At 66.9% G+C, this 57,064-nt stretch carries 45 protein-coding genes and 3 pseudogenes (2 of these 48 cut by a window edge); 21 read left to right on the plus strand and 27 right to left on the minus strand.

Features of this window, described 5'->3' with window-relative positions:
- From glcE to EPN59_RS03930, 3 genes are all read right to left on the minus strand, one after another.
- Window positions 1-1,087, minus strand: the 5' portion of a protein-coding gene (glcE, locus tag EPN59_RS03920) for a glycolate oxidase subunit GlcE (RefSeq protein WP_293034533.1). 2 nt of this gene lie to the left of the window's left edge; only the first 1,087 of its 1,089 coding nucleotides appear in the window; it begins with the start codon at window positions 1,085-1,087; the stop codon is cut by the window's left edge — 1 of its three bases falls inside, at window position 1.
- Between the two features lie 171 nt (window positions 1,088-1,258).
- Window positions 1,259-2,752 (minus strand): FAD-linked oxidase C-terminal domain-containing protein, encoded by a 1,494-nt coding sequence (locus EPN59_RS03925; RefSeq protein ID WP_293034532.1) that lies wholly within the window; start codon window positions 2,750-2,752, stop codon window positions 1,259-1,261.
- A gap of 72 nt (window positions 2,753-2,824) precedes the next feature.
- The gene (locus tag EPN59_RS03930; protein ID WP_293034531.1) at window positions 2,825-4,240 is read right to left on the minus strand and encodes an FAD-linked oxidase C-terminal domain-containing protein; all 1,416 of its coding nucleotides are present in this window, start codon (window positions 4,238-4,240) and stop codon (window positions 2,825-2,827) included.
- 178 nt (window positions 4,241-4,418) lie between these two features.
- Between EPN59_RS03930 and EPN59_RS03935 the strand changes: the two genes are divergently transcribed.
- Both EPN59_RS03935 and hmpA read left to right on the plus strand, forming a co-directional pair.
- A complete protein-coding gene (locus EPN59_RS03935) occupies window positions 4,419-5,000 on the plus strand; it encodes a cob(I)yrinic acid a,c-diamide adenosyltransferase (RefSeq protein WP_293034530.1) in 582 nt (193 codons plus the stop codon).
- Between the two features lie 181 nt (window positions 5,001-5,181).
- On the plus strand, window positions 5,182-6,387 hold the full coding sequence (gene hmpA, locus EPN59_RS03940) for an NO-inducible flavohemoprotein (protein WP_293045588.1): 1,206 nt from the start codon (window positions 5,182-5,184) through the stop codon (window positions 6,385-6,387).
- 126 nt (window positions 6,388-6,513) lie between these two features.
- On the opposite strand, the gene aroG is transcribed toward hmpA, so the two are convergent.
- From aroG to EPN59_RS03960, 4 genes are all read right to left on the minus strand, one after another.
- On the minus strand, window positions 6,514-7,587 hold the full coding sequence (aroG, locus tag EPN59_RS03945; RefSeq protein ID WP_293040893.1) for a 3-deoxy-7-phosphoheptulonate synthase AroG: 1,074 nt from the start codon (window positions 7,585-7,587) through the stop codon (window positions 6,514-6,516).
- A 432-nt stretch (window positions 7,588-8,019) separates the two neighbouring features.
- Complete coding sequence (tldD, locus tag EPN59_RS03950) at window positions 8,020-9,513, minus strand: metalloprotease TldD (protein WP_293045590.1); 1,494 nt, start codon at window positions 9,511-9,513, stop codon at window positions 8,020-8,022.
- A 117-nt stretch (window positions 9,514-9,630) separates the two neighbouring features.
- Window positions 9,631-10,470 carry a carbon-nitrogen hydrolase family protein gene (locus tag EPN59_RS03955; protein WP_293037007.1) on the minus strand — a complete coding sequence of 280 codons (840 nt, stop codon included), beginning with the start codon at window positions 10,468-10,470 and terminating at the stop codon, window positions 9,631-9,633.
- Between the two features lie 129 nt (window positions 10,471-10,599).
- Window positions 10,600-15,000, minus strand: coding sequence for an AsmA-like C-terminal region-containing protein (locus EPN59_RS03960; protein WP_293037005.1), 4,401 nt, complete (start codon window positions 14,998-15,000; stop codon window positions 10,600-10,602).
- Window positions 15,001-15,322: 322 nt separating this feature from the next.
- On the opposite strand from EPN59_RS03960, the gene glnE reads away from it, so the two are divergent.
- The gene (glnE, locus tag EPN59_RS03965) at window positions 15,323-18,115 is read left to right on the plus strand and encodes a bifunctional [glutamate--ammonia ligase]-adenylyl-L-tyrosine phosphorylase/[glutamate--ammonia-ligase] adenylyltransferase (RefSeq protein WP_293037003.1); all 2,793 of its coding nucleotides are present in this window, start codon (window positions 15,323-15,325) and stop codon (window positions 18,113-18,115) included.
- A 94-nt stretch (window positions 18,116-18,209) separates the two neighbouring features.
- Here the strand turns inward: glnE and recN are convergent, their stop codons facing one another.
- Both recN and EPN59_RS03975 read right to left on the minus strand, forming a co-directional pair.
- The gene (recN, locus tag EPN59_RS03970; RefSeq protein WP_293037001.1) at window positions 18,210-19,904 is read right to left on the minus strand and encodes a DNA repair protein RecN; all 1,695 of its coding nucleotides are present in this window, start codon (window positions 19,902-19,904) and stop codon (window positions 18,210-18,212) included.
- Window positions 19,905-19,962: 58 nt separating this feature from the next.
- Window positions 19,963-20,874, minus strand: a complete 912-nt coding sequence (locus EPN59_RS03975; RefSeq protein WP_293036999.1) for an NAD kinase — start codon at window positions 20,872-20,874, stop codon at window positions 19,963-19,965.
- A 263-nt stretch (window positions 20,875-21,137) separates the two neighbouring features.
- Here EPN59_RS03975 and hrcA point away from each other — a divergent pair, with 263 nt between their 5' ends.
- From hrcA to EPN59_RS03990, 3 genes are all read left to right on the plus strand, one after another.
- Entirely contained in the window at window positions 21,138-22,157 is a 1,020-nt protein-coding gene (gene hrcA / locus EPN59_RS03980) for a heat-inducible transcriptional repressor HrcA (RefSeq protein ID WP_293036997.1), read from the plus strand.
- Window positions 22,158-22,293: 136 nt separating this feature from the next.
- Window positions 22,294-23,361, plus strand: a complete 1,068-nt coding sequence (gene hemH / locus EPN59_RS03985) for a ferrochelatase (RefSeq protein ID WP_293036995.1) — start codon at window positions 22,294-22,296, stop codon at window positions 23,359-23,361.
- A gap of 54 nt (window positions 23,362-23,415) precedes the next feature.
- Window positions 23,416-23,823, plus strand: coding sequence for an RNA-binding S4 domain-containing protein (locus EPN59_RS03990; protein ID WP_293036993.1), 408 nt, complete (start codon window positions 23,416-23,418; stop codon window positions 23,821-23,823).
- On the opposite strand, the gene EPN59_RS03995 is transcribed toward EPN59_RS03990, so the two are convergent.
- On the minus strand, window positions 23,795-23,956 hold the full coding sequence (locus EPN59_RS03995; RefSeq protein ID WP_293036992.1) for a hypothetical protein: 162 nt from the start codon (window positions 23,954-23,956) through the stop codon (window positions 23,795-23,797). The genes EPN59_RS03990 and EPN59_RS03995 overlap by 29 nt on opposite strands.
- Before the next feature lie 365 nt (window positions 23,957-24,321).
- Between EPN59_RS03995 and grpE the strand changes: the two genes are divergently transcribed.
- The 4 genes from grpE to pabB all read left to right on the plus strand — a co-directional run bounded on the left by grpE (window position 24,322) and on the right by pabB (window position 30,492).
- A complete protein-coding gene (gene grpE / locus EPN59_RS04000) occupies window positions 24,322-24,876 on the plus strand; it encodes a nucleotide exchange factor GrpE (RefSeq protein ID WP_293036990.1) in 555 nt (184 codons plus the stop codon).
- Between the two features lie 214 nt (window positions 24,877-25,090).
- Window positions 25,091-27,037, plus strand: coding sequence for a molecular chaperone DnaK (gene dnaK / locus EPN59_RS04005; protein ID WP_293036989.1), 1,947 nt, complete (start codon window positions 25,091-25,093; stop codon window positions 27,035-27,037).
- A 273-nt stretch (window positions 27,038-27,310) separates the two neighbouring features.
- Complete coding sequence (gene dnaJ / locus EPN59_RS04010; RefSeq protein ID WP_293036988.1) at window positions 27,311-28,444, plus strand: molecular chaperone DnaJ; 1,134 nt, start codon at window positions 27,311-27,313, stop codon at window positions 28,442-28,444.
- Window positions 28,445-28,545: 101 nt separating this feature from the next.
- Complete coding sequence (gene pabB, locus EPN59_RS04015) at window positions 28,546-30,492, plus strand: aminodeoxychorismate synthase component I (RefSeq protein WP_293036987.1); 1,947 nt, start codon at window positions 28,546-28,548, stop codon at window positions 30,490-30,492.
- Window positions 30,493-30,625: 133 nt separating this feature from the next.
- Here the strand turns inward: pabB and panB are convergent, their stop codons facing one another.
- The 7 genes and pseudogenes from panB to EPN59_RS04050 form a co-directional block, all read right to left on the minus strand.
- Complete coding sequence (gene panB / locus EPN59_RS04020) at window positions 30,626-31,444, minus strand: 3-methyl-2-oxobutanoate hydroxymethyltransferase (RefSeq protein ID WP_293036986.1); 819 nt, start codon at window positions 31,442-31,444, stop codon at window positions 30,626-30,628.
- A gap of 46 nt (window positions 31,445-31,490) precedes the next feature.
- A pseudogene (locus EPN59_RS04025) lies at window positions 31,491-31,688 on the minus strand (deoxynucleoside kinase); the annotation flags it as partial.
- A 70-nt stretch (window positions 31,689-31,758) separates the two neighbouring features.
- Complete coding sequence (gene folK, locus EPN59_RS04030; RefSeq protein WP_293036985.1) at window positions 31,759-32,313, minus strand: 2-amino-4-hydroxy-6-hydroxymethyldihydropteridine diphosphokinase; 555 nt, start codon at window positions 32,311-32,313, stop codon at window positions 31,759-31,761.
- Window positions 32,314-32,418: 105 nt separating this feature from the next.
- Window positions 32,419-34,101 (minus strand): polynucleotide adenylyltransferase PcnB, encoded by a 1,683-nt coding sequence (pcnB, locus tag EPN59_RS04035; protein ID WP_293036984.1) that lies wholly within the window; start codon window positions 34,099-34,101, stop codon window positions 32,419-32,421.
- Complete coding sequence (locus EPN59_RS04040; RefSeq protein ID WP_293036983.1) at window positions 34,098-34,784, minus strand: HAD family hydrolase; 687 nt, start codon at window positions 34,782-34,784, stop codon at window positions 34,098-34,100. The genes pcnB and EPN59_RS04040 overlap by 4 nt, the downstream gene beginning before the upstream one ends.
- Window positions 34,785-35,500: 716 nt before the next feature.
- Window positions 35,501-36,181 (minus strand): annotated as a pseudogene (gene hda / locus EPN59_RS04045) (DnaA regulatory inactivator Hda); the annotation flags it as partial.
- A gap of 12 nt (window positions 36,182-36,193) precedes the next feature.
- Complete coding sequence (locus EPN59_RS04050; RefSeq protein ID WP_293036981.1) at window positions 36,194-37,270, minus strand: AI-2E family transporter; 1,077 nt, start codon at window positions 37,268-37,270, stop codon at window positions 36,194-36,196.
- 159 nt (window positions 37,271-37,429) lie between these two features.
- Here EPN59_RS04050 and purM point away from each other — a divergent pair, with 159 nt between their 5' ends.
- Entirely contained in the window at window positions 37,430-38,491 is a 1,062-nt protein-coding gene (purM, locus tag EPN59_RS04055) for a phosphoribosylformylglycinamidine cyclo-ligase (protein ID WP_293036980.1), read from the plus strand.
- A gap of 165 nt (window positions 38,492-38,656) precedes the next feature.
- Here purM and kynA read toward each other — a convergent pair whose 3' ends face one another.
- From kynA to kynB, 3 genes are all read right to left on the minus strand, one after another.
- Window positions 38,657-39,589: a tryptophan 2,3-dioxygenase gene (gene kynA, locus EPN59_RS04060; RefSeq protein WP_293037012.1), complete on the minus strand. Its 933-nt coding sequence runs from the start codon at window positions 39,587-39,589 to the stop codon at window positions 38,657-38,659.
- A 106-nt stretch (window positions 39,590-39,695) separates the two neighbouring features.
- A complete protein-coding gene (gene kynU / locus EPN59_RS04065) occupies window positions 39,696-40,982 on the minus strand; it encodes a kynureninase (protein WP_293036979.1) in 1,287 nt (428 codons plus the stop codon).
- 50 nt (window positions 40,983-41,032) lie between these two features.
- Window positions 41,033-41,671 (minus strand): arylformamidase, encoded by a 639-nt coding sequence (kynB, locus tag EPN59_RS04070; RefSeq protein ID WP_293036977.1) that lies wholly within the window; start codon window positions 41,669-41,671, stop codon window positions 41,033-41,035.
- 132 nt (window positions 41,672-41,803) lie between these two features.
- Between kynB and EPN59_RS04075 the strand changes: the two genes are divergently transcribed.
- Window positions 41,804-42,310: an Lrp/AsnC family transcriptional regulator gene (locus tag EPN59_RS04075; RefSeq protein ID WP_293036976.1), complete on the plus strand. Its 507-nt coding sequence runs from the start codon at window positions 41,804-41,806 to the stop codon at window positions 42,308-42,310.
- A gap of 22 nt (window positions 42,311-42,332) precedes the next feature.
- Here the strand turns inward: EPN59_RS04075 and EPN59_RS04080 are convergent, their stop codons facing one another.
- A complete protein-coding gene (locus EPN59_RS04080) occupies window positions 42,333-42,845 on the minus strand; it encodes a flavin reductase family protein (protein WP_293036974.1) in 513 nt (170 codons plus the stop codon).
- 202 nt (window positions 42,846-43,047) lie between these two features.
- Between EPN59_RS04080 and msrA the strand changes: the two genes are divergently transcribed.
- The gene (gene msrA / locus EPN59_RS04085) at window positions 43,048-43,596 is read left to right on the plus strand and encodes a peptide-methionine (S)-S-oxide reductase MsrA (protein WP_293036973.1); all 549 of its coding nucleotides are present in this window, start codon (window positions 43,048-43,050) and stop codon (window positions 43,594-43,596) included.
- Between the two features lie 134 nt (window positions 43,597-43,730).
- On the opposite strand, the gene EPN59_RS04090 is transcribed toward msrA, so the two are convergent.
- Both EPN59_RS04090 and pdxH read right to left on the minus strand, forming a co-directional pair.
- Window positions 43,731-45,128 carry a DUF72 domain-containing protein gene (locus EPN59_RS04090; protein ID WP_293036971.1) on the minus strand — a complete coding sequence of 466 codons (1,398 nt, stop codon included), beginning with the start codon at window positions 45,126-45,128 and terminating at the stop codon, window positions 43,731-43,733.
- A 277-nt stretch (window positions 45,129-45,405) separates the two neighbouring features.
- Entirely contained in the window at window positions 45,406-46,047 is a 642-nt protein-coding gene (gene pdxH, locus EPN59_RS04095) for a pyridoxamine 5'-phosphate oxidase (protein ID WP_293036970.1), read from the minus strand.
- A 208-nt stretch (window positions 46,048-46,255) separates the two neighbouring features.
- Between pdxH and tcdA the strand changes: the two genes are divergently transcribed.
- Entirely contained in the window at window positions 46,256-47,119 is an 864-nt protein-coding gene (gene tcdA / locus EPN59_RS04100; protein ID WP_293036968.1) for a tRNA cyclic N6-threonylcarbamoyladenosine(37) synthase TcdA, read from the plus strand.
- Window positions 47,120-47,252: 133 nt separating this feature from the next.
- Here tcdA and trxA read toward each other — a convergent pair whose 3' ends face one another.
- A complete protein-coding gene (gene trxA / locus EPN59_RS04105; protein WP_293036967.1) occupies window positions 47,253-48,101 on the minus strand; it encodes a thioredoxin in 849 nt (282 codons plus the stop codon).
- Between the two features lie 151 nt (window positions 48,102-48,252).
- Window positions 48,253-49,134 carry a pirin family protein gene (locus tag EPN59_RS04110; protein WP_293036965.1) on the minus strand — a complete coding sequence of 294 codons (882 nt, stop codon included), beginning with the start codon at window positions 49,132-49,134 and terminating at the stop codon, window positions 48,253-48,255.
- 186 nt (window positions 49,135-49,320) lie between these two features.
- On the opposite strand from EPN59_RS04110, the pseudogene EPN59_RS04115 reads away from it, so the two are divergent.
- Window positions 49,321-49,419, plus strand: a pseudogene (locus EPN59_RS04115) (O-acetylserine/cysteine exporter); the annotation flags it as partial.
- A gap of 25 nt (window positions 49,420-49,444) precedes the next feature.
- Here EPN59_RS04115 and EPN59_RS04120 read toward each other — a convergent pair.
- Window positions 49,445-51,055, minus strand: coding sequence for an N-acetylmuramoyl-L-alanine amidase (locus EPN59_RS04120; protein ID WP_293036964.1), 1,611 nt, complete (start codon window positions 51,053-51,055; stop codon window positions 49,445-49,447).
- Window positions 51,037-51,633: a tRNA (adenosine(37)-N6)-threonylcarbamoyltransferase complex ATPase subunit type 1 TsaE gene (tsaE, locus tag EPN59_RS04125; protein ID WP_293036962.1), complete on the minus strand. Its 597-nt coding sequence runs from the start codon at window positions 51,631-51,633 to the stop codon at window positions 51,037-51,039. Before tsaE ends, EPN59_RS04120 begins: the two co-directional genes overlap by 19 nt.
- Window positions 51,634-51,770: 137 nt before the next feature.
- Here tsaE and queG point away from each other — a divergent pair, with 137 nt between their 5' ends.
- From queG to EPN59_RS04155, 6 genes are all read left to right on the plus strand, one after another.
- Complete coding sequence (gene queG / locus EPN59_RS04130; protein ID WP_293036961.1) at window positions 51,771-53,090, plus strand: tRNA epoxyqueuosine(34) reductase QueG; 1,320 nt, start codon at window positions 51,771-51,773, stop codon at window positions 53,088-53,090.
- Window positions 53,091-53,189: 99 nt separating this feature from the next.
- Complete coding sequence (locus tag EPN59_RS04135; RefSeq protein WP_293036960.1) at window positions 53,190-53,663, plus strand: methylated-DNA--[protein]-cysteine S-methyltransferase; 474 nt, start codon at window positions 53,190-53,192, stop codon at window positions 53,661-53,663.
- The gene (gene xerD, locus EPN59_RS04140; protein ID WP_293036958.1) at window positions 53,660-54,640 is read left to right on the plus strand and encodes a site-specific tyrosine recombinase XerD; all 981 of its coding nucleotides are present in this window, start codon (window positions 53,660-53,662) and stop codon (window positions 54,638-54,640) included. The genes EPN59_RS04135 and xerD overlap by 4 nt, the downstream gene beginning before the upstream one ends.
- Before the next feature lie 91 nt (window positions 54,641-54,731).
- Window positions 54,732-55,223: a Cys-tRNA(Pro) deacylase gene (gene ybaK / locus EPN59_RS04145; RefSeq protein WP_293036957.1), complete on the plus strand. Its 492-nt coding sequence runs from the start codon at window positions 54,732-54,734 to the stop codon at window positions 55,221-55,223.
- A gap of 180 nt (window positions 55,224-55,403) precedes the next feature.
- The gene (plsY, locus tag EPN59_RS04150; RefSeq protein ID WP_293036956.1) at window positions 55,404-56,027 is read left to right on the plus strand and encodes a glycerol-3-phosphate 1-O-acyltransferase PlsY; all 624 of its coding nucleotides are present in this window, start codon (window positions 55,404-55,406) and stop codon (window positions 56,025-56,027) included.
- Window positions 56,028-56,284: 257 nt separating this feature from the next.
- A protein-coding gene (locus EPN59_RS04155) for a methyl-accepting chemotaxis protein (protein WP_293036954.1) crosses the window boundary here: on the plus strand, window positions 56,285-57,064 show its 5' portion. 1,020 nt of this gene lie beyond the right edge of the window; only the first 780 of its 1,800 coding nucleotides appear in the window; the start codon lies at window positions 56,285-56,287; its stop codon lies beyond the right edge, outside the window.

Raw genomic sequence — 57,064 nt, forward strand, 5'->3', positions numbered from 1 at the left:
AGAAATCGGAGTACAGGCGGCCGCGATTGAAGATGCGCGCCGGATCGAATGCGGCTTTCAGGCCGCGGTGGATCTTCATGACCGGCGCAGGCAGCGGGGTGAATACGCCCGCGCTGCGGTCGTAGTCGCGGCCGGTGCGGAACATCGTCGCGTGGCCGCCCGCCTGCTTGGCCGTGATACGCACGGTTTGCGCATCGGTTTCGGTGATCCACCAGCGTTGCGCGCCGCCCCATTCCATCAACTGGGTGCCGGGCAACTGCAGCGTTTCGGCGATCGAGGGCAGCGCAACGCGCCAGAGCGCCGCGTTCGGCGAGATAGCCGAGAAGAACGGATCGGTCTGCTCGCGCAGACCGGCCCAGAAGCGCTCGGCTTCCACCGCGTCCACGACCTCGCCGCCGAGCGTCGTGCGCGCGGCCTTCACCGCGGCTTCCGCGCCTGCGAGCCTCACTGCAAGCGTGCGGTTGCGCCAGGCGCTTGCCGTCATGGGCAGCGGGCGGCCGCCCCATTCGTTGAGCTTGCGTACGGCGTCGCTGCCGCTCATTTCGAACTTGAGCGTCGTTTCGGCTTGCGGCGCGGGCAGCACTTTCACCGAGAGTTCGAGCATCAGCCCGAGCGTGCCGAGCGAACCCGCGAGCAGGCGCGACACGTCGTAGCCCGCCACGTTCTTCACGACCTGGCCGCCGAAGTGCAGCACGTCGCCGTGGCCGTTCATGATCACCGCGCCGAGCACGAAGTCGCGCACGGCGCCCGCCGCGACGCGGCGCGGTCCCGCGATGCCGGCCGCGATGCAGCCGCCGAAAGTGGCCTGCGCGCCGAAGTGCGGCGGCTCGAACGCGAGCATCTGATCGTGTGCGGCGAGCGTCGATTCGATTTCGGACAGCGGCGTGCCCGCGCGGGCGGTGATGACGAGTTCGGCTGGATCGTAGGAAATGATGCCGCGATGCGTGCGTGTATCGAGCACGTCACCCTCGAGCGCCTGTCCATACCAGTCCTTCGTGCCGCCGCCGCGTATGCGCAGCGGGCGGCCATCGGCGGTCGCCGCGCGCACGCGCTCCGACCAGACGGCGACGATATCGTCCTCTTTCATGAGCTGAGTGTCGTTCTCGCTGACGTATTCGTTGTGGTTCGTTTGATTGTACTGACCGGACCCGTGCTGGCAACCCGGAGCGGACCCGTAGCTCCGGGTGAACCAGGCGAACCCGGTGAGCCAAACGCCCCGGCGCACAGCGGTGGCCGTGCGCAACGGGGCGCCAGATCGTCAGAAACGGGGCAGCTCGGGATGCGGCAGCAGGTTGCCGCGTACGCGCAGCTTGCCGTACTCGGCGCAGCGGGCGCGCGTCGGAATGCCCTTGTCGGGATTGAGCAGTCCGGCGGGATCGAACGCGTGTTTCACGGCATGGAATGCTTCGCGCTCCTGCGGCGAGAATTGCACGCACATCGAATTGATTTTTTCGATGCCCACGCCATGCTCGCCCGTTACCGTGCCGCCCAGCTCGACGCAGGTTTCGAGGATGTCCGCGCCGAACGCTTCGGCGCGGTGCCATTCGTCGAGGTCGTTACCGTTGAAAAGAATCAGCGGGTGCATGTTGCCGTCGCCCGCATGGAATACGTTGATGCAACGCAATCCGTATTGCGTCTCCATCTCGTGGATACGCGCGAGCAGCGGCCCGATGCTGCGGCGTGGCACGGTGCCGTCCATGCAGTAGTAATCCGGCGAGATGCGGCCCGCCGCCGGGAACGCGTTCTTGCGGCCCGACCAGAAGCGCAGCCGCTCCTCCTCGGTGCGCGAGATCTGGATACGCGTCGCGCCGTGCTGACGCAGCACGGCGGTCGTGCGCGCCACTTCGTCGGCGACTTCCTCGGGCGTGCCGTCCGACTCGCACAACAGGATCGCCGCCGCGTCGAGGTCGTACCCCGCGTGCACGAACTCTTCCACGGCGCGTGTGGCCGGTTTGTCCATCATTTCGAGACCGGCTGGAATGATCCCCGCCGCAATGATGGCCGCGACCGCCTCGCCGCCTGTCACGACATCGTCGAAGCTCGCCATGACGACCTGCGCGGTCTGCGGGCGCGGGATCAGCTTGACGGTCACTTCGGTCACGATCGCGAACATGCCTTCGCTGCCGATCATCACGGCCAGCAGGTCGAGTCCCGGCGCGTCGGGCGCGAGCGAGCCGAACTCGATGATTTCGCCTTCCATCGTCACCGCGCGCACGCGCATGACGTTATGCACGGTGAGGCCGTACTTCAGGCAATGGACGCCGCCCGAATTCTCGGCGACGTTGCCGCCGATCGTGCAGGCGATCTGCGACGAAGGATCGGGTGCGTAGTAGAGCCCGTACGGGGCGGCCGCCTCCGACACCGCAAGGTTGCGCACGCCGGGCTGAACCGTCGCGGTCCGCGCGTACGGGTCGACTTCGAGAATGCGCCGAAAGCGCGCGAGCGAGAGAACGATGCCATGGCGGATCGGCATCGCGCCGCCCGAAAGACCTGTGCCCGCGCCGCGCGGCACGACCGGCACGTCGAGCCGGCGGCAGATCTGCACGATGCGCTGCACCTGCGATTCCGTTTCCGGCAAGGCGACTGCGAGCGGCAGGCGCCGGTAGGCGGCGAGGCCGTCGCACTCGTACGCGACCGTGTCCTCCTGCCGGTACAACAGGCAGTGCGCAGGCAGTACCGCCATCAAGGCCTGTACCACTTCGCGCTGGCGCTGCGCGAGCAATTCCGGCGACATTGCTGCCGGTTCGTCCATGTCTCCTCCCGCTGGTCTGTCGTGCCGCCGGGCGGCGGGCCGTGGCTTTCGCTATTCGGACGGTCAGGCCTGTCAGGCCGCCCACGCAAATATTTTGCCCGGGTTCATCAGGTTATGCGGATCGAGTGCGTGCTTGATCGCGCGCATGGCGTCGACGGCATCGGCGCCGTGTTCTTCCACAAGGAAATCCATCTTGTGCAGCCCAACGCCGTGCTCGCCCGTGCAGGTGCCGTCCATGGCGAGCGCGCGCTCGACGATGCGGCGGTTCAGCCGCTCGGCTTCCTCGATCTCCTCGGGCTTGCCTGGGTCGAGCAGCATGAGCACGTGGAAGTTGCCGTCGCCCACATGGCCGACGATCGGGCAGAGCAGCGGCGACGTTTTCAGGTCCGCTTCCGTTTCGATCACGCATTCGGCGAGGCGCGAGATCGGCACACAAACGTCGGTCGTCACGGCGCGGCTGCCGGGCCGCAGTTGCAGCATCGCGAAGTACGCATTGTGGCGGGCGTTCCACAGGCAGCTGCGCTCTTCGGGGCGGGTTGCCCATTCGAAGCCCTCGCCGCCGTTGTGTGCGGCGATCTCCTGCACCTGTTGCGCCTGTTCCTCGACGCTCGCGGCCGTGCCATGAAACTCGAAGAAGAGCGTAGGCGCTTCACGCAGCGCCAATTTCGAATGGCGATTGATCGCGCGCACGGCGAGCGAATCGATGAACTCCACGCGCGCGATCGGCACGCCTGTCTGGATCGTCTCGATCACCGCGCGCACGGCATCGGCCATCGAATGAAACGCGCAGACCGCCGCCGACACCGCTTCCGGCTGCGGGTAGAGCCGCACGGTGATTTCGGTGATGACGCCGAGCGTGCCTTCGGAGCCGACGAAAAGGCGAGTGAGGTCGTATCCCGCCGACGACTTGCGCGCGCGCGTGCCGGTCTTGATGACGCGGCCATCGGCGAGCACGGCAGTGAGGCCGAGCACGTTCTCGCGCATCGTGCCGTAGCGCACGGCGTTGGTGCCGGAGGCGCGCGTTGCGGACATGCCGCCGATGCTCGCATCCGCGCCGGGATCGATCGGGAAGAAGAGGCCGGTGTCGCGCAGCGCATCGTTGAGCTGCTTGCGCGAGACGCCGGGTTCGACGGTCGCCGTGAGGTCTTCCGCGTTGATCGACAGCACGCGGTTCATCCCCGCGAGGTCGATCGACACGCCGCCCTCAACGGCCAGCAGGTGGCCTTCGAGCGACGATCCGCTGCCGTAGGGGATGATCGGCGCGCCATACTGCGCGCACAGCTTGACCGCGGCCTGGACGTCTTCGGTGCTGCTCGCGAACACGACGGCATCGGGCAGTTGCGGGTCGTAGCGCGACTCGTCGCGGCCATGGTGGGCGCGCACGGCTTCAGAAGTGGAGAAGCGGTTGCCTAACGCTTCATGCAGCTTGTCGACGAGTTCGGTGGCGAACGGCCGACGTGCGGTTACCGGCGGCGCAGGATGATTCATGCGGAGGTTTCCTTCGTGTGTAGACGTCGTTCTCTGCCCGGGCCATTCTACGCTGAACGATTGCGCCCGGCCGTTGCCGCCAAGCGCGAAACGCAGCTAAACCCGGCGAAACCGGGCGAAACTTATAATGTCGGCCACGCGCAGCGGCGCGGTAAAACACGTTTCAGGAGGACACATCATGGGCAATCGGCTGAGCAAGATCGCGACGCGAACCGGCGACGACGGCACAACCGGACTTGGCGACGGCAGCCGCGTGCGCAAGGACGACTTGCGCATCGCTGCGATCGGCGACATCGACGAACTCAATTCGCAGATCGGCGTGCTGCTCTGCGAGTCGCTGCCCGACGACGTGCGCGCAGCACTTACTGCGATCCAGCACGATCTCTTCGACCTTGGCGGCGAACTTTGCATTCCCGGTCACACGCTCGTGACCGATGCGCATCTGGCGCGGCTCGACGGCTGGCTGGCCGACTACAACGCGGCGCTGCCGCCGCTCAAAGAATTCATCTTGCCGGGCGGCTCGCGCGCAGCAGCGCTCGCGCACGTGTGCCGAAGCGTGTGCCGGCGAGCCGAACGCGCTGTGGTCGCGCTGGGGGCGCAGGGTGCATCGGCGGGACAGGGTGCGCCCCTTGCCGATACGCCGCGCCGCTATGTGAACCGGCTCTCGGATCTGCTGTTCGTGCTGGCGCGTGTGCTCAATCGCGTGAACGGTGGGGACGACGTGTACTGGCACCACGACCGTGGTGCATCGGCGGGCTGATGAGTTGAAATGCTCAGTTGAAGCGTGGGGTCGAAGGCCAGCTCAGGTGCCCCGATAAAAAGGGGTGAATCTCTTAGCATAGTCGGGGTCGGAGCGGGTGAGGGCATGTGCGACAAAATGCCCTGATATTGAGCCATGTCAAAGAAGTATCCTAATCGCATCTTTCACGCGGAGAAACTGAATGACTGCGCTTACCGCCGACCAGATGGCCCTCGTCAAGGCCACGGCACCTGTATTTGCCGAGCACGGCGCCACGATCACGAAGCATTTCTACAAGCGGATGTTCAATGCGCATCCCGAGCTGAAGAACCTCTTTAACCAGACGCATCAGCAAAGCGGCAGCCAGTCCGAGTCGCTTGCGCGTGCCGTCTACGCGTATGCGGCGAATATCGACAACCTGGGCGCGCTCGGCGGCGCGGTCACGCATATCGCTCACAAGCACGCGAGCCTGAATATCCGCCCCGAGCACTATCCGATCGTCGGGCGCCATCTGCTGGGCGCTGTCGTCGACGTGCTGGGCGACGCCGTCGATCAACCGACGCTCGACGCCTGGACGCTCGCTTACGAACAACTCTCGCAGATCATGATCGGCACCGAGGCGAAGCTGTACGACGGCGCGTCGTGGAGCGGCTTCCGTCCGTTCAAGGTGATCCGCAAGCACGTGGAAAGCAGCGAGATCACGTCGTTCTATCTCGCGCCCGCCGACGGGTCGTCCGCAGGCGGCTTCCAGGCCGGCCAGTACGTGAGCGTGAAGCGCTTCGTCGACACGCTCGGCGTCGACCAGCCGCGTCAGTACAGCCTCTCGGATGCGCCGCACGGCCGCTGGCTGCGCATCTCGGTCAAGCGCGAATCGGGCCGCGCCGATACGCAGCCGGGCCACGTTTCGAACCTCATGCATGACGGTGTCGAGGTCGGCACCGTCGTTCACGTCAGCGCGCCGATGGGCGAATTCACGCTCGACCGCTCGAATGACACGCCGGTCGTGCTGATGAGCGGCGGCGTCGGCATCACGCCGATGGCGTCGATGCTCGCCACGCTCATGATCGAAAGCGACACGCGCCCCGTCACCTTCGTGCACGCCTGCCGCAATGCGAGCGTTCATGCGTTCCGCGACTGGCTGCACGAAGTCGCCGACGGCCATCCGAACTTCCGTCGCGCGGTGTTCTACGAGACGGCGGGCGCGCAGGATCGTGCGGGCGTCGATTACGACTTCGAGGGCCGGCTCGATATCGGCCGCATCGAAGAGGCCGTGCTCGTGCCCAACGCCGACTACTATCTGTGCGGCCCGGTCGCCTTCATGCGCGAGCAGCGTGAAGCGCTCGTTGCGCGCGGCGTCGACGAGCAGCGCATCCATACGGAGATCTTCGGCTCGGGCATGCTCGATTAAACGCCGTTTGTAGCAGCACAAAAAGCGAAGCCCCGGCGCGAGCCGGGGCTTTTGCACATCTCATCGCCGTGCCGGGCAAAACACCGGCGCAACACCGGCGCAACCCGGGTGAAGAGGATTCGCGGCTCAGTTGCCGCTGCCGCGCGCGACGCGGCGCAGCCTGACGCTTTGCGCGAGCCCTTCGAGCAGCGTCACGCTTTCGTCCCAGGCGATGCACGCATCAGTGATGCTCTGGCCATAGGTGAGCGCGCAACCTTCCTTCAGATCCTGGCGGCCCGCCACGAGATGCGACTCGACCATCACGCCGATGATGCGCTCGTCGCCCTCCGCAACCTGGCGGCCGATCTCGGCGCACACGGGAATCTGGTTCTCGTGCTTCTTCGAGCTGTTCGCGTGGCTCGCGTCGATCATCAGGCGCGCGGCGAGTCCGGACTTGCCGATGTCGGCGCAGGCGGCGTTCACGCTGTCGGCGTCGTAGTTCGGGACTTTGCCGCCGCGCAGGATCACGTGGCAATCCTCATTACCCGCCGTCGAGACGATGGCCGAATGGCCGCCCTTCGTGACCGAGAGGAAATGATGCGGCTGCGAAGCGGCCTTGATGGCATCGACGGCGATCTTCACGTTGCCGTCCGTGCCGTTCTTGAAGCCGACCGGGCACGACAGGCCCGAAGCCAGTTCGCGGTGCACCTGCGATTCGGTCGTGCGCGCGCCGATGGCGCCCCACGAAACCAGATCGGCGAGGTACTGCGGGCTGATCATGTCGAGATATTCGGTGGCGGCGGGCAGGCCCAGGTCGTTCAGGCGCACGAGCAGTTCGCGCGCGGTGCGCAGGCCGTCGTTGATCTTGAAGCTGTTGTCGAGGTACGGATCGTTGATGAGGCCTTTCCAGCCCACCGTCGTGCGCGGCTTTTCGAAGTACACGCGCATCACGATTTCCAGCTCGCCCGCGAAGCGCGAGCGCATCGGCAGCAGCTTTTCGGCGTATTCGACCGCGGCCTTCGTGTCGTGGATCGAGCACGGGCCGATCACGACGATCAGACGGTCGTCCATGCCGTGCAGGATGCGGTGCAGCGCCTCGCGCGTCTCGTGAATCAGGTTCGATGCGGCCTCGGAGCACGGGAACTCGCGGATCAGGTGCGCGGGCGGCGTGAGTTCTTTGAGTTCCCGAATGCGGACGTCATCGGTATTGTGCGGGGGCATGGCGGTTTCTCCTGATCCTGTGCGTAGCGTGCCGGCGGTCGAGCTTTGGCCTGCGGCGAAATCGGTTTAGATGAAAATTGCTGCTCGGTTGCGTGTTGGGTAAAAATGCGGGCAAAAAATACGGGGTAAAAAAAAACCGCCAGGTTCGCTGGCGGTTTTTCGTGTATTCGGGTCTTGCACGTGCAATCAACCCTCTCGATCCGCCAGCGGTCTGAGATGCCAGTAAAAGCTAAAGTAAAACTGGTTGGCGAACATGGCGGACTGCGTTCCGGAACGTGAGGTTCGTCGAAAAGGTTAGCCGACTTTATAACCCGATCGAGTTGACACTGACAAGTGGTGCGGCGCAAAAACGCGGTATTCGCGCGGTAATTGTGAACCAGACGCGGAATTCTCGCATCCGGATGCACAATTTCCGCGTTACCGTGCATGGACTCAAACGGTGCCGCCGACGGTCATGCGGTCGATGCGCAGCGTCGGCTGGCCGACGCCCACCGGCACGCTCTGGCCTTCCTTGCCGCACACGCCCACGCCCGAGTCGAGTTTCATGTCGTTGCCGATCATGCTCACGTACTTGAGCGACTCGGGGCCGCTGCCGATCAGCGTCGCGCCCTTCACCGGATACGTGACCTTGCCGTTCTCGATCATGTACGCCTCGGAGGCCGAAAACACGAACTTGCCGTTCGTGATGTCGACCTGACCGCCGCCGAAGTTCACCGCATAGAGGCCGTTCTTCACCGAAGCGATGATCTCCTGCGGATCCTTGTCGCCGTTGAGCATGTAGGTGTTCGTCATGCGCGGCATCGGCAGCGCGGCGTACGACTCGCGGCGCGCGTTGCCGGTCACCGGCATCTTCATCAGGCGCGCATTGAGCGAATCCTGGATGTAGCCCTTCAGGATGCCGTCTTCGATCAGCGTCGTGCACTGCGTCGGATTGCCTTCGTCGTCGATGTTGAGCGAGCCGCGGCGGTTCGGCAGCGTGCCGTCGTCCACGACCGTCACGCCCTTCGCGGCGACCCGTTCGCCGATGTGTCCCGCGAATGCCGACGAGCCCTTGCGGTTGAAGTCGCCCTCGAGCCCGTGGCCGATTGCCTCGTGCAGCAGCACGCCGGGCCAGCCCGGTCCGAGCACGACAGTCATCGCGCCCGCAGGCGCCGGGCGCGCTTCCAGATTGACGAGCGCCGCGTGAACGGCGTCGTCCACGTATTTCGAGAGCACGTCGTCGGAGAAGTAGCCGTAGTCGAAGCGTCCGCCGCCGCCGCCGTTGCCGATCTCGCGGCGGCCGTTCTGCTCGGCGATCACCGTCACCGACACGCGCACGAGCGGGCGGATGTCCGCCGCGAGCACACCGTCGCTGCGCGCGACGAGCACCACGTCGTATTCGCCCGCCAGCGCTGCCATCACCTGCGTGATGCGCGGATCGCGGCTGCGCGCCATCTGCTCGACGCGTTCGAGCAGCTTGACCTTTTCGGTGGCTTCGAGCGAGCTGAGCGGATCGGCCGGCAGATACAGATCGCGGCCCGCGACGCCCTTGAGCGACGTCGCCACCTTGATTTTCTGTTTGCCGCCGCCGGCCTTCGCGATCGAGCGCGTGGCGATGGCGGCCTGGCGGATCGCCTCGGGCGAGAGGTCGTCCGAATACGCGAACGCCGTGCGTTCGCCGGACACGGCGCGCACGCCGACGCCCTGGTCGATGCTGAAACTGCCCGATTTGACGATGCCTTCTTCAAGGCTCCACGCTTCGCTGCGCGTGGTCTGGAAGTAGAGGTCGGCGTAGTCGACGCGATGCGTGAAGATCTCGCCGAGCGTGCGCGTGAGCACCGCCTCGTCGAGGCCGTAGGGCGCGAGGAGCAGGTCCTTCGCGGTCGCCAGATTGCGAGCGCCCTGGAGGAAATCCCCTCGGGGGATGCCGGGTTCGATGATGTTCATGCGTGCGATGCGTGCGGTATGGAAAGTCCGATAGGGTAGATTCGGGCGGGGCGCCGCTTTATCAAGCCGGGCTGCCGGTGCGCCGTTGGTCTGGTCGTTTTTGTCGTTTCAGTGCGCTCAGTTGCAGTCGAGCACGCGATGCCGCCACGCGGGCAGGCTGGCGCGCACGGCGGCGATGCGCTCGAGGTCGATGTCGCCCGCCACGACGCCGCAGCCCTCGTCGAGCACGTCCATCACTTCGCCCCACGGGTCGATCAGCATGCTGTGACCCCAGGTGCGGCGACCGTTCTCGTGCTGCCCGCCTTGCGCGGCGGCCAGCACGTAGCACTGGTTTTCGATGGCGCGGGCGCGCAACAGCGTCTGCCAGTGGGCGCGGCCCGTCGTATACGTGAACGCCGACGGCACCACCATCAACGCGCAATCGCCCATGCGGCGGTACAGCTCGGGAAAGCGCAGATCGTAGCAGACGGACAGGCCGACACGGCCAAAAGGCGCATCGAACGTGCGCACCGCGCTGCCTGGGCGGATCGTGCGCGCTTCGTCGTACGATTCCGCGCCTCGTTCGAAGCTGAACAGGTGGATCTTGTCGTAGCGCGCGACTTCCTCGCCGCGCGGGTCGAAAACGAGCGTCGTGTTGAGCACGCGGTTTTCGTCCGGAGCCGGGCCGGCCGCGAGGAGCGGCAATGTGCCGCCGATCACCCAGACCCGATGTTGCGCCGCCATATCGGCGAGAAAACGCTGGATCGGTCCGTCGCGCCAGGGCTCGCGGACCTTCAGCTTGTCGCTGTCCCTGTAGCCCATGAAGCAGAAATATTCGGGCAGCAACACGAGCTGCGCGCCGTTTGCGGCCGCCTCGGCGATCAGGCGCCCGGCTTCGGCGAGATTGCGCTCGGGCTCGGGCGTGCTGACCATCTGCAGTGCGGCGACGCGAAACGGCGAAATGGGGGAAAGACTCATCGACGGATCTTGAACTGGCTCTGAAACGAGGCCGCGCAAGGCGGCTGGATGGCTGGCACGGCAGGCGAGGCCGGGTGCCACGTCGGCCAGCACGGCGGGCGTGGCACCCGGCCTCGGCTACGGCGCGGATCACTTCGCGGTGGCGGGCGTCAGCGGGTTCATCTTACCCTGATCGCCGCGCAGCCGCTCGACGTGCGGTTTGGACCACGGCCCCGTAATCGTGTAGTCGAGCGTGAACGCCGTTTCGATCGTCCGGGACAGCGCGATATCGGCGGCCAGGGCGCCGAGGCCGATCACCGGATTGACCACCGCCGCCGCAATGACCCCCGCGCCCGCGCTGAGTGTCGGCACGACATGAACATGCAGATCCTGAGTCTGGTGCACGAGATCCACGGTGCCGGTCATCCGGGCGCGGGCCGGTGCGGCGACGAGCTTGAAATCGTCGGTGCGGCCGATGCCGTCCTCGATCCGGCTCGTTCCCGTGAAGCTCGTGAAGGGCAGGCCTTCGCCGATCACGTCGCGGAAATCCATGGTCGCGAAGCGCGCGACACTCTGCAGGCTCAGCACGCCGAGGAGTCTCGCCACGCCCGGATCGACGCGCAGGATCTGGCCGTGGCGCAGATCGGCCGCGAGGCTGCCGTTGAGCGACGGGTAATCGATCTTCGTCGGGCCGCCGTGCCAGGCCACCTTGCCCGAGAGCGTGCCTTCGCCGCCCTTGAGCGTGCCCGGCATGCCCGCGCGTTCGAGCAGCGCGCCCGCGTCCGTGACGTCGAGGCGGAAGTCGAGTGCGGTGCGGCGCGGCGTCGGCATCTCCATGTCCGGGCCGATGTCGCCGACCGTGCGCCAGTTCCCCGTGGCGCTCAGGTGCGCGGCCGGGTTGGTGATGTCGAGTGCGTCGAGCTGCCAGACCGGCACGCCGTTTTCGTCGAAATTGTGCGCGTTGACCTGCAGGCGGCCGAAGTCGTGGCCGCGCACGATCAGCTGGTTCACGACGAGGTCGACCGCGGGCATGTTCTGCACCGGCGCCGAGATCGCCTGGCCGAGCAGGTCGTTTTCGGTGGCCGCGGGCACGACGAGGCGTGCGAGGCGCGCTTCGAGCGTGCCGGGCGATCCGGGGATGGCGCCGGGTTTCCACGAGAGGTGGCCGGAGACCTGGTTCGACGCGAGGTTCGCCTGCCAGTCCCGGCCGCTGCGCGTGGCGCCGACGACGACGTTTTCCCAGTGGCGCTTGAGCAGCGTGAGCGTGCCGACGTGGACCGCGAAGCGCGACGGCACGTATTGCGCGAACGCGCCGCCCGGCATGAGCTGGGCGACGGCTGACGAAGCGGCGTCTGCGGGTGCGGCGGACGTAGCCGCGTTCACGCCCGAAGTACCAGTTGCACCAGCGGCAGCACCAGCGGCAGCACCAGCGGCAGCACCAGCACCAGCACCAGCACCAGCACCAGCACCAGCACCAGCACCAGCACCAGCACCAGCACCAGCACCAGCAGCAGTCGAAGCGCCTACGCCCGATGCCCCGCGAATCTCCAGCACGACGCGCCGCCAGGCATCGGCGTCGAAGGCGGGCATGTCGATGGCTGCGATCACCCCTTCCTGAGGCAATTCCAGAGGCCGGTTCATCGCAATCGCCCCGCGCACCACGTCCGGCACATGCCCCGGGGCGCGCCGCAGCACGTAGCGCGCGACGAGCGGACCGAGCGTCACGTCCGCGTGCTCGAACGGCGCAGGATTTCCCGCGTCGCTGCCGTCGCCCGCGCCGGGCTGCAGTTCGGCGCGCAGCGGCATCGGCGTTCCGGCGGCCTTGCCGAACGGCGCGGGCAGGTCGAGCGCGAGGTCGGTCAGGTCCGAACTCGCCTTCACGTCCGGCAGATGGCCCCGCGTGCCGCGCACGGCGAGCGTGTACGGCGCCTGTCCGCTCATGCGGCCGAGCACGGCCGCCGCCGTGCCGTGCAGATCCAGCCTGCGCGCGGCATCGACGGCGACGTTGCCCGCCACATTGAGCGCGTAGCGGCCGTTTTCGCGCAGCCCGCCATTCGCGCTCAGCGCGCCGCCGAGAAAACGTGCCGTCAGCCGGTCGGACTGCGCGCTGCGGTTGGTGAAACGCAGACGCCCGGTGAGGTTCGAAACCGGCGGGATGTTCTCGAACGCAAGCTGGTTGCCCTCGAAACCGATCGCGCCCTCGGCGCGCACCGGCGGCCTCGGTATGCGCGGGATGATCAGCGTGAGCGCGAGCGTCGCCGGTCCTTGCGCGCGCACCTTCTCGCCCACGTGCTTCGACATGTAGCCAAGCGAGCTCTTGTTCGCGTAGTCGAGCAGGTCCGCGAGCGGCCCGCGGCCATTGCCCGCGATGACGAGATCGGAGCCTTTCGTGCCGAGGTCGTCGATGCGGCCGTTCACGTCGCGCAACACGAAGCTGCGATAGCGGCCACGCGCGACGTCGAAGCGCAGCTTGTTTTCCTGCAGCCGGAACACGCCGTCGATGTCGGTGAACGCGGGCCACACGCTCGGCATGCCGTTGCGCATCCTGTGCGGCGGGAACGGCGAGGGGTCGAAGCGGCCGCCGGTAAACGGCGCGACGATGCGGAACTGGCCCGCATCGGGCACGCGCGAATAGGGGAACTGGGCCAGGTCGCCGTGGACCACGATCGTGGCGCTCCGCGAGATGCCCGCTTGCAGACCATGGCCGAGATAGTTGCGCGTGTGCTCGTTCATGCTCGTCGGCAGGTAGCGCGGAATCGCCTTGACCTGCGCCCGCGCGAAATCGGCCTTCAGGTCGAGCGTGCCGCGTCCGTGGCCCGGATTTTCGTAACGCGCCGTCATCGTCGCGCTCGCGTCTTCGTTCTCGACGCCTAGCCTGGAGACATCGACTTCGAACCCCTTGTGCGTGTCGCCCGGCTTGCGCTGGTCCGCGACCGTCCACTTCGCCGCGCCGTAGAGCCGGTCGAAGGTGAGGCGCGGATTGTCGAACACGCCCGGCAGCGTCACGGCGGCGCTCGCGGCGTCGAGCCGGATCGTGCCGTGCTTTTCGTCGGCGTCGATATGGCCCCAGAGGTTCTCGAAACCGGGCAGGCCCGCGCGCGGGTGGCCGTGCGGCGTGAGGCCCGGCCCCGGCTCCTGGGCCGCCACGCTGATGCCCTGAAGGTCCGCCTTGAAGCGGTAGCGGATCACCGGCTCGATGCCCTTTGCGCGCTGCTCGGCGACGGCTTCGCCCGATTGCGGCGCGGCGCGCTCGAGCGCCAGGTCGTAGTCGGCGACAAGCCCCTGCGGATTGAAGCGCAGCAGCGCATCGAGCACGCGGCCCGGCAGCGGCAGCGCGCGCATGAATTCGGCGAGGATGCCGAGGTCGATGCGGTCGCCCGACACGCTCAGCAACTGGCCGTGCTGGAGCGACTGCTGGCGAAAGCGCCCGTCGAGCGTCGTGAGCGCGAGCGTGCGCACGAGCGGCGTGCCGTCGCCGAGCGGCGGCTGGCCGAGTTCCGCGTGGAAATCGCGCAGTTGCAGCGTGAAGTCGTTGGGCTCCGCGCCCGCGCCCACGCGCCACCCGAAGTGCGCGACCGGCAAATCGAGGCGCGGCTGGGTCGGGCGCACCTGCAACGCGATGTCGGTGCCGTCGAGCACGCCGTTCGCGAAGATCAGCCGCCCCGAGCCGAAGTGCGCCCAGATCGCGTTGTCGATGCGGCCCGCGAAGGTGGCGATCGGCAGGTGGACGTAGCGGGCGAGCGTCGGCAGATCGACCGGCCCGGTCGAGAGGTACGCGTTGCCGCTCCAGTCGGCGGGCTTGCCGGCCTGCGAGTAGCGCGCATGCGTGAAGTGCGCGCGGAAGTCGAGCGGACCGTGGAACACCGTGCCCTCGCTCGGCGCCTGGAGCGCGATGCGGTGGTCGTAGCCGTCGTTGAGAATCGCGAGGCGGATGTCGTGCAGCGCGAGTTCGGGCGCGTTGCGCGTCGCGTCGTGCCAGCGCAGCGTGCCGCCGCGCAGCACGATGGCCTGCTGGCGCATGAGCCAGGTCGTGAAGGTGGCGTTGCCCGTGTGGGCGGTCGGCACGGGCACGCCCGCGACCGTGAGCGTGCCGTCGTCCTCGCGGGCGAGCAGCACGTCGGGACGCTCGACGATGACGCTCGACAGCAGCGGCTCGAAGCTCACGAGCGAGCGCCACGAGACTGTCGCGGTGGCGTGCGGGACGTTGAGCGCGATGGCGCCGTGGCGGTCGCGGATCGTGAGGCCGGTGATGTCGATGCCGGGCTGGAAGCCGAGCCAGTGCGGCGCGAGCTTGCCGATGCGGAAATCGGCGTGGATCTTCCCGGAGACGAGGGCTTCGATGCGCGGCCGGAAATTGTCGACCTGCGGCAGCACGATGTAGCGCAGCCCGAGCAGCAGCGCGGCGACGATGAAATAGAGGACGAGCGCAACCGCTGCGAGCACGCGCAGCGTGTGGCGAAGCACCGGGTGATGGTGCGCGGGCGCATCCGGGGGTGTCCGGCTGGCATGTCCGGTTTGACGCGGACCGGCGGGATCGTTTCGCTCGGACATGCTGCTGCGGGTGCGGTGTGGTAGCGTTGCGTTCTGACCACGAAATGTATCACAAGGGGCAGTCGGGCCGACCATCCGGCGATGCCTGGATGCCGGTATCGCGACTTGTTTGCAGTCTTGAGGGCGCGCTTGCCGGCACGCTTGCAGGCGCGCACTTGCGCCGGGTTTTGCGGCTCGCGTCGATGAGCCGCGCCATCGGGCCGTGCGCCTGCGCGTGCACCTGCCCGTGCACCTGCCCGTGCACCTGCCCGTGCACCTGCCGCGCGCGCCGCCGCCGCGCCCTTACCAGGCCCCGAGCAAGCCCCCACCGAGCCAAGCATCCATGACCGACACGTCCCTTCTCAGTGCCCGCTATTCCCGCTACGCGGCGCGCGCGTACGCGGCCCGTCCCGGACTCGCGGAGCAGGTCGCGTCGCTTGCCGCCGAACCGCTTGCGCGCGAGCGCATCGTCGCGCGGCTCGACGCGCTTTGTGCTCAGGCGGGAGGCGGGTCCGGCGCGCCGCTCACCGACGAGCAATTGAAGAAAGCGCTGCGCCAGTTGCGCGTCGAGGTGATCTGCGCGGTGATGGAGCGCGACCTCGGGCGCGTGGCCGACGTCGGCGAAGTCACCGGCACGATGACCGATCTGGCCGAAGTCGCGATCCAGCGCGCGCTCGCGGTCGTCAGCGCCGACCTCGAAACGCTGTTCGGCGAGCCGCGCGGGCCGAACGGCGAGCGTCTCACGTTCGGTGTGGTCGGCATGGGCAAGCTCGGCGGGCGCGAGCTGAACGTTTCATCGGACATCGACCTCATCTTCGTCTACGAGGACGACGGCGAGACCACGGGCGGCGAACGCTCGCCCATCGCGACGCAGGACTTCTTCACCCGCGTGGGCAAGCGCCTGATCGGCGCGCTCAGCGACGTGACGGCCGACGGCTTCGTCTTTCGCGTCGACATGCGGCTGCGGCCGAACGGCGATTCGGGGCCGCTCGTGTGCAGCCTCGGCATGCTTGAAGAGTATTTCTACGTGCAGGGCCGCGAGTGGGAGCGCTACGCGTGGATCAAGGGGCGAATCGTCTCGGAGGAAGAGAGCGAGAGCGCGCTGCGCCTCGTCTCGCAACTCGAAGCGCTCGTGAAGCCGTTCGTCTACCGCCGCTATCTGGACTTCGGCGTGATCGGCGCGATCCGCTCGCTGCACGCGCAGATCCGCCATGAAGCGCAGCGCCGCGCGCGCATGCGTCCCGACAAGGCCGACGACATCAAGCTCGGGCGCGGCGGCATCCGCGAGATCGAGTTCAGCGCCCAGGTGTTCCAGTTGATCCGCGGCGGCCAGGACGCGGGCTTTCGGGTGCGGCCCACGCTTGCCGTGCTCGGCTACGCGGCGGCGCGCGGGCTGATCGCCCCGGACGTCTGCACCGATCTCACACGCGCATACAACTTCCTGCGCGAACTGGAGCACCGGCTGCAATACCGCGACGACGCGCAAACGCACGCCATGCCGGTCGATCCGGCCGAGCGCGCGGCGCTCGCGGGCGCGATGGGCGAGCGCGACTACGCGGCGCTGATGACGACGCTCAACGCGTATCGCGACACGGTGGAGCGCCAGTTCGACCAGATCTTTGCCGACAAGGTGAACGGCGAGAACGGGCGCGCCGCAGGGGAGGACAGCGCGGCCGCGTGGGTGTGGAGCAGCGTGCTCGCTGAGGACGGTGCCGACGACGAACTGCTCGAACGCCTGAACGAGCTTGGCATCGACGACGCCGCGCCGCTGCTGGTGCGGCTGCGCGGGCTGTGGCGGTCGTCGCGTTACGCCGGGCTGCCGGAGAAGAGCCGCGAGCGCTTCGACACCGTGGCGCAGCGCGCGCTCGAAGCCGCGCGTACGCTGGAGCCGCGCGCGCGGCGCGCCGACACGCTCGCGCGCATGTTCGACCTGCTCGATTCGGTGGGCCGGCGCGGCGCCTATCTGGCGCTCCTCACCGAATACCCGGACGCGCTGAGCCGCGTGCTCAAGGTGCTCGGCGCGTCGCGCTGGGCGGCGGGTTATCTGATCCGCCATCCGCAACTGCTCGACGAACTGCTCGACGACGAAGCGATTGCCACGCCGTTCGACTGGCCCGAGTTCTCGCGCCAGTTGCGCGCGCGGCTCGCCGCGGCTGCCGACGTCGAGCAGCAGATGGACCTCTTGCGCCACGCGCACCAGGCCGAAGTGTTCCGCATCCTGTTGAACGACCTGGCGGGCCGGCTTTCGGTGGAGCACGTGAGCGACCGGCTCTCCGAACTCGCCGATGCCGTGCTCGACGTGACCATCGAAACGGTCTGGCAGCAGTTCTCGAAGCGTCACTGCGACGTGCCGCGTTTCGCGGCGATTGCATACGGGAAGCTGGGCGGCAAGGAACTCGGCTATGCCTCGGATCTCGACCTGATCTTCCTCTACGACGACGAGGACGAGCGCGCTTCGGAGGTCTACGCCATGTTCGCGCGCCGCCTGATTTCGTGGCTGACCACGGCGACGGGCGCGGGCACGCTGTTCGACGTCGATCTGCGCCTGCGCCCGAACGGCGAATCGGGGCTGCTCGTCACCGATCTCGACGCGTTCCGCCGCTACCAGTTGCGCGAGGGCGACGCGGCGAACACGGCGTGGGTGTGGGAACACCAGGCGCTCACGCGTGCGCGCTTTTCGGCGGGCGATGCGGCGATCGGCCAGACGTTCGAGGCGATTCGCGTGCAGGTGCTCACCACGCCGCGCGATGCGGCGCCGCTCGCGAAAGAGATCGTCGAGATGCGTCAGCGCGTGGAGGACGGCCATCCGAACCGCACCGAACGCTTCGACCTGAAGCACGACCGCGGCGGCATGGTGGACATCGAGTTTCTCGTGCAGTACTGGGTGCTGCTGCACGCTGCTGAGGATGCCGAACTGATCCGCAATACGGGCAACATCGCGCTGCTGCGCGAGGTGTCGCGCGTCGGGCTGATGAGCGAGGAAGAGGCCGATACGATCGGCTCGGCGTACCGGCTCTATCGCAAGCTGCAGCACCAGTTGCGGCTCGACGGCATGGAGGTGGCGCGCGTCGAGCCGGAGCGCGTGGAGGCCGAGCGCCATGCCGTGCTCGCGTTGTGGAAGCGGGTATTCGGCTGATACGGCCGATACGGCCGATTACAGTCGGCTTCGGCCAACCACGGCTGACGCCGCGCGCTTTGGCGCGGCACCGGAGCCCAACGCTCGCAAACGCTTAAGCCGCCAGCATTTCCCTGGCGTGACGCCGTGTCGTGGCGGTGATTTCGAGCCCGCCCAGCATGCGCGCAACTTCCTCGACGCGCCCGGGCTTGTCGAGCGGCGTGACGAGCGAGAGCGTGCCGCCGTTGCCGTCGCCGGACTTCGAGACCTGGAAGTGGTGATCGCCGCGCGCGGCGACTTGCGGCAGGTGCGTGACGCACAGCACCTGACGCTCGCGCCCGAGCTGATGGAGGAGCCGTCCGACCACTTCCGCGACGCCGCCGCCGATGCCGGTGTCGACTTCGTCGAAGATCAGCGTCGGCGTGAGGCTCGCGGCGCTCGCGATCACGGCGAGCGCGAGACTGATCCGCGCAAGCTCGCCGCCCGAGGCGATCTTGGCGAGCGGCCGCAGCGGCACGCCCGCGTGGCCGGCCACGCGAAATTCGATCTGCTCCAGACCGTGCGCGCCGCCACCCGTGCTGCGCGTGCCGTCGGCGGCATTCGCCGCATTGGTGATGGGCACGAGCGCGACTTCGAAACTGCCGCCCGCCATCGAGAGTTCCTGCATGCCTTGCGTGACCGCCGCACCGAGCGCGTGCGCGGCGTGCGCGCGCGCCTTTGACAGCTGCTTCGCTTCGATCAGATACGCCTCGTGGGCGCGTTCCGCTGCGGCGCGCAGGCCGTCGAGGTCGGCGGCGGCGTCGAGCGTCGCGAGTTGCGCGCGCCGTGCGGCGTGTTCTTCGGGCAGCGTCTCGGCCTGCAGACGGAACTTGCGCGCCGCCGAGTGGAGCGCTTCAAGACGCTTTTCCACCTGCGCGAGCCGGTCCGGGTCGAGTTCGAGCCGCTGCGCGTAGTGCGAGAGCGAGTAGGCGGCTTCCTGCAACTGGATCGCCGCCGGTTCGAGTGCGGCGAGCGCGTCGCCGAGCGCCGGGTCGATCTCCGCGAGATCGCGCAGCTTCGAGACGACCGAGTTCAGGTGCGAGATCATCGCCTCGTCCGACTCGGAGAGCGCCGCGAGCGCACCCTGGACGCCGTCGATCAGATTGGCCGAATGCGAGAGCCGCCGATGCTCGGCGTTGACTTCCTCCCACTCGCCCGGCTGCGGCGCGAGCTTGTCGAGTTCCGCAAGCTGCCAGGCGAGCCGTTCGCGTTCGAGCTGCAGTTCGCGGTCGCGCGACTGCGCGGTTTCGACGGCCTGGCGCGCGTCGCGCGCGGTGCGCCATGCGCGCATGACGGCGGCGGCGAGGCCGGTGAGGCCCGCGTGCGTATCGAAGAGTTCGCGTTGCGCGTCGGGGCGCATCAGCAACTGGTGCGCGTGCTGGCCGTGGATGTCCACGAGCATTTCGCCCACTTCGCGCAACTGCGTGAGCGTGGCCGGCGTGCCGTTGATGAACGCGCGCGAGCGTCCGCCGCTGTCCACCACGCGCCGCAGCATCACGATGTCGTCGCCGTCGGGGCTCGCGAGCGCGTGCTCGTCGAGCCAGGCGGCGACCTGCGGCGGCGTGTCGAATTCGGCGGTGATGTCGGCGCGCGTCTCGCCCGTGCGCACGACGCCCGCGTCGGCGCGCTCGCCGAGCGTGAGCGCGAGCGCATCGATCAGGATGGATTTGCCCGCGCCGGTCTCGCCGGAAAAGACGGAAAAGCCGTTGTCGAATTCGAGGTCGAGCGCCGCGACGATCACGAAGTCGCGAATCGAGAGATGGCGGAGCATGGGTGCGCTGGATTCCGGCTGCTGGCGGTTCGAGTGGATTGAGCGGATGGTCGGGCGGTCAGTCTTCGGCGTCGTCCTGCAGTGACGGATGTTCGTTCCAGTGGAGCTTTTTGCGCAGCGTCGCGTAATAGCTGTAGCCGACCGGATGCAGGAACGGCACGATGTGGCGCGAGCGGCGCACCTCGATCACGTCGCCGAGTTCGAGCGCCGTGAACGACTGCATGTCGAAATTCACGTTGACGTCGCGGCCCGCGACGATCTGGATGCTGACCTTGCAGTCGTCGGGCAGCACGATCGGGCGGTTCGAGAGCGCGTGCGGTGCGATCGGCACGAGCACGATGCCGCGCAGCGTCGGATGCAGGATCGGCCCTTGCGACGAGAGCGCGTAGGCGGTCGAGCCCGTGGGCGTGGCGACGATCAGGCCGTCCGAGCGCTGGTTGTACATGAAGCGGCCGTCGACGTTCACGCGCAGTTCCGCCATGCCCGAAAAGCCGCTGCGGTTCACGACGACGTCGTTGAACGCGAGCGCGTGGTAGATCGGTTCGCCGTCGCGCGTGATGCGCGACTCCAGCAGCGCGCGCTCCTCGCGTTCGTAGTGACCGGCGAGCAGCTGCGGCACGATTTCCTGCATGTCCGAGAAGGGAATGTCGGTGATGAAGCCGAGCCGCCCGTGGTTGATGCCGATGAGCGGCGTGTGGAACGGCGCGAGCTGGCGGCCGATGCCGAGCATCGTGCCGTCGCCGCCCAGCACGACGGCGACGTCCGCGCGCGCGCCGATCTCGGCGGGCTGGAGCGCCGGGTAACCGCTTGCGCCGATCTCGGCGGCTGTCTGGGCTTCGAATACCACCTCGGAACCGAGCTTCGAGATGGTCTGTGCGAGCGCGATCAGCGGCTCGCCGATGCCCTGCGTGTTGCTGCGGCCGACGAGCGCAACGGTCTTGAACTGGCTGTGAATCTTCTGGGTCTGCATGGCGGCATTACACCATAGTCAGGTCATGAAAAGAACATGGCGGCGCGGGTGTCGGACCTGCGTTTGCCCCGGTGGCAGCCCCGGGGCAGACGCGCCAGGGGCGTGCAGGCAGCGGCGCCTCGCGCATTTCCCGATGAAATCGGTGACGCCGTGATGACAGCGCTGCACGCCGCTGGACAGCCGTCGCGCGGGCGACATGCCGGGGAGGGCGCGGCCGGGCGCGCACTCGCCGTCTTAGCGCCATTAGGCTAAAATTTTCCGTCATGCTAGATCCTCGCGCACAAACCCTCCTCAAGACGCTGATCGAGCGCTACATCGCCGAAGGTCAGCCGGTCGGTTCGCGCACGCTTTCGCGCTACTCGGGCCTGGAGTTGAGCCCGGCGACGATCCGCAACGTCATGTCGGATCTGGAGGAGCTGGGGCTGGTGTCGAGCCCGCACACGTCGGCGGGGCGCGTGCCCACGCCGCGCGGCTACCGTTTGTTCGTGGACACGATGCTCACCGTCGAGCATGCCGCCGACGACGAGGCCGTCACCCGCGCGGTCAAGACCACGCTGCGTCCGGGCGAGCCGCAGAAGGTGGTGGCCGCCGCCGCGAGCGTGCTGTCGAACCTGTCGCAGTTCGCGGGCGTCGTGCTGACGCCGCGGCGCAGCCACATATTCAAGCAGATCGAGTTCATGCGCCTGTCCGACAAGCGCATCCTGCTCATCATCGTGACGCCCGAAGGCGACGTGCAGAACCGCATCATGGCGACGCAGCGCGACTTCACGCCGTCCGAGCTCATCGAAGCCTCGAATTACATCAACGCACATTTCGCGGGCCTCTCGTTCGACGAAGTGCGCCAGCGCTTGCGCGAGGAAATCAACGCGCTGCGCGGCGACATGACCACGCTCATGCACGCGGCGGTGACGGCGAGCACCGACATCACCGATACCGGCGAGACCGTGCTGATCTCGGGCGAGCGCAACCTGCTCGAAGTGGCCGACCTGTCCTCCGACATGGCGCGGCTGCGCAAGCTCTTCGACGTGTTCGACCAGAAAACGAGCCTGCTGCAGCTGCTCGACGTGTCGAGCCACGCGCAGGGCGTGCAGATCTTCATCGGCGGCGAGTCGAACCTCGTGCCGATCGAGGAGATGAGCGTCGTCACCGCGCCGTACGAAGTGAACGGCAAGATCGTGGGCACGCTCGGCGTGATCGGCCCGACGCGCATGGCGTATAACCGCGTGATTCCCATTGTCGACATTACCGCGCGCCTCCTTTCGCTCACGCTCAGCCAGAACTGAGCACGCCTTCATCATCCGGCAAGCGCGCGCCGCGCGCCATCGGCCGAATGGCCGGGTGGGCGGGCACGACCCGGCCGCTATAATGTCTGCTTTGTGCAACCGTTGCTGCGTTCGCGCGCGGCGCAACTGATCACCCATGCGTTTCGATCTGGAACGGCCCCTGCAGTCCGCGCTCGCGCATCGTGTCGCGGTGCTGCTCATCAATCTGGGCACGCCCGATGCGCCCACGCCGCGCGCCGTGCGCCGCTACCTGGTGCAGTTCCTGTCCGATCCGCGCGTGGTCGAGATTCCCGCGCCCGTCTGGCAGGTCATCCTGCGCGTGATGATCCTGCCGTTTCGCAGCAGTTCGTCGGCGAAGAAATACGCAACCATCTGGACGCCCGAGGGCTCGCCGCTGCGCGTTCACACGCAGAAGCAGACCGACGGCCTGCGCCATCTGCTGCACGCGAACGACTACCCGGTGATCGTCGATCACGCGATGCGCTACGGCGCGCCGGATATCCCCGCGATCCTGAACCAGCTCAAGCTCGCAGGCGCGGAGCGCATCCTGCTCGTGCCCATGTATCCGCAGTATTCGTCGTCCACCACGGCCACCGCGTTCGACGCCGTATTCGCCGCGCTGCGCCGCATGCGCAACCAGCCGGAAATCCGCACGGTGCGCGCGTATCACGACCATCCTGCCTATATCGCGGCGCTCGCCGCCCAGGTCCACCAGTACTGGCATGCGCATGGCCGGCCCGATTTCGCGGCCGGCGACCGGCTCGTGCTGAGCTTTCACGGCGTGCCGAGCCGCACGCTCGATCTCGGCGACCCGTATCACGACCAGTGCCAGCAAACCGCCTCGCTGCTCATGCACGCGCTCGAACTGACGCCGGTGGAGTGCCGCGTCACGTTCCAGTCGCGTTTTGGCCGTGCGAAGTGGCTCCAGCCCTATACGGCGCCCACGCTGCGCGAACTCGGCCAGGGCGGCGTGCGCCGCGCGGACGTCTTCTGCCCCGGCTTTACCGCCGACTGCCTCGAAACGATCGAGGAAATCGGCATGGAAGTGCGCGACGAATTCCTGGGCGGCGGCGGCAAGGAGTTTCACCGCATTCCGTGCCTGAATGCGTCGACGGCCTGGATTGCCGCGCTCGGCGAAATCGTTGCGCAAAACCTCCAGGGCTGGCCGGTCCAGGCCGCTTTGCCCGCGGGCGCAGTCGCGTGAGAGATTGCGTGAGAAATTGCATGAGCGCGCCTGCGTCTGCTGTGGATTCCTCGTATGAACTACAAGATCTCGACTGACCCGTCCGCCCGGCTGCGCATCGACAAGTGGCTGTGGGCGGCCCGTTTCTTCAAGACGCGCTCGCTCGCGTCGGACGCGCTGGGCAAGGGCCGCGTGCGGATCGGCGGCGAGCCCGTGAAGGCGTCGAAGGACGTGCGCGTCGGCGACCTCGTCGAAATCGAGATCGAGCACGTGGTCTGGGAAGTCGAGGTGCTGGGCCTGTGCGACCTGCGCGGCCCGGCGAGCATCGCGCAGACGCTCTATGCGGAGACGGAGACCGGACGCGCGCGGCGCGCAGCCGAACAGGACCGGCGGCGGCTCTTTCGCGAGCCCGCGTCGGCGCTGCACGGCAGGCCGACGAAGCGCGATCGCCGCACTATCGACAAACTTGGGCGTGGGAGTTGAACAACGCGTCCATCGTGGCGTGAATGGCGCCGTATTCCGTCGTGTTGTCGGTCACGGCGCCGGACATGCAGATGGTGGTGGTTCCGGCAATGAGTACCAGTGCGACCACCGCAGTTGCAAAGGTCAGTTTCACGGTACTCCCCCCGGGAGATTGCACGGCGAAATGCACGACGGAACGGCTGGATTGCAGCCAACTCGGTGTGGTGCCCGGCTCGGCAAAAACGTGTTTTGCGCAGGACCTGTTCCTGAGTTTAGGTCAGTGCTGTCGCCCACTCAATTTCATTCTCGCGGCACTGCGTTAATGGTTGTAACGGTGGGTTTCCGTTGCCTTCCGGTGGCGGAAAAAACCCGTGGAAGCCCTTGAAATCGGCGATCCGGCATCCATGTGCATCTGCGATGCGCAAAGCGGGTGTCGCGCCCGAGCAACATGGCGCGAGTCGCCGGGCCGGTGGCCCGAGGCTTTGCTTCCTTTTTTAAATTTCAACGACGTTCAGCGACATGGAAAACACGCAAGAGAACCCGACGAGCCAGAACCCCACGCCCGCGGACGATCCGTCGCAAGCCGCCGGAGCGGCTGCTGCGGACGCAGCGACGCAGGGCGGCGCGGACGCCGAACTCGCACAGGCGCAGGCGAAGGTCGCCGAACTGCAGGATGCGTTCATCCGTGCGAAGGCGGAGACCGAAAACGTGCGCCGCCGTGCGCAGGAAGATGTCCAGAAGGCGCACAAGTTCGCCATCGAGAGCTTCGCCGAGCACCTGCTGCCGGTCGTGGACAGCCTCGAAGCAGCCGTTGCTCACGGCTCGGACGACCTGGCGAAGGTGCGCGAGGGCGTCGAGCTTACGCTCAAGCAACTGACTGGCGCGCTGGAAAAAGGCCGCGTCGTCGCCATCGACCCGGCTGGCGAGAAATTCGATCCGCACCGCCATCAGGCGATTTCGATGGTGCCGTCCGAGCAGGAGGCGAACACCGTCGTCAACGTGCTGCAAAAGGGCTATGTGATCGCCGACCGCGTGCTGCGTCCCGCGCTCGTCACGGTTTCCCAGCCGAAGTAAGCGTAATGAAAGCGCCCGGGCCCGGCCGCGATGGCCGTTGCACGGGCGATTGAAAAAAATTAATGACCGGATAGCGCCCGGGGTCTTGAAAACGCCGCAGTGGCACTTATTTGGGCAGCAGTTCCGGATTGAAGCGGATGGCCGGCGCAGCAGGCGAAAGCCGTCGCGCGAGCGGCGCTCCGCACAGCGACCAAACATTGGAGATTAGATAAACATGGGCAAAATCATCGGTATCGACCTCGGCACCACCAACTCGTGCGTGGCGCTGATGGAAGGCAATCAGGTCAAGGTGATCGAGAACTCGGAAGGCGCCCGCACGACGCCGTCCATCATCGCCTACATGGACGACAACGAAGTGCTGGTCGGCGCGCCGGCCAAGCGCCAGTCGGTCACGAACCCGAAGAACACGCTTTACGCAGTCAAGCGCCTGATCGGCCGCCGCTTCGAAGAAAAGGAAGTGCAGAAGGACATCGGCCTGATGCCCTACAAGATCGTCAAGCACGACAACGGCGACGCGTGGGTCGAAGCGCACGGCTCGAAGCTCGCACCGTCGCAGGTTTCGGCCGAAGTGCTGCGCAAGATGAAGAAGACCGCTGAAGACTACCTCGGCGAGCCGGTCACCGAAGCCGTGATCACGGTTCCCGCGTACTTCAACGACAGCCAGCGCCAGGCAACCAAGGACGCGGGCCGCATCGCCGGTCTGGAAGTCAAGCGCATCATCAACGAGCCGACGGCAGCCGCACTCGCGTTCGGTCTGGACAAGGCCGAAAAGGGCGACCGCAAGATCGCCGTGTTCGACCTCGGCGGCGGCACGTTCGACATCTCGATCATCGAAATCGCGGACGTGGACGGCGAAATGCAGTTCGAAGTGCTCTCGACGAACGGCGACACGTTCCTCGGCGGCGAAGACTTCGACCAGCGCATCATCGATTACATCATCGGCGAGTTCAAGAAGGAGCAGGGCGTCGACCTCTCGAAGGACGTGCTCGCGCTGCAACGCCTGAAGGAAGCCGCTGAAAAGGCCAAGATCGAACTGTCGTCGGGCCAGCAGACCGAAATCAACCTGCCGTACATCACGGCGGACGCCTCGGGTCCGAAGCACCTGAACCTCAAGATCACGCGCGCCAAGCTCGAAGCGCTGGTCGAAGAGCTGATCACGCGCACCATCGAGCCGTGCCGCGTGGCGATCAAGGACGCGGGCGTGAAGGTCGGCGACATCGACGACGTCATTCTCGTCGGCGGCCAGACGCGCATGCCGAAGGTCCAGGAAACGGTGAAGGAGTTCTTCGGCAAGGAACCGCGCCGCGACGTGAACCCGGACGAAGCCGTGGCCGTCGGCGCCGCGATCCAGGGCCAGGTGCTCTCGGGCGACCGCAAGGACGTGCTGCTGCTCGACGTTACCCCGCTCTCGCTCGGCATCGAGACGCTCGGCGGCGTGATGACGAAGATGATCAACAAGAACACCACGATCCCGACGAAACACGCGCAGGTGTATTCGACGGCGGACGACAACCAGTCGGCTGTGACGATCAAGGTGTTCCAGGGCGAACGCGAAATGGCAGCGGGCAACAAGCTGCTCGGCGAGTTCAACCTCGAAGGCATTCCGCCGTCGCCGCGCGGCGTGCCGCAGATCGAAGTGACCTTCGACATCGACGCGAACGGCATCCTGCACGTCGGCGCGAAGGACAAGGCGACCGGCAAGGAAAACAAGATCACCATCAAGGCGAACTCGGGCCTGTCGGAAGCCGAGATCGAGAAGATGGTGAAGGACGCCGAAGCGAACGCGGAAGAAGATCACCGTCTGCATGAGCTGGCCGACGCGCGCAACCAGGGCGACGCGCTCGTTCACAGCACGAAGAAGGCCGTGGCCGAGTACGGCGACAAGATCGATGCGGGCGAGAAGGAAAAGATCGAAGCCGCGCTGAAGGACCTCGAAGACGCGCTGAAGAGCGCGTCGGCGGACAAGGCGGCGATCGACGCGAAGGTCGAGGCGCTGTCGGCAGCATCGCAAAAGCTCGGCGAGAAGATGTACGCCGACATGCAGGCGCAGCAGGCGGGCGCAGCCGGTGCCGCGGGCGCGGCGGCGGGCGGTGCGCAGGAAAGCGCGCAGCAGGCCGACGACGTGGTCGACGCCGATTTCAAGGAAGTCAAGAAAGACTGACGCCAGAGGAACCCGTCCGCTGCAATCGCTTAAAGTAGCGGGCCGCAGCGGCGGGAACCGGCCGCATCGGTTACGATGCGCGCAGTATTTGCACACGCCTGGCGAGCCTCGACGGCTCTCCGGGCACATTTGTTTTTTGGAGCCTGCTCTCGACGGGGGCCGCCGGAAGTGCTGCAACACGGCGATCGAAGGGAGTGGCATACGGGTCACAGACTCCAGCATTCACGAGGAGCCGGTGCGCGCGACCTGACGCGTGGCCGGCGTTGAACCGATATGGCGAAACGGGATTACTACGAGGTTCTGGGCGTTGCGAAGAACGCGAGCGACGACGAAATCAAGAAGGCGTATCGCAAGCTGGCGATGAAGTATCACCCGGACCGCAATCCGGACAGCAAGGATGCGGAAGAGCATTTCAAGGAGGTGAAGGAAGCCTATGAAATGCTCTCGGACTCGCAAAAGCGCGGCGCGTACGACCAGTACGGGCACGCGGGCGTCGATCCGAGCATGGGCGGTGCGGGTGCGCAGGGCTTCGGCGGTTTCGCGGATGCATTCGGCGATATCTTCGGCGACATCTTCGGCCAGGCCGCAGGCGGCGCACGCGGCGCGCGCAGCGGCCCGCAGGTGTACCGCGGCGCGGACCTGCGCTACAGCATGGAGATCACGCTCGACCAGGCGGCGCACGGCTACGAAACGCAGATCCGCGTTCCGGGCTGGAGCGGCTGCGAGGTCTGTCACGGCTCGGGCGCGAAGCCCGGCACCAAGCCGGAAAGCTGCCCGACCTGCCACGGTTCGGGTTCGGTGCGCATGTCGCAGGGCTTCTTCAGCATCCAGCAGACCTGCCCGAAGTGCCACGGCACCGGCTCGTACATTCCCGAGCCCTGCACGAACTGCCACGGCGCGGGCAAGGTGAAGGAAACCAAGACGCTCGAAGTGAAGATTCCCGCGGGCATCGACGACGGCATGCGGATCCGCTCCGCCGGCAACGGCGAGCCGGGCATCAACGGCGGGCCGTCGGGCGATCTCTACGTCGAGATTCACATCAAGTCGCACCCGGTGTTCGAGCGCGACGGCGACGACCTGCACTGCCAGATGCCGATTCCGTTCACGACGGCGGCGCTCGGCGGCGAGATCGAAGTGCCCACGCTGGCGGGCCGCGCGAGCTTCACGGTGCCAGAGGGCACGCAGTCGGGCAAGACGTTCCGTCTGCGCGGCAAGGGCATCAAGGGGCTGCGTTCGAGCATCGCGGGCGATCTGTACGTGCACGTGCAGGTCGAAACGCCGGTCAAGCTCACCGACCAGCAGCGCGATCTGCTCCAGCAGTTCGAGAAGTCGCTGGTGGAAGGCGGCGCGCGTCACAGCCCGCAGAGCAAGAGCTGGTTCGACCGCGTGAAGAGCTTCTTCGACTGAGTTTCAATCGGGCAAGGCCCTGAACCGGCGGCGCGCAGCAGCGCCGCTGGCAAGGCCTCGCCAGGCTGTAGTTGGCCCGTAGGTAGGCAGCAGGTGCGTCTATGGCAGTGAACGACGGCGGCGCGGTGTTCGCGCTGCTCGACGATGGCAATTCCGATGGCGACTCAAGCGCGGTGCGCCGCACGAGTCGCCTGTACACGGGGTTCGTGCGTGAGCGCGTGTGTGCCCGGGCGCAGGATCTCGACGCGGTGTGCCGCGATGTCGACGACGATCTGCGCGCGGGGCTCCACGCGGTCGTGCTGGGCGATTACGCGTTCGGCCGCGCGCTGCAGTTTGCTGCACCCTCCGATTGCGACTCCCGCGAAACGCAGCACGGCGATGCCGTGCTGCGTTTTTTATTGTTCGAACGCTGCGAGCGCCTCGCGCGTGAAGATGTCGATGCCTGGCTCGCGGCGCGCGAAGGCGCCGACGCGCCCGCACCCGCAGGTATCGCAGGCGTTGTGTCCGGCGTCGATCGCGCACGGTTCGAAGCGGACATCGAAGCCGTGCAGGCCGCACTGCGCGCGGGCGAGTCGTATCAGATCAACTACACATACCGGCTTCAGTTCGAGGCGTTCGGCGCGCCGCTCGCGCTCTATCGGCGCTTGCGCGAGCGCCAGCGCGTGCCGTATGGCGCGCTGATCGCGCTGCCGGGCGACCGGTGGGTGCTGTCGTGTTCGCCGGAATTGTTCGTCGAGAAGCACGGCGACACGCTGCGCGCGAAACCGATGAAGGGCACCGCCGCACGCCCCGCCGATCCCGAAGCGGACCCCGCCGCCGATCATGCCGCTGCGCAGTTCCTCGCGAACGACCCGAAGAACCGCGCCGAAAACGTCATGATCGTCGATCTGCTGCGCAACGACCTCTCGCGCATTGCGCAGACGGGCTCGGTGCGCGTGCCGGCGCTCTTTTGCGTGGAGCCGTATGGGGCCGTGTGGCAGATGACGTCGACGGTCGAGGCGAACATGCGTGCGCACACGACGTTCGCCGACGTGATGCGCGCGCTCTTTCCGTGCGGATCGATCACGGGCGCGCCAAAGCACCGTACGATGGAACTCATCGACGCGCTGGAGCATGGTCCGCGCGGACTCTACACGGGGACGATCGGCTGGCTGGAGGCTGCGGGCCCTGCGGACGCCGCCGCGCGCGATGAGGGACGTGCCTCCGCAGCACAGACATGCGGCGACTTCTGCCTCTCGGTCGCGATCCGCACGCTGACGCTCGACGCGCCCGCTGCGCGAGGCGGCATGCGGCGCGGAGCAATGGGCGTCGGCGCGGGCATCGTGCTCGACAGCGTTGCCGCCGACGAATACGAGGAGACCCGTTTGAAAGCACGTTTTCTGACCGGGGCCGATCCCGGCATCGCGTTGTTCGAAACGATGTACGCGACGCGCGCCGAAGGCGTGCGCCACGTCGAGCGGCATCTCGCGCGGCTCACGGGCAGCGCCGCGTGGCTCGGTTTCCCCTGCGACGCCGACGCGTTGCGCACGCGTCTTGCGGCGACCTGTGCCGGTCTGCCCGAGGGTGTGCCGCATCGGATGCGCGTCGCACTCGGCAAGGACGGCGTGGCGCAACTGACCTTTGCGCCGCTCGTGCCGAATGTGCCGGTCGCCGGTCAGCCGGTCGGCGTGCTGCTCGCACCCGATCACGGCTTCGCGCCGGTCGAATCGGCAGACGCACTGTTGCTGCGCAAAACCACGCGCCGAGCCGAATTCGACCGCGCCTGGCACGAAGCCGAAGCGCACGGCGCGTTCGACATGCTGTTCTTCAACGAGCGCGGCGAACTGACCGAAGGCGGGCGGTCCAACGTGTTCGTGAAGCTCGATGGGAAGTGGTGGACGCCGCCGCTGTCATCGGGTGTGCTGCCGGGCGTGATGCGCGGCGTGCTGCTCGACGATGCGTCGCTCGCTGCGAAAGAGCGCGTGCTCACGCGCGAGGATGTCGTGAATGCCGAGGCGCTGATGCTCACCAACGCACTGCGCGGTGCCGTGCCGGCGCGGCTTGCCTGATGGTTTGCTGATCGCTGTCCGATGATCCCGGGCGGCCGCTGCAACGGAAGACGGTGCGCGGTCAACGAAAACGCAAGAGAAACAAAAAGGGCGCGGCGCTTCATTCATGCGCCGCGCCCTTCTTCAAGGGTGCTTACTGAAACCCGTGCTCGGCGCCGGGGAACGAACCGTCCTTCACGGCCTTCACATACGCGGCGACGGCCGATTCGATATTCGGCTGCCCCTGCATGAAATCCTTCACGAAGCGCGGGCGCTTGCCGGGGAAAATGCCGAGCATGTCGTGCAGCACGAGCACCTGGCCCGAGCAGCCCGCACCCGCGCCGATCCCGATCGTCGGCACGCGCAACTGGTTCGTGACCATCGCGCCGAGCGACGACGGCACCGCTTCCATCAACACGATCTGCGCGCCCGCGTCCTGCAGCGCCTGCGCGTCGCGCAGCAGCTGCGCCGCGCCGCTCTCGGTCTTGCCCTGCACCTTGAAGCCGCCGAACGCATGCACCGACTGCGGCGTGAGGCCGATGTGCGCGCACACGGGCACCGCGCGTTCGATCAGCATCTTCACCGTGGGCGCGAGCCATTCGCCGCCCTCGATCTTCACCATCTGCGCGCCCGCGCGCATGAGCTTCACCGAACTCGCGAACGCTTCTTCGGGCGTGCCGAACGTGCCGAACGGCAGATCGGCCATGATGAGCGCAGACGGCTGCGCGCGCGCGACGCACGCCGTGTGATACGCGATGTCGTCGAGCGAGACGGGCAGCGTCGTCGTGTGCCCCTGGAGCACATTGCCGAGCGAATCGCCGATCAGCAGCACGTCGACGCCCGCGCGGTCGCACAGCGACGAGAAGCTCGCGTCGTAGCAGGTCAGCATGGCGATCTTTTCGCCCGCATCGCGCATGGCCTGGAGTTTGGGCACGGTGACGGCGCTGCGGCTCGTTTCCTGCAGGTAAGTCATGGAGCAGTCCGTTGGAAAGCAAGACAGAAAGGGAAAGGGACGCAGTCTACAGCAGCGTGCCCTGGACGTTGGACTCCTTGCGGCCGCGCATGGTCTCGATGCGTTCGGCGATGAGCGCAAGGTCCGCGTCGGAGTCGAGCGGGTTCAGGTTTTCTGCGCCGACGGTCAGCACCGGCGCGTGGTCGTAATGATAGAAAAATTCGTTGTAGCTGTCGCAGAGGGCGCGCAAAAACGCGTCGGAAATCGGCCCTTCGATGGCGATGTGGGACAACGGCGGACGCGCCGTGCGGGTGGTCGCGAAGAGCGAAGGGCGTTCATCGGCCGATGCCGTCCGGCGCCGGGTTGCCCTGCTCGCGGTCGATGGCGGGCACCGTGCCGAAGCACGTGCACGGCGGTTTCACCTTCTCGATGCGCTGGTCGGCCACTGCGGGCAGCAGCGCGCTGGCCGGACCGTGGCCGGGAATCACGAGATCGGGCTCGATCTCGACCGCCGGGACGAGCACGAACGCGCGCGCCGCCATACGCGGATGCGGCACGGTCAGGTCGGGCGTGTCGATCACGGCGTCGCCGAACAGCAGGATGTCGATGTCGAGCGTGCGCGGGGCGTTGCGAAAGGGACGCTCCCGGCCGAAGTGATGCTCGATGCGCTGGCACAGCGCCAGCAGTTCCGGCGCGGCGAGGCTCGTGTCGAGCTTGACCACGCAGTTCAGGTAATCGTCGCCGACCGCGTCGATGGGGGCGGTGCGATAGATGCTCGACTTGGCGAGCACCGCGAGGGTGTGCTGCTGTGCGAGGCACACCACCGCGTCTTTGAGGGTCTGGCGCGCATCCCCCAGATTCGCGCCGATTCCCAGCCAGGCAACCGTCATGGCTTCACTTCCTGCGACTGTCGTTTCCGGTTCGTCAAAATCGCGTCATGCGCGAGGGCTGCGCAGTTCTCGCCCGGTCCTCGCCCGTCCTTACTCAGTCCTTGCTCAATCCTCGTACTGACCGTCATGGCCGGCACGCTCCGGCGCGCCGGTGCTTTCGCCGCCCGTGCCATCTGCGCCGCCTGCATCGCCAGCGTCATGTCCGGCTTCCCCGGCGGACCTGCGGTTCTTCGCACCGCCGCGGCGGCGGCGCTTGCGCGGCGCGCGTTCCTTGCCGCCCGCGGCGAGCAGCGTTTCGCGCGCGGCCGGGTCGCCGCTGATGAAATCCGTCCACCAGCCGCCGACCTCGGCGTCGAGTTCGCCCGACTCGCAGCGCAACAGCAGGAAATCATACCCCGCTCTGAAACGAGGGTGTTCCAGCAGCTTGATCGCGCTGCGGCCGCGCTTTTCGAGGCGCTGCTGCAGGCTCCAGATCTCGCGCATGTCCGACGAATAGCGGCGGTGGATCGCGAGCTTCTCCGTTTGCGCCTCGATCACGTCGTCCATCGCGTGATGGATCGCGGGCACGGGGAATTCGCCCTCGGCCGTGTATTGCTGCCAGCGCTGCTGGACGTCGTGCCAGAGCAGCGTCGCGAACAGGAAGCCCGGCGAGACCGGCTTGCCCGCGCGCACGCGCGCGTCGGTGCTCGACAGCGCAAGCGAGATGAAACGCTCGCCCTGCGGCTGCTCGAGGATCACGTCGAGCAGCGGCAGGAGGCCATGATGCAGACCTTCCTTGCGCAGCCACTTGACGCAGTCGAGCGCGTAGCCCGACAGCAGCAGCTTGAGCATCTCGTCGAAGAGACGCGCGGCCGGGACGTTGTTGATGAGGTCGGCGAGTTCCTTGATCGGCTCGCGCGTGCGCTCCTCGATCTCGAAGTCGAGCTTCGCCGCGAAGCGCACCACGCGCATCATGCGCACCGGATCCTCGCGATAGCGCGTGGCCGGATCGCCGATCATCCGCAACAGATGGGCGCGCATGTCGGCCATCCCGTTGTGATAGTCGAGCACGGTCTGCGTGGCCGGGTCGTAGTACATCGCGTTGATCGTGAAGTCGCGGCGCGTGGCGTCTTCGTGCTGCTCGCCCCAGACGTTGTCGCGCAGCACGCGGCCGCTCGCGTCCACCGCATGCGTGCGGCGGTCGAGTTCGTCGCGGTGCAGGCGCTTCGCGGGCGCGGCGCTCGCAGAGGGTGCAGAGGGCGCAGGCGGATCGACCAGCGCGCGGAACGTCGAGACTTCGATGATTTCCTGGCCGAACTGCACGTGCACGATCTGGAAGCGCCGGCCGATGATGCGCGCGCGGCGAAAGAGCTTCTGCACCTGGTCGGGCGTGGCGTCGGTGGCGACGTCGAAGTCCTTCGGCGCGACGCCGAGCAGCAGGTCGCGCACCGCGCCGCCCACGATGAACGCGCGAAAACCGGCTTGCTGGAGCCCCTCGGTCACGCGGACCGCGTTCTTCGAGATCAGTGCGGGGTCGATGCCGTGGATGTCGGCGGGAAGGACGACGGGCGCGATCGGCCCGGCGTTTCTGCCCGAACCCTTCGCGGCCGTGCGGGAGCGGGACTTCGTCGTGGCCTCGCCAGCAGCGGTAGTCGTGGCAGTCGTGGCACCAGCGGCCGGTTTGCGGCGGGTGCGGGGAGCGGTGTCGTCGTGCGACGGCGCGGACGCCGCGCCGGTCGATGCATCGTCTGCGGCCGTGGCGGACGTGCTGTCCTGGCCGAATAGCTTGCGGATGAGTTTTTTGATCACGATGCCTGGAACAAATCGAGGATGCGCCAGCCAGCCGCCTGTGCATGTGCGCGCAGCGTGGCGTCGGGATTGGTCGCGATCGGGTCGGTCACTTTTTCGAGCAGCGGGATGTCGTTATGCGAGTCGCTGTAGAAATAGCTGTGCTCGAAGTCCGACCACGTCTTGCCGAGCGACGCGAGCCACGCCTCGGTGCGCACGATCTTGCCTTCGCGGTAGCTCGGCGTGCCGGTCGGACGGCCCGTATAAGGCGAGTCCGGATGGCCGTCCACCGTTTCGGCCTCGCAGGCGATCAGCTTGTCGACGCCGAACACCCCGGCAATCGGGCCCGTGATGAATTCGTTGGTCGCCGTCACCATGCAGCAGAGGTCGCCCGCGTCCTTGTGCTGGCGCACGAGTTCGATGGCAGCCGGAACGATCGCCGGCTTGATGACTTCGTGCATGTACTGATCGTGCCATTCCTTGAGCTGGGCGCGCGAGTGCTTCGAGAGCGGCGTGAGCATGGCGATGAGATACGCGTGGATGTCGAGCACGCCGGCCTTGTAGTCGGCGAAGAAGCGGTCGTTCTGCTCGTTGAAGCGCTCGGCGTCGACAATGCCGAGCTTCACCATGAAGCGGCCCCATTCGTGGTCGCTGTCGGTTGGGATCAGCGTGTGATCGAGATCGAAAAGTGCAAGGTTAGCCATGGGCGCTCATTTTACTTGAAGCGGATAAAGCCGTTGGCCGCCGCCGGTTCGCCTGCTTGCTGCGCGTCGGAGGCGGGGGTGGCTGACGGGCCGTCGCCGACGCGCGCGCGAGGCTCGGCGGGCGCGTGCGGCGTGCTTTGTGCTGCTGCTTCGGTTGTGTCGGTTGCTGCTGTGTCGGGGTTGCCGCCGGGTTCTGCGCTTGGGTCGCTGCCTGGTGCTCCGCCCGGTTCGCCGTTCGGTTCGCTGCTCAGTTCGCCGCTGGGTTCTCCGCTCAGTTCGCCGCCGGGTTCGCCGCTCAGTTCGCCGCCGAGTTCGCCGTTCAGTTCGCCGCTGACGTCGGCATCGACTTCGCCCGTGAGCTCGCCGCCCAGTTCGCGCTCGACGACGTCGCGAAAGCTCGCGCCGAGTTCGCCGTCGACGCTGTCGGTCGGCGTGGCAAACGGCGCCGGTTGCGGCGCACGCGGCTGCGAGGCCGGTGCACGCGCCGGTTCGTAGGGCGCGGCGGGGCTGGCGGAAGCATCGGCTTGTGCGGATGGCATGCGCTCGCCGCCGATGTCATCGCTTGCCGGGCCGCTTTCGCTGCCGTCATCCGCGCCCGGAGCCAACGCCGGATCGACGGAGAACAGATCGAGTTCGCCGTCGATGCCGTCATCGAAACCGCCTGCCGCTGCTGCAGCCGCCGCCGCGACGGCGGCGCCGCCGTCCGTGGGCAGCCCCGCCGCGAGCATCGTGCGCAACAGCGGCAGCGTCACCGCGCGCTTCTGTTCGAGCGAAAAGCGGTCGAGCGCGTCGAGCAGCGCCATCAGGCTCGGCATGTCGCGCCGGAAGTGCGTGAGCAGGTAGGCGGGCACGTCGTCGGCGAGCGCGATGCCGCGCTCGCGTGCCGCCCGCTTCAGCACGCTGGATTTGTCGGCGTCGGCGAGCGGCGCGAGGTGGAACACGAGCCCCCAGCCCAGCCGCGTGCGCAGGTCCTCGCGCACCGCGAGACCCATCGGCGCCGCGCGGCCGGTCGCGACGAGCGCGCAGGTCGGGTGCGCGCGCACTTCGTTGAACAGGTTGAAGAGCGCGATCTGCTGCGCGCCCGAGAGCGCGTCGCAATCGTCCACGGCGTAGATCGCCACGCGCGGATCGAAGCCGAACGCCGCGAGCGCACTCTGCGGCCCGAGATACCGCGCCTCGCCCGACGGCGTTGCGTGGACGAGCGCGTGCAGCAGATGGCTGCGCCCGCTGCCGGGCTCGCCCCAGACGTAGAAGGTGCGGTCGGCGACGGGACCGGCTGCGAGCGCGCTGTCGAGCCCGCGCAGGTGCGCGACCAGCTCCGTGTTGGCGCCGGTGTGGAAGTTGTCGAAGGTCGATGGCGGCGGGGTGCCGAGATCGAGCGTTAGCTGTCGCTGCACGGTGGGCGTAAATCAGTTCTTGTAAAGCGCGCTATCGAGGTAACTGCGGCGCAGCTCGCGCAGCGCGACCGAGAGGATCGCGCTTGCGGGCAGCGCCAGCAGCACCCCGAAGAAACCGAAGAGTTGCCCGAAGGCGAGCAACGCGAAGATCACCGCGAGCGGATGCAGCCCGATGCGCTCGCCGACGAGGCGCGGCGTGAGGAAGAAGCCTTCGAGGATCTGTCCGATGCCATAGACGAGCGCGACCGCGCCGAAGCCGTACCAGTTGCCGAACTGCAGGAGCGCGGCGATCAGCGCGAGCACGAGGCCGGTCGCGTAGCCGAGATAGGGGATCAGCACGGCGAGGCCCGTGAAGATGCCGACCGGCAGCGCGACTTCGAAGCCCGCGATGGAGAGCGTGATCGCGTAGAACGCCGCGAGAATCGCCATCACGAGCAACTGGCCGCGCAGGTATTGCGCGAGCATGCGGTCCATTTCGCCCGCCAGCTCCATCGTGCGCGCGAACCAGCGGCGCGGGATGAAGATCTGCAGGCGCGCGAGCATCGCGTTCCAGTCGTAGAGCAGATAGAACAGGACGAGCGGCACCAGCACGAGGTTGCTGACGAGCGAGATCATCACGTCGCTGCTCGTGCGCACCGATGCCCAGGCGTAGAGCGCAATCGACTGTGCGCTGGCTTCGAGCTTGCTCGTCGCGAGATCGCGCAGGCTCTGGAAGTCGAGCGTGTCCTGCATGCCGAGCAGCGCGAGTTTGGGCGTGAGCCAGTCGTGCAGGTGGTTGAACATCACCGGCACCTGTTGCTTGAGCTGTGGCCCTTCTTTCTGGATCACGGCGAGCAGCAGCACGACCAGCATCGTCACGGCGAGCGCGAACAGCAGGATCATGACGAGCGCGGCGAGGCTGCGCGGCACGCGGTGGCGCACGAACCACGCCACGCCCGGCTGCAGGATGTAGGCGATGATCGCGCCGAGCAGGAACGGCGTGAGGACCGGCCGCAGCAGCCACAGCACGATGCCGAAGGCGAGCGCCAGCCCGGCCCAGATGAGGGCCTGGCGCTGGTACGGCGTCAAAATCGGTGTATTCGGTGACAAGGGATGGCTTTCCGGTCGTTGGGCGGGCCGCGATGGGACTATTCGGGCCATTCAGGTCGTTTGGGACGCTGCCGCGTATGCAATTTGCGGCCAGGCAGCGGCGGCGAGGTGCCGTCAATCGGTTAAAATCGCATTTTACCGACCTTCTGGCACTTCCCCATGAATCAACCGAAATCCGACCAGGCCGCCGGCGCCCAGGGCCTCTCGTACCGCGATGCGGGCGTGGACATCGACGCGGGCGACGCGCTCGTCGATCGCATCAAGCCCTTCGCGAAGAAGACGCTGCGCGAAGGCGTGATGGGCGGCATCGGCGGGTTCGGCGCGCTGTTCGAAGTGCCGAAGAAGTACAAGGAGCCCGTGCTCGTGTCGGGCACCGACGGCGTGGGCACCAAGCTGCGCCTCGCCTTTCATCTGAACAAACACGACACGGTCGGCCAGGATCTCGTCGCGATGAGCGTCAACGACATCCTCGTGCAAGGCGCCGAACCGCTCTTCTTCCTCGATTATTTCGCGTGCGGCAAGCTCGATGTCGACACGGCCGCGACGGTCGTGAAAGGCATCGCGTACGGCTGCGAGCTGTCGGGTTGCGCGCTGATCGGCGGCGAAACCGCCGAAATGCCGGGCATGTACCCGGACGGCGAATACGACCTCGCGGGCTTCGCGGTCGGTGCGGTCGAGAAAAGCAGGATCATCGACGGCAGCATGATCGCCCCGGGCGACGTCGTGCTGGGCCTCGCTTCGAGCGGCATCCATTCGAACGGCTTCTCGCTCGTGCGCAAGATCATCGAGCGCGCGAACCCGGATCTCAACGCCGACTTCCACGGCCGCTCGCTCGCCGACGCACTGATGGCGCCCACGCGCATCTACGTGAAGCCGCTGCTCGCGCTGATGCAGCAGGTGACGGTGAAGGGCATGGCGCACATCACGGGCGGCGGGCTTGTCGAGAACATTCCGCGCGTGCTGCGCGAAGGTCTCACTGCCGAACTCGATCACAACGCCTGGACGCTGCCGCCGCTCTTTTCGTGGCTGCAGCAGCACGGCGGCGTCGCCGATGCGGAGATGCATCGCGTGTTCAACTGCGGCATCGGCATGGCCGTCGTCGTGTCCGCTGATCAGGCCGATCAGGCCGTCGCGCAGCTCGCCGCCGCAGGCGAGCAGGTGTGGAAGATCGGCTTCGTACGCGAGAGCAAGGCTGGCGAAGCGCAGACCGTGGTGGTCTAAGACGGCTCGCCTTAAGCGCTGAACCCGCGCTGAACCCGCTGAATTCGCTTGATCGATCGGCTTGAAAAAATTCGCGCCGGTGAGGTCGGCCCATCAGGGCTTGCCTCACCGGCGCGAAGTCGTTTCAGGGCGTTTCAGGGCGCTTCAGCGTACGCGCTGACTGCGTTACAGCACCGTGCGCACGTGCCAAAGCTCGGGGAACAGCACGATATCGAGCATCTTGCGCAGATAAGGCGCGCCGCTCGTTCCGCCCGTGCCCTGCTTGAAGCCGATGATCCGCTCGACGGTCGTCACGTGGCGAAACCGCCACTGCCGGAACGCGTCTTCGAGATCGACAAGTTCCTCGGCCATCTCATACAAGTCCCAGTACTGCGAAGGGTTGCGATAGATTTCGAGCCAGGCGGCTTCGACGGACGGATCGTGCGCGGTGGGCAGCGTCCAGTCGCGCGTGAGCCGCTCCGGCGCGATGGCGAATCCGCGCCGCGCGAGCAGGCGGATCACTTCGTCGTAGAACGAGGGCGCTTCCAGCGTGTCTTTCACCTGCTTCAGAATCTCGGGCCGGTGCTCGTGCGGCTTGAGCATCTGCATATTCTTGTTGCCGAGCAGAAATTCGATCTGCCGGTACTGGTACGACTGAAACCCGGAAGAACTGCCGAGGTAAGGCCGCATCGCCGTGTACTCGGAAGGCGTGAGCGTCGACAACACGTTCCACGCCTGCACGAGCTGCTCCATGATCCGCGACACGCGCGCCAGTTGCTTGAAGGCGGGCGGCAGTTCATCGCGATGCACGTTCGCGAGCGCCGCACGCAGTTCGTACAGCGCGAGCTTCATCCATAGCTCGCTCGTCTGATGCTGCACGATGAACAGCATCTCGTTGTGGTCGGGCGAGAGCGGATGCTGCGCGTTCAGCACCGCATCGAGCGCGAGGTAGTCGCCGTAGCTCATCGACTTCGAAAAATCGAGCTTGGCGTCGTGCCAGCCAGCTTCGCCTGCTAAGCCTTCTGTACCCGTTGTGCCTGCTGTGCTCGCCGCTGCCGGCGCGCTCGCGCCGGGGCAGGTGCCGCGCGGCGCAGCCGCGGCGTCGATGGCGTCCGGCATGCCGGGAATCTGCATGTGATCGGTCAAGTTCGTCTCCTTTTTTTATGGGACCTGGCTCGTCAACGCCGCGTCCCATTCCATGTCAATCAGTTTCAATCAGGTTCAATCAGGTCACCGCGCCGCGCGCGGCGAATTCGGGCTTGCGCCAGGATTCGGTCGTGAGCACGTCGCGCAGCGTTTCGACGGCGTCCCACACATCCACGAAACGCACGTAGAGCGGCGTGAAGCCGAAGCGCAGCACGCCCGGCTCGCGATAGTCGCCGATCACGCCGTGCGCGATCAGCGCCTGCATCACCTCATAGCCATGCGGGTGCTCGAAGCTCACGTGCGAGCCGCGCTGCGCGTGCTCGCGCGGCGTGACGAGCGTGAGGTCGAGGCCCGCGCAGCGCGTCTCGACGAGTTCGATAAAGAGATCGGTCAGCGCGAGCGACTTGCGGCGCACCGCTGCCATGCCGGTCTGCAGGAACACATCGAGACCGCATTCGACGAGCGCCATCGAAACGATCGGCTGCGTGCCGCACAGGAAGCGGCCAATGCCGTCGTCCGGGCGGTAGTCGGGGCTCATCTCGAACGGCTTCTTGTGGCCCCACCAGCCCGATAGCGGCTGCGAGAAGGCGTTCTGGTGCCGTCTGGGCACCCAGACGAACGCGGGCGAGCCCGGGCCGCCGTTGAGGTACTTGTAGGTGCAGCCCACGGCGTAGTCGGCGTTTGCGTCGTTCAGCGCGACGCCGACCGCGCCCGCCGAATGCGCGAGGTCCCACAGCGCGAGCGCGCCGCGTGCGTGGATCAGTTCGGTGAGCGCGGCCATGTCGTGCATGTAGCCCGTGCGGTAGTTCACGTGCGTAATCATCGCGACGGCGACGTCGTCGGTGAGCGCAGCGGGCAGCTCGGCGGGATCGTCGACGAGGCGCAGTTCATAGCCTCGGTCGAGCTGTTCGATGAGGCCCTGCGCGATGTAAAGATCGGTCGGGAAATTCGCGCGCTCGGAGACGATCACGCGGCGCTTCGGATCGCGTTCGGCCTGCATGCGCAGCGCCGCCGAAAGCACCTTGAAGAGATTCACCGAGATCGTATCGGTGACGACCACCTCGTCCTCGGCTGCGCCGATCAGCGCGCCCAGCTTGTTGCCGAGCCGGCGCGGCAGCGCGAACCAGCCCGCCGTGTTCCAGCTGCGGATCAGGCCGTCGCCCCATTCGGCGCCGATCACGGCCTGCGCACGTGCGGCGGCGGCTTTGGGCGGCACGCCGAGCGAGTTGCCGTCGAGGTAGATCGTGTCGGGTGCGAGCGCGAACTGGTCGCGCAGGGCCGCGAGCGGATCGGCGCGATCGAATGCTTCGGCTTCGGTGCGCGTTTTGTTGTGCGCTTCGTTTCGTGCGTCGTTCCTGTTTGTCATGAGCGTTTGCATGTGGGCGGTTGGCATCGGTGATGAAATTCGAGGACGGTCTATGCCGTGCGAGGCAGCGCGCGCAGCACGGCGCGCACGGGGCTCGCATCGAGCGTGGCGAATTTGAGCGGCAGCGCGATCAGCTCGTAGTCGCCCGGCGCGACGGCGTCGAGCACGATGCCTTCGAGAATCGCCATGCGATGCGCACGAATTCGGTGATGTGCGTCCATCGTCTTCGAATCCTGCGGATCGAGCGATGGCGTGTCGATGCCGATCAGCCGCACGCCGCGCGCGGCCAGCAGATCGATTGTCTCGGGCGCGACCGCGCAGAACGCGCTGTCCCAACGCTCGACGCTCGCCTGCGCATAGGTGCGCAGCAGCACGCGCGGCGGCAGATCGTCGAGTGCATGCGCGATGTGCGCGGGCAGCACGAGCGGCGCGGCGCCGATGCAATGGATCACGCGGCACGCGCCGAGATAGGCGTCGAGCGCGACCGCGCCGATCGGCGCGCCGTCTTCGTCGTAGTGCAGCGGCGCGTCGGTGTGCGCGCCCGTGTGCGGCGAGAGCGTCACGCGTGCGACATTCACCGGCGAACCGGCCTCCATGCGCCAGACGCGTTCCACGCCGACCGGCGTATCGCCGGGCCAGACGGGCGTGCCGGGATGGATCGGCGGGGAAATATCCCAGATATTGTTCATGACGTTGATCCAGATGCGCAGTCTATGCTTCGAATGATAGGCAAGCTGGAGTGAAATGTGCTTGCTTAAAAAACGCCGCGAGCTATAACTGTTGGCAGATAATTCACAACAAGCCGGGAAAGGGGACCAAATATGAATGCAATCTCGCTCGATGCTACCGATTGCCGTATTCTCGCGGTGCTGCAAAACGAGGGCAGAATCAGCAACCTCGATCTTGCCGAACGCATTTCGCTCTCGCCATCGGCGTGCCTGCGCAGGCTGCGGCTACTGGAAGAACAGGGTGTGGTGGAGCGCTATCGCGCGTGCCTGAACCGGGAGATTCTCGGCTTCGAGATGGAGGCGTTCGTGCAGGTATCGATGCGCAACGACCAGGAAAGCTGGCACGAGCGCTTCGTGAGCGCGCTGCGCGACTGGCCGGAGGTGGTGGGCGCGTATGTCGTGACGGGCGAGACGCATTACCTGCTGCGTGTGCTCGCCCACAATCTCAAGCACTATTCCGATTTCGTGCTCAACAAGCTGTACAAGGCGCCGGGCGTGATGGACATCCGCTCGAACATCGTCCTCACGACGCTGAAGGCGGAGTCGGGCGTCCCCGTCGATCTGATCCAGCAGCGGGAGCCGAAGAGCGCCGTGGCGTGAGGCGGGCAGTGCCCGCATGTGCTCAGAGCGGCTCGATCTGGTGGAAGCCGCCGCCGTGGTAGACGAGCGGCGGCGCATGGGCGAGGTCCTCGCACACGCCGCAGCGCTCGACTTCGCCGACGAAGATCACGTGGTCGCCTTCTTCATAGCGGCTGCGGTTGTGGCACTCGAACCAGGCGAGTGCGCCATCGAGCACGGGCATGCCGCTGTCGCCGGCCGCGTGCGCGACGCCTGCGAACCGGTCGCCCTTCACCGTCGCAAAACGCTTGCACAGGTCGAGCTGCGACGCGGCGAGCACATTCACCACATAATGGCTGTTCGCGCGGAACACCGACATCGACGCCGAACGCGTCGCGAGGCTCCACAGCACGAGCGGCGGATTCATCGATACGGAGTTGAACGAACTCGCGGTGATGCCGATCAGCGGGCCGTCGGGCGCGCGTGTCGTGATTACCGTGACGCCGGTCGCAAACTGGCCGAGCGCGCGGCGAAAGGCAGCGTCGTCGAAATTGGGCGGACTGGCGCGGCGGGTCATCGGAGCGCGGCTCCGTTTGCGGGGCGCGCACGCGGTGCACGCGGCGTACGCGGTGCGAGGAAAGTGAAAGTCGGAATCAACATCATGTGAAAGAGCGACGAATTGTCGCAATTCTAGCGGAAGCAGCCGATGGCCGCCCGGCTGGCACGGCTGTTTCCAGCCCCGGTCGCGTCTGGCGGACCGCATTCAAGGAGTGAGCAGCATGAATCAGACAGTCGAAACGGCCACGCTTGGCGGCGGATGTTTCTGGTGCCTCGAAGCCGTGTATCTGCGCGTGGAAGGCGTGCTTGCGGTGGAGTCGGGCTACGCGGGCGGCCATGTCGCCAACCCGACCTACGAGCAGGTCTGCGACGGCCAGACGGGGCATGCGGAGGTCGTCAACGTGACGTTCGATCCGGTGAGGATCGGCTACCGCGAGATTCTCGACATCTTCTTCGGCATCCACGATCCCACCCAGCTCGACCGGCAGGGCAACGACGTCGGCGAGCAGTATCGCTCGGTGATCTTCACGCACTCGGCGGCGCAGCGCGAGACGGCGCTGCAGGCGATCCGCGAGATCGCAGCGGAAGGCGTGTTCGACGGGCAGATCGTCACCCAGGTGCAGCCGCTCGACGGCAACTATTTCCCCGCCGAGGCGTATCACCAGAACTACTTCGCGCAGCACGCGGATCAGGGCTATTGCGCGGCGGTGGTCGCGCCGAAGGTCGCCAAATTCCGGCAGAAGTTCGTGCACCGGCTCAAGCCGGAGTGATTTGATGTGACGTGACGCTGCGCTCTGCGCGGTGTTCGCGGGTTCCGAAGGAGCGGGGCGCATGGACGTTTCCCGCTCTTTTTTTTGCGCCGACGCGGGGTGCGGGCGCAGCCGCATTCGTTGGTCGTCGGTTGTTAGTCGTCTGCTGCGCCCGGCTCGTCGTGGCCAGGGTGAGCGGTCGCGCGGTGCTCCTCTTGAGCGGCTTCGGCTTCGCCGTGCGCCACGTGTGCCGCGTGTACCTCCTGCGCCCCTTGTGTTATTTCCCCCTGTAACCGCAAAAACTCGTCGGCGATAGCTTGCGCCAGCTTCGCGCACGACAGCGGCGACGAGCCCTCCGCCTTGTTGTTCGTCGTGATCAGCACGCTCTGCCCTGCAAGCGCGTAGCGCGCGGCTAGTTCCGCGAGTGCGTCGCGCGTGTGCGGGTCTTCGTCGACGAGCTTGTCGAACGGTTCGTAACGCGCCTTCGCCTGTTCGTAGCGAAAGCCGCTGTGCAGGTTCCAGCGCACGATCAGCGGACCGGCGGGCGTTTCGCCGTCCATCAGCGCGAGCGCCGCGGCCTGACGCAGCGGGTCCGGCATGCGCGCGTGCAGCCCCACACAGTAACGCGCGCCTGCCGCGCGCAGCATGCGCACGAAGCGCGGCGTGAGCAGGCTCGCATCGCGGATCTCGACGGCGTAGCACGGGCCATCAGGCGTGGGCGGCAGCGGCGGCAGCGCCATCAGGAACGCGTGGAGGCGCTCGACGAACGCGGCTGGATCGGCGAGCAGCTGATCGGGCAGCGGCGGGAACTGGAATACGAGCGCGCCGGCCTTTGCGCCGAGCCCGGCCAGGCACGGCTCGACGAACTCGCTCGTTGCCAGTTGCGCGTTCAGGAAGCACGGGTTGGCCGCGACCGGTTCGCCGCGCTCGGCGCGCACGCTGGCGTCGGTGATCGAGGCGGGCGCTTTCACGATGAAGCGGAAGTGATCGGGCACCTGCTGCGCGTAGCGCAGGTACTCGGCGATGGAAAGCGGCGCGTAGAAGGACCGGTCGATGCTGACGGATCGCAGCAGCGGATGCACGGCGTAGGCCGTCAGCCCGTCGCGGGCCAGTTTGGCGTTGCTGTAGTCGTCGCCGTAGACAATGCCGCGCCAGCCCGGAAACGACCACGACGACGTGCCGAGGCGCACCTGCGGCGGCAATCCGGCGGCGAGGGCGAGCGTGGCTTCGTCGGCCACGACCGGGAGGACGCCGCGCGCGCGGCGCTTCGGGGCGGGCGGCGCGGCCGTGCGGGCTGCGCTCGCTGCGGGGAATCCTGCGAATTCGGCGAATTCAGCGGTGATGGGCGCGGGCTCAGGCTCGCGCTTCGCGCGCGGCGGCCGGGGCGCGGGCGTTTTCGGCGCCGGTTCAGGTGCCGGTTCAGGTGCGATGAAGCCGAACAGATCGGCTTGCGGCTCATCGGACGTGTTGGACGTGGCGGCCTCGGCGGCGCTATGCGCTTCGTCCGTCGTGTCGATAGTGGCTGCCGGGGCCGGGGCGTCTCGGTCGTTCATGCGTGTGCGCCTCGAAGTTCTGCGCCCAGACGTCGGGCGTGTGCGCATGGTGCGGTCGTGTGCGCCCGGCGTCAACCGCCCGTGGTTTGCCGGATCGCGCAGCCGGTGAGATCACACCCATGCGGCGCGAGCGCATCGCGCGGAAGTTCTGCGCGGACCAACTGCGCGCGCCAATCGCGTTGTCTAACCAGGCGGCTCAACCAGGCGGCTCAACCAGGCGGTTCAACCAGGCAGGCCAGCCGCGCCGCAGCCCAGCCAGCCCGCCGCTACCGGGCGCTTACGGCGCGAGGCGCTCGATGCGCCACGCCGCGCCCTCGCTCTCGCGCGAATAACGGATACGGTCATGCAGCCGCGACGGGCGGCCCTGCCAGAATTCGACGGTATCCGGCACGAGCCGGAAGCCGCCCCAGTGCGGCGGGCGCGGCGGATTCTCGCCGAACTTCGCGGCGAACTCGCGCTCGCGCGCTTCAAGCTCCGCTCGGCTGCCGATCACGGCGCTCTGTTGCGACGCCCACGCGCCGATGCGCGAGCCAAGCGGCCGGGAGTGGAAATACTCGTCGCTTTCGGCGTCGGTGGTCTTCTCGACCTTGCCGTCGATGCGCACCTGGCGCTCCAGCTCGATCCAGTAAAAGAGCAGGCACGCGTGCGGATTGGCGATGAGATCGTGGCCCTTGCGGCTTTCGTAGTTCGTGTAGAACACGAAGCCGCGTTCATCGACGCCCTTGATGAGCAGGATGCGCGCGCTCGGACGGCCTTCGGCGTCGACGGTCGCGACGGTCATCGTGTTGGGCTCGGGCAGTTTCGCGTCGAGCGCCTGGGCAAGCCAGGTCTGGAACTGGCGGATGGGATCGGGATCGACATCGGCGGCATCGAGCGAGCCGAGCGAGTAGGTCTTGCGGAGGTCGGCGAGAGTCGTCATGTTTTAGGCAGGCACTTCCGTGCGGACAAATAGGGCGAAGGACGCAACCTGCTGCGCGCGCCGCATGTCACACCGCAGCGGCGTCACATGCGAGGCGCGGGGCCCGGCGTGTGCCGGTGCTCAGCGAATCGCGTCCGATCAGGCAAAATACGGGTCTCGCCTGGACCGCGGCAGGTTGCGTGCGGTCCGCTTTTGAACTGCTACCGTCATGTCCAGTACCCCGATTTCGCCGCAAACGGATCTTACCGCGCTCCCGGCGGCTGAAGAAGCCGACCGTGCCCGCCGCTTCGGCGGCGTCGCGCGGCTTTACGGCGCACCGGCGCTTGCCGCGTTCGAGCACGCGCACGTCGCCGTGATCGGCATCGGCGGGGTCGGGTCGTGGGTCGCCGAGGCGCTCGCGCGCAGCGCGATCGGTACGCTCACGCTGATCGACCTCGACAACGTCGCCGAAAGCAACACCAACCGCCAGATCCACGCACTCGACGGCAATTACGGCAAGCCGAAGGTCGAGGCCATGGCCGAGCGCATCAGGCTGATCGACCCGGACTGCGATGTGCGGCTCGTCGAGGATTTCGTCGAGCCGTCGAATTTCGATGCGGTACTCGGCGGCGGTTTCGACTACGTGATCGACGCAATCGACAGCGTGCGCACGAAAACGGCGCTGATCGCATGGTGCGTGGAGCACCGGCAGCCGCTCATCACCGTGGGCGGCGCGGGCGGGCAGCTCGACCCGACGCGCATCCGCATCGACGATCTCGCGCTGACGATCCAGGACCCGCTGCTCTCGAAGGTGCGCGGCCAGTTGCGCAAGCACCACGGCTTTCCGCGCGGGCCGAAGGCCAGGTTCAAGGTGAGCGCCGTGTATTCGGACGAGCCGCTCATCTATCCCGAAGCCGCCGTGTGCGACGTCGATCCCGAGGCCGAGCACGTCGTGACGTCGCCGGGGCATCACGCGCCGGTCGGCCTGAACTGCGCGGGCTTTGGATCGAGCGTGTGCGTGACGGCGAGCTTCGGTTTCGCGGCGGCGGCGCACGTGTTGCGCACGATTGCGCACGCTGCGACGGCGCGCTGATCACTCTGATCACGCTGACGATCCACGCCGTTTCCTCGCGCGCAAAAAAACGCACGGCCCGTGCAAGGCCGTGCGTTTTTCGTTTTGACTGCGTGCGTTGTGCTGAAAGTCGCCGTGCGGGCGGTGCTTCAGATCAATTGAGCACCGCGCTCAGCTTGCGGCGCCATTCGCTCACGAGCTGCGGCTGATGCGCCGCGAGATCGAACACCGAAAGCATCGTCTTGCGGCCGATGTCGTCGCGGAACGTGCGGTCGAGCTTCACGATTTCCAGTAGCTGCTCGAGTGCGCCCGGAAATTTGTGTCGCGCGATCAGCGCGTTCGCGAGATCGAAGCGCGCCTCCAGATCCGCCGGATGCGCGGCCACCTGGGCTTCGAGCGCGTCGGTGGGCGGCAGGTCGAGCGCGGCGTCGAGTGTGTCGAGGCGCGTCTTGATCGCGTTGAAGCGCGGATCGATGCCCTGCGTGATCTTCGGCGAAAGCAACTCGACTTCCGCGCGCGCGTCGTCGCCGCGATTGTCGGCGAGCAGCAGCTCGATCAGGTCCATGCGCGCTTCGTCGTGGCCCGGATCGTAGGCGAGCGCGGCTTGCAGCGCTTCGTAGGCTTCGTCGCGGCGGCCTTCTGCGAGCGCTTCCTGCGCCGCGCGGCGCTCGGCTTCGGCGGCGTCCGGAATCAGTCCGTCGATGAACTGGCGCAACTGGCCTTCGGGCAGCACGCCGATGAACTGATCGACGGGCCGTCCGTCGACGAAAGCGACAACGTGCGGAATGCTGCGCACCTGGAAGTGCGTGGCGAGTTCCTGGTTTTCGTCGACGTTCACTTTCGCAAGCTTCCATTTGCCCGCGTATTCGGCTTCGAGCTTTTCGAGCAGCGGCCCGAGCGTCTTGCACGGGCCGCACCATGGCGCCCAGAAGTCGATCAGCACCGGTGCGAGCGTCGATGCCTCGATCACGTCTTTTTCAAAAGTGGCCAGCGTGGTATCCATTGCGTCCTCGTCGGGTTCAATCTGTCTCGCCTTCAGTTGGAGACGAAACGTTCGAGTTCAATCGGCACCCTGCACCCTGTACTCTGCTCCCGGCATCCGGCGCGCGCATGCGCGCCGTTCGTCCGGTGATTGTCCGGCGCTTATGCGCCATTCACCGCGGCTTCTTTTCCGGCAGCGGAATCCATTCGGTTTCGCCGGGAACCTGTCCCATTTCCTGGCGCGTCCAGGCGGCCTTCGCGGCTTCGATCTTCTCGCGCGAACTGGCCACGAAGTTCCATTCGATGAAGCGCTCGCCCTCCAGCCTTTCGCCGCCGAGCAGCATCACGCGCGCCCCGTTCGTGCTCGCGAGCGTGACGGTCTCGTCCGGTTCGAGCACGGCCATCGTCGTGGCTTCGAGCGGTACGCCGTCGATCGACAGATCGCCCTCGACGAGATACACGCCGCGCTCCTCGTGCTCGGGTTCGAGCGCGATGGCGCCGCCCGGCGCGAAGCTGGCGGCGACGTAGAGCGTGCCCGAAAAGGTTTCGACAGGCGAAGTCTCGCCGAACGCCGTGCCCGCGATCACGCGCAGCGTGACGCCGTTGCGCCGGAGTTCGGGCAGCGTGGCCGCGGCGTGATGGAAGAACGACGGATCGGTGTCTTCGTGATCCAGCGGCAGCGCCACCCACGTCTGGATGCCGTGGATGGTCGAGCCCGTCGCGCGATCTTCCTGCGGCGTGCGCTCCGAGTGAACGATGCCGCGCCCGGCGGTCATCCAGTTCACATCGCCGGGGACGATCTTCTGCTGCGAGCCGATGCTGTCGCGATGCATGAACGTGCCGTCGAAGAGATAGGTGACGGTGGCGAGGCCGATGTGCGGGTGCGGCCGCACGTCGACGCCCGAACCCGCTTCGAGCGTGGCCGGGCCCATGTGATCGAAGAAGATGAACGGCCCGACGAGGCGCGCAGCAAGTGCGGGGAGCACGCGTCGGACGAGCAGGTTGCCGATGTCGCGCGTGTGAGGCTTGAGGACCACTTTGATCGATGAGGACATGAAAGCTTCCTTGACGGTCGGATAGCACGGAAAGCGGGAGACGGCGGCAGGCGCGGCTTGCGCGCGCGGCCATGCGGGCGAGTCCACATTCTAGCGCCCGTCCATACAGGCTGCTGCGGGGGTGCTGCGGAGGTGCGCCGCTCCCGGTACACTCGCTAATCCGGCTGGAATGACCTGGAGCGTGCGATGTCGCCAAAGGATCTGTTGCTTGCGCTGGTGGTGGTGCTGGCGTGGGGCGTGAATTTCGTGGTGATCAAGGTGGGGCTGCACGGCGTGCCGCCGATCGGCAGCGCTTTGCCGCCCTTGTGTCTTAAGTCATGCGGTTCTTCGCGAGCGGCGGATTCGCCGCGAAATAGCGCTTGATGCCCTTGAGAATCGCGTTCGCCATCTTGTCGCGATAGGCGTCGTCGTTGAGCTTCGTCTCTTCCTCCGGGTTGCTGATGAACGCGGTCTCGACGAGGATCGACGGAATGTCGGGCGCCTTGAGCACCGCGAAGCCCGCCTGCTCGACCGAGCCCTTGTGCAGCTTGTTGATGTCGCCGATCTCGTTGAGCACGAAGCTGCCGTAGCGCATCGAATCGCGGATCTGCGCCGTGGTCGACATGTCGAAGAGCGCGCGGTTCACGGCGGCGTCGGCGGTCTGCACGTTGATGCCGCCAATCTGGTCCGACGAGTTTTCCTTGTTCGCCATCCAGCGCGCCGCGGCGCTCGACGCCCCGTGCTCGGACAGCGCGAACACCGACGAGCCGCGCGCGGCCGGCGTCGTGAACGCGTCTGCGTGAATCGACACGAAAAGGTCCGCGCCCACGCGCCGCGCTTTCTGCACGCGCACGTTCAAAGGCACGAAGAAGTCGGCGTCGCGCGTCATCATCGAGCGCATGTTGGGCTGCGCGTCGATCTTCGCGCGCAGCCGCTTCGCGATGTCGAGCGCCACATGTTTTTCGTAGGTGCCCGCGCTGCCGATCGCGCCCGGGTCTTCGCCGCCGTGGCCGGGGTCGATCGTCACGGTCAACAGACGCACCGTGCCGCCCTTGCCCGACTTCGGCGCGACGAAGCCGTAGTTGTCGTCGCCGCTCTCTGCGCCGTCCTGGGCGAGCGCGGGCGCCGAGGGTGAGGCGGGTGCTGCGGGTGATTTCAGCGCGGACTTCGGTGTGAACTTCGGTGCGAACTTCGGCGTGCGTTGTGCGACGACCGGCGGCGCGGACGGTGCAGGACGCACCGCGCGCGCGCGCGGCGCAGCGGGCGAGGGACTTGCGCCGTCGTTTTGCGCGTAACGCTCGAAGAAGGCGTCGCTGTTATCGGCGGATGGCCCGGTTGGCGCGGCCGAGGGGCCCGCGAGCGTCGAAGGCGGCACGTCGTGCGGCATCGTCTCGCCCGCGTCGAGCTGTTCCTGCTTCTTCTCGGTCTGCGCGAGCAGTTCCATCAGCGGATCGGGCGCGACGGCGGGGTACAGGTCGAACACGAGCCGGTAGCGGTATGTGCCGACCGGCTGCAGCGTGAACACCTGCGGCTTCACCGAGCCCTTGAGATCGAACACCATGCGCACGACGTGCGGCTGATACTGGCCGACGCGCACGGACTGGATCTGCGGATCGTTCGGCGCGATCTTCGAGACGAGATTCTTCAGGGCGTCGTCGAGGTCGAGACCGTTGAGGTCCACGACGAGACGGTCCGGGCCGCGCAGCGTCTGCTGCGTGGTCTGGAGCGGCTGATCCGATTCGATCGTGACGCGCGTGTAATCGCGCGCGGGCCACACGCGCACGCCGACCACCGAGGTCGCGAAGGCGAGGCGCGGCGCTGCAAGGCCCAGCACCAGCGTGGACGCGCCCGCCTTCAGGATCTGCCTGCGCCGCCAGTTGTGCGTGGCGGTGGCGGCCGATTCGATCGTGCGGAACGGTTTGATTAACAACTTTCTAGACATGCCTTTCCCGATGCGCTGTATGCCCAGGCGGTGAGCACGCGGCCCTCGCCGTAGTTTCCGGGTTCGAGCGAGAACACGAGGTCCGGTACGCCGAGCAGGCCACCCGCGCGTTGCGGCCATTCGACGAGACACACCGCGCCGGCCGCGAAATACTCGCGAAAGCCGGCGTCGGCCCATTCGGCCGGATCGCTGAACCGGTACAGATCGAAGTGATAAAGCTGAAGTTCGCCGTTCGCCGTCTCCACCGTGTAGGGTTCGACGAGCGTATAGGTGGGGCTGCGCACGCGTCCTGCGTGGCCGAGTGCGCGCAGCGTTGCGCGCACGAGCGAAGTCTTGCCCGCGCCAAGCTCGCCCATCAATTGCACATGCAGGCCGTCGAAGCGTGGTGTTTGCGGGTTCTGCGCGGCTTGCGCCGTTTGTGCCGTTTGTGAGCGGCGCATTTCGAGCGCATGGGCAAAGCGTGCGCCGAACGCATCGGTGGCGGCTTCGTTTGCGAGGTCGAAGCGGCGCTCGAGCAGGATGGCAGCGAACGGTTGCTGTGCGTGTTCGAAACCGGACGTGACGGACGTAAGGGACATTCTCGTAAAATGACGTGATGAACCGCAGTCCCCAGCCTTCCTCTTCAGACTCCGCGCCCGCTTTCACGGACGCGGCAGATCCTTCATCCGGCGCGGCAGCTGCCGCAGCGTCGTCGTGCGAAGCGCACGCGAGTGCTTTGCCGCATTCGTCGTCTTCGGCGCCGCTCGATGCAGCGGCGCTTGCCGCGCTTGCGACGCGCATCCGGACATGGGGACGCGAACTGGGGTTCGGTGCGATCGGCATCAGCGACACCGATCTGTCGCATGCCGAAGCGGGCCTCGCCGCGTGGCTCGAAGCGGGCTGCCACGGCGAAATGGATTATATGGCCAAACATGACATGAAACGTGCGCGGCCAGCGGAGCTTGTGGCCGGTACGCGACGCGTGATCACCGTGCGGATGTCTTATTTGCCGGCGGCGGCGCTCTCGCCCGACGCGGCCAGCGCAGGCGCCGCGGCGGCCGCAAGCGGGACGCAAGATTCAGTCCAGACCACACAAACTGCACAAGCCGCGCAAGGCGACTGGCGCGCACGCGAGCGTGCGCGGCTCGCCGATCCGCAGGCCGCTGTCGTGTCGGTTTACGCGCGTGGCCGCGACTATCACAAGGTGCTGCGCGCGCGTTTGCAGCAACTCGCGGAGCGTATCGAGGGCGAGATCGGATCGTACGGGCATCGCGTGTTCACCGATTCTGCGCCGGTGCTCGAAGTCGAACTCGCGCAAAAGGCGGGCGTGGGCTGGCGCGGCAAGCACACGCTGCTTCTGCAGCGCGACGCGGGCTCGCTCTTTTTCCTCGGCGAACTCTATGTCGACGTGCCGCTGCCGGTGGACGAAGATGCGGACGACAAAGCAGACAACAAAGCGGACGACAAAGCAGCAACGACATCCACACCCGCGAAGGAAGCAGCAGGCGCGCATTGCGGCAGCTGCACGCGCTGCATCACCGCGTGCCCGACCGGCGCGATCACCGCGCCGTATCGCATGGACGCGCGGCGCTGCATTTCGTATCTGACGATCGAACTGAGGGGCAGTATTCCCCTGGAAATGCGCGAGCTGATCGGCAATCGTGTGTATGGCTGCGACGACTGCCAGCTCGTGTGCCCGTGGAACAAGTTTGCGCAGGCCGCACCCGTCGCCGATTTCGACGTGCGGCACGGACTCGATCGCGCGACACTCGTCGAGTTGTTTGCCTGGAGCGCAAAAGAATTCGACGAGCGTATGCAGGGCAGCCCGATCCGCCGCATCGGCTATGAGTGCTGGTTGCGCAATATCGCGGTCGGAATGGGCAACGCGTTGCGTGCGCCGCGCGTCCCCGCCGGGCAGCACGAGAGCGTGCTGCGCGCGGACAGGCCACTCGACGCCGAAGCACGCGCGGCCATCGTCGCGGCGCTGCGCGCGCGCGAGCACGACGAATCGGAACTCGTACGCGAGCATGTGCAGTGGGCGCTCGAGGCGGCGTAGATTACCGGCGTAGATTACAAACCGCAGCGAAAACGAAGCGGCGAACGAGCCGCGCGCGGCAACCCTGGCACCCGCGCCGCGGCGCAGACGGAGGCAAGCATGTTTAATGCAGTAATCGACGCACCGTTCGGCAAGATCGGCATCCGCACCGGCGGCGCGACGGTGCGCGAGATCGTCTATCTGCCCGAAACGGCCGCGAACTATGCGCCCGATTGCGCGCTCGCGGTGCGCACGGCGGCGCAGATCGTGCGCTATTTCGAGGATGCGTCCGCGGGCTTCGACTTGCCGCTCGCCGCACTCGGCACGCCGTTCCAGCGGCGCGTGTGGCACGGCATCTGCGCGATCGGGCCGGGCGCGGTGCTCACCTATGGCGAACTGGGCAGGCGCATCGGCAGCGAGTCGGCGCGCGCGGTCGGTCAGGCGTGCGGCTCGAATCCTTTTCCGCTGGTGATCCCGTGTCACCGCGTGGTGTCGGCAAGCGGCATCGGCGGCTTCGCGCATCATGGCGGCGACGGGTTTTTCCGCAACGTGAAGCGCTGGCTGCTCGCGCACGAAGGCGCGTCGATCCGATGACCGGTGCGAACCCGCAGGCCGGCGCGCCGGCAACCGAGGCCGCTGCCGATACAGCCGATACCTTGACGCCCGAAGCCTCCGCCGCGCTCGGTACGAGCCTCCTGTGCATCGACACGTTTTGCGACGCGCTGTGGCTCGAACACGGCCTCTCGCGCAACACGCTCGATGCGTACCGGCGCGATCTGCGCCTGTTCGCCGAGTGGCTCGCGAGCGCGCGTTCGAGCACGCTCGACACCGCGCGCGAAGACGATCTCTTTGCCTACAGCGCGCGCCGCAAGGAAGACAAATCGACGTCGGCGAACCGGCGGCTTTCGGTCTTTCGCCGCTATTACGGCTGGGCGCTGCGCGAGCAGCGCGTGCATGCCGATCCGACCGTGCGCATCCGCTCGGCGAAACAGCCGCCGCGCTTTCCCTCGACGCTCAGCGAAGCGCAGGTCGAGGCGCTGCTCGGCGCCGCCGATGTCACGACGCCGCTTGGCCTGCGTGATCGCACGATGCTCGAACTGATGTACGCGAGCGGCCTGCGCGTGACCGAACTCGTGACGCTGAAGACCGTCGAGGTCGGGCTGAACGAAGGCGTTGTGCGCGTGCTCGGCAAGGGCGCGAAAGAGCGGCTGATTCCGTTCGGCGAGGAGGCGCATGCGTGGATCGAGCGCTATCTGCGCGAGGCGCGGCCCGTGCTGCTCGGCGCGCGCACGGCCGACGCGCTGTTCGTGACCGCGCGCGCGCAGGGCATGACGCGCCAGCAGTTCTGGCACATCATCAAGCGCCACGCGGCGGCGGCGGACGTGCATGCGCCGCTCTCGCCGCACACGCTGCGCCACGCGTTCGCGACGCACCTGCTCAATCACGGCGCGGATCTGCGCGTCGTGCAGTTGCTGCTCGGCCACAGCGACATCTCGACGACGCAGATCTACACGCACGTCGCGCGCGAGCGCCTCAAGGTGCTGCACGCGAAACACCATCCGCGCGGGTAATACGACGTGGCGAAGTGGCGGCGCAACGACGCGGCGGCGCTTCGTCTCCGCCTCGATGCAGCCCGGCGCGCGTGCGCATTACAATGCGCCGATGAGCAAATCGAAACACGTCTCCGAAACGCCCGCCACGCAGATGCTGCGCCGCGCGGGCGTCGCCTTTGGCGAACATCCCTACGAATACGTCGAGCACGGCGGCACCTCCGAATCGGCGCGTCAGCTTGGCGTGGACGAGCATCGCGTCGTCAAGACGCTCGTGATGGAAGACGAGCACGCGAAGCCGCTGATCGTGCTGATGCACGGCGACCGCACGGTATCGACGAAGAACCTCGCGCGCCAGATCGGCGCGAAGCGCATCGAGCCCTGCAAGCCCGAAGTCGCGAACCGGCATTCCGGATATCTCGTCGGCGGCACCTCGCCGTTCGGCACGAAGAAGACGATGCCGGTCTTCGTCGAATCGTCGATCCTCGAACTCGACGCCATCTGGCTCAACGGCGGACGCCGAGGCTATCTCGTGAGCCTCGCGCCCGCCGTGCTCGTCGAACTGCTCGGCGCGAAGCCCGTGCAGTGCGCGAGCGTCGAGTAACGTCGTGTAGCTTCGAGTAGCGTCAGGTAACGGCGGGCGGGTGGCAGCGCGCCGCGCGCATCGGCAGGTTCCCGGGTTCGCGCGCACCGCGCGCTTCGGTAGAATGGGCGGCCTCGCGCATCGGGCGAGGCCACGATGGCCGCGCCGTGCGCCACGTTCAACCTCCACCGGGTCTCGTGCATGTACAACTTGTTCGTCGCCGTTCTGGCCTATCTGATCGGCTCGGTTTCGTTTGCCGTGGTCGTGAGCGCCTCGATGGGCCTCGCCGATCCGCGCTCCTACGGCTCCGGCAATCCCGGCGCGACCAATGTCCTGCGCAGCGGCAACAAGAAGGCCGCGATCCTCACGCTGCTCGGCGACGCCTTCAAGGGCTGGCTGGCCGTGTGGCTCGTCGCGCACTACGGTCCGCGCTTCGGTCTCGGCGACGCAGCGATTGCACTCGCCGCCATCGCCGTGTTCCTCGGCCATCTCTATCCGGTGTTCTTCCGCTTCCAGGGCGGCAAGGGCGTGGCCACCGCCGCGGGCGTGCTGCTCGCGATCCATCCGGTGCTCGGCGGCGCGACGGTGCTCACCTGGCTCATCGTCGCGTTCTTCTTCCGCTACTCGTCGCTCGCGGCGCTCGCCGCAGCCGTGTTCGCGCCGCTCTACGACGTCTTCATGTTCGGCCCGAATGTCATCGCGCTCGCGGTTCTCGGGATGAGCGTGCTGCTGTTCTGGCGCCATCGCTCGAATATTTCGAAGCTGATCGCGGGCACCGAAAGCCGCATCGGCGACAAGAAGAAAACCGCTGAAACCGGTCAATAAGCCGGTCGATAAGCTGGTCAACAAGCCGGTTTTGCAGCAAGAGCGGGCCTGCGTGCCCGCTTCGTCATTCACAGCGGCATCCGCGCCGCTGCCCGCCGCCTTACACCCCGCCTGTTTCCTCCGTTCTGTTCGATTCGTAGGTTCGCACCCCGTATATTGATACGGCTCAAGTTTGCCGTGGCGACTGCCGTAAACCCGAGGCATGGCCCAGGACCGTTCCTGGCGGCCAACTCGCTTTTTGCAGGAGCCGACTTCTCATGCTTTCCACCCTCCGCGCGCGTATCGTCGCGCTCGCCGCCGCTATTGTCGTCGTCGCGCTCGGCGCGAATACGGCCCTCGAATACTTCGTCGCAAAGTCGCACAGCACAGAAGCGGTGAACAGCACGCTCTCGGCCGTCGAGAGCAGCGAGGCTGCCGGCATCGGCGGCTGGGTCGCTTTACACGCGCAGATGATCAACTCGCTGCAGGACGCCGTGCTGGCCGGGGATCCCCTTCCCGCGCTGAAGCAGGTTGCGCTGGCGGGCGGCTTCATGAACGTCTACGCCGGCTTCGCGGACAAGACCTCGAAGTTCTCCGATCCGACCGGCATTCCGCCCGATTACGACCCGACCGGGCGCCCCTGGTACAAGCAGGCCGTCGCGGCAGGCAAGGGCATCGTGACGGCGCCGTACGTCGATGCCGCCACCGGCAAGCTCGTGGTGACGTTCGCCGTGCCCGTGATTCGCGACGGCGCGGTGAAGGCCGTCGTCGCGGGCGACGTGACGATGGACAGCGTGATTGCAAACGTGCGTTCGATCCGCCCGACGCCGGGCAGCTTCGGCATGCTCGTCGACAGCACGGGCCAGATCGTCGCGCACCCGGACGAGAAGCTCACGCTCAAGCCCATCTCGGATGTCGCGTCCGAACTGACCGGCGATCGCCTCGCCGCGCTCTTCGCCGCGCCGGACCCGCTGGCCGTGGACGCGGGCGGCAGCGTCAAGCTGATGCGCGCACAGCCCGTCGCGGGCACCGACTGGCACGTGATCGTCGCGCTCGAC

It is taken from the genome of Paraburkholderia sp. (genome assembly GCF_004298475.1).
Classification (GTDB): Bacteria; Pseudomonadota; Gammaproteobacteria; order Burkholderiales; family Burkholderiaceae; genus Paraburkholderia; species Paraburkholderia denitrificans.

What these genes read in the sequence shown, in the direction of transcription:
- EPN59_RS04075 (WP_293036976.1), top strand. Translation starts at nt 41,804, where the DNA reads ATGAATGCAATCTCGCTCGATGCTACCGATTGCCGTATTCTCGCGGTG.
- tsaE (WP_293036962.1), bottom strand. Translation starts at nt 51,633, where the DNA reads ATGTCCCTTACGTCCGTCACGTCCGGTTTCGAACACGCACAGCAACCG.
- dnaK (WP_293036989.1), top strand. Translation starts at nt 25,091, where the DNA reads ATGGGCAAAATCATCGGTATCGACCTCGGCACCACCAACTCGTGCGTG.
- purM (WP_293036980.1), top strand. Translation starts at nt 37,430, where the DNA reads ATGAATCAACCGAAATCCGACCAGGCCGCCGGCGCCCAGGGCCTCTCG.
- aroG (WP_293040893.1), bottom strand. Translation starts at nt 7,587, where the DNA reads ATGCCCCCGCACAATACCGATGACGTCCGCATTCGGGAACTCAAAGAA.
- xerD (WP_293036958.1), top strand. Translation starts at nt 53,660, where the DNA reads ATGACCGGTGCGAACCCGCAGGCCGGCGCGCCGGCAACCGAGGCCGCT.
- dnaJ (WP_293036988.1), top strand. Translation starts at nt 27,311, where the DNA reads ATGGCGAAACGGGATTACTACGAGGTTCTGGGCGTTGCGAAGAACGCG.
- glnE (WP_293037003.1), top strand. Translation starts at nt 15,323, where the DNA reads ATGACCGACACGTCCCTTCTCAGTGCCCGCTATTCCCGCTACGCGGCG.
- folK (WP_293036985.1), bottom strand. Translation starts at nt 32,313, where the DNA reads ATGACGGTTGCCTGGCTGGGAATCGGCGCGAATCTGGGGGATGCGCGC.
- EPN59_RS04080 (WP_293036974.1), bottom strand. Translation starts at nt 42,845, where the DNA reads ATGACCCGCCGCGCCAGTCCGCCCAATTTCGACGACGCTGCCTTTCGC.
- EPN59_RS04040 (WP_293036983.1), bottom strand. Translation starts at nt 34,784, where the DNA reads ATGGCTAACCTTGCACTTTTCGATCTCGATCACACGCTGATCCCAACC.
- EPN59_RS03930 (WP_293034531.1), bottom strand. Translation starts at nt 4,240, where the DNA reads ATGAATCATCCTGCGCCGCCGGTAACCGCACGTCGGCCGTTCGCCACC.
- kynB (WP_293036977.1), bottom strand. Translation starts at nt 41,671, where the DNA reads ATGAACAATATCTGGGATATTTCCCCGCCGATCCATCCCGGCACGCCC.
- ybaK (WP_293036957.1), top strand. Translation starts at nt 54,732, where the DNA reads ATGAGCAAATCGAAACACGTCTCCGAAACGCCCGCCACGCAGATGCTG.
- EPN59_RS03960 (WP_293037005.1), bottom strand. Translation starts at nt 15,000, where the DNA reads ATGTCCGAGCGAAACGATCCCGCCGGTCCGCGTCAAACCGGACATGCC.
- tldD (WP_293045590.1), bottom strand. Translation starts at nt 9,513, where the DNA reads ATGAACATCATCGAACCCGGCATCCCCCGAGGGGATTTCCTCCAGGGC.
- kynA (WP_293037012.1), bottom strand. Translation starts at nt 39,589, where the DNA reads ATGCCGGACGCCATCGACGCCGCGGCTGCGCCGCGCGGCACCTGCCCC.
- msrA (WP_293036973.1), top strand. Translation starts at nt 43,048, where the DNA reads ATGAATCAGACAGTCGAAACGGCCACGCTTGGCGGCGGATGTTTCTGG.
- recN (WP_293037001.1), bottom strand. Translation starts at nt 19,904, where the DNA reads ATGCTCCGCCATCTCTCGATTCGCGACTTCGTGATCGTCGCGGCGCTC.
- hmpA (WP_293045588.1), top strand. Translation starts at nt 5,182, where the DNA reads ATGACTGCGCTTACCGCCGACCAGATGGCCCTCGTCAAGGCCACGGCA.
- EPN59_RS04120 (WP_293036964.1), bottom strand. Translation starts at nt 51,055, where the DNA reads ATGTCTAGAAAGTTGTTAATCAAACCGTTCCGCACGATCGAATCGGCC.
- pabB (WP_293036987.1), top strand. Translation starts at nt 28,546, where the DNA reads ATGGCAGTGAACGACGGCGGCGCGGTGTTCGCGCTGCTCGACGATGGC.
- grpE (WP_293036990.1), top strand. Translation starts at nt 24,322, where the DNA reads ATGGAAAACACGCAAGAGAACCCGACGAGCCAGAACCCCACGCCCGCG.
- plsY (WP_293036956.1), top strand. Translation starts at nt 55,404, where the DNA reads ATGTACAACTTGTTCGTCGCCGTTCTGGCCTATCTGATCGGCTCGGTT.
- hemH (WP_293036995.1), top strand. Translation starts at nt 22,294, where the DNA reads ATGCGTTTCGATCTGGAACGGCCCCTGCAGTCCGCGCTCGCGCATCGT.
- trxA (WP_293036967.1), bottom strand. Translation starts at nt 48,101, where the DNA reads ATGGATACCACGCTGGCCACTTTTGAAAAAGACGTGATCGAGGCATCG.
- EPN59_RS04110 (WP_293036965.1), bottom strand. Translation starts at nt 49,134, where the DNA reads ATGTCCTCATCGATCAAAGTGGTCCTCAAGCCTCACACGCGCGACATC.
- EPN59_RS03975 (WP_293036999.1), bottom strand. Translation starts at nt 20,874, where the DNA reads ATGCAGACCCAGAAGATTCACAGCCAGTTCAAGACCGTTGCGCTCGTC.
- tcdA (WP_293036968.1), top strand. Translation starts at nt 46,256, where the DNA reads ATGTCCAGTACCCCGATTTCGCCGCAAACGGATCTTACCGCGCTCCCG.
- EPN59_RS03990 (WP_293036993.1), top strand. Translation starts at nt 23,416, where the DNA reads ATGAACTACAAGATCTCGACTGACCCGTCCGCCCGGCTGCGCATCGAC.
- EPN59_RS03955 (WP_293037007.1), bottom strand. Translation starts at nt 10,470, where the DNA reads ATGAGTCTTTCCCCCATTTCGCCGTTTCGCGTCGCCGCACTGCAGATG.
- EPN59_RS04135 (WP_293036960.1), top strand. Translation starts at nt 53,190, where the DNA reads ATGTTTAATGCAGTAATCGACGCACCGTTCGGCAAGATCGGCATCCGC.
- EPN59_RS03925 (WP_293034532.1), bottom strand. Translation starts at nt 2,752, where the DNA reads ATGGACGAACCGGCAGCAATGTCGCCGGAATTGCTCGCGCAGCGCCAG.
- EPN59_RS03935 (WP_293034530.1), top strand. Translation starts at nt 4,419, where the DNA reads ATGGGCAATCGGCTGAGCAAGATCGCGACGCGAACCGGCGACGACGGC.
- panB (WP_293036986.1), bottom strand. Translation starts at nt 31,444, where the DNA reads ATGACTTACCTGCAGGAAACGAGCCGCAGCGCCGTCACCGTGCCCAAA.
- hrcA (WP_293036997.1), top strand. Translation starts at nt 21,138, where the DNA reads ATGCTAGATCCTCGCGCACAAACCCTCCTCAAGACGCTGATCGAGCGC.
- kynU (WP_293036979.1), bottom strand. Translation starts at nt 40,982, where the DNA reads ATGACAAACAGGAACGACGCACGAAACGAAGCGCACAACAAAACGCGC.
- EPN59_RS04090 (WP_293036971.1), bottom strand. Translation starts at nt 45,128, where the DNA reads ATGAACGACCGAGACGCCCCGGCCCCGGCAGCCACTATCGACACGACG.
- pdxH (WP_293036970.1), bottom strand. Translation starts at nt 46,047, where the DNA reads ATGACGACTCTCGCCGACCTCCGCAAGACCTACTCGCTCGGCTCGCTC.